This window comes from Sphingobacterium sp. 1.A.5, from assembly GCF_002734235.1.
In the GTDB taxonomy this organism is placed as follows: Bacteria; Bacteroidota; Bacteroidia; order Sphingobacteriales; family Sphingobacteriaceae; genus Sphingobacterium; species Sphingobacterium daejeonense.
On record NZ_PEBA01000045.1, the window covers coordinates 115,343 to 173,013 of the forward strand.

The following is a 57,671-nucleotide window of genomic DNA, read 5'->3' on the forward strand; positions in this document are numbered from 1 at the left end:
TTGATCTTTCACAAATGTAAAAATTAATCAAAAACAATTAATCATTAAAGGCTTGAAGATGGATTTGTTTTTTGACCGTAAAGGTCAAAAGATGATCCATTTTTTTTAAGAAGATATTTTATGGGAATATGGATTAGGTTGCTCTTTAAGCTCCTATTGGGCATGCTATTGCTGTTGTTTTTTTCATGTCGGACGAAAGAATTTGCCAGTGATGGATATTTTACGGGGGATGTGGACAAGTATTTCAATGAAAAAGAAGCTGTCAATATATGGGTATACCGTGCTTTTCAGCCTCGGGAAACAGGTCAGAGCGGTTTGCGGACAACAAGTTACTATCCCTTGGATACTCGAATGATGAAGATGGTTGGTCTGGGTAAAAATGGTGATAAGGTCATGTTTTCTGTTGTGCCAGAGAATAGGCCAAAGTATAATATGGTTGTAGTTAAGCATAGGAAAAGACCGTTTAAAGTAGAAGGTTTTGAGGAAAAGTTTTATGAAAAGGCCCCATATTATATCAAGGATTTTTCTAATGAGGATATGATTATTAAACATGTTTATATTCCTTATGGTAATAAAGAAAGTATCAGCATGTTGTTTTATGCGCTAAAAATCGAGGATAATAACAGAGATAAGGCCTTAGACAGGTTTAATTATTTGGCAGGTATCAATGCTAAGGAATTAAAGGAAGAGGTTCAATATAAGTCTACCTGGCAGATTTTTGATTGTGAGGAAAATCAGAGAATGGATTGGACCATTCAACCTAACCTGGAATTGATGAAAGGGAGAAAGAAGATTTATTTGAAGGTATTTGATATTTATGGCCCCAATAAAACGATATCCTATTTTAAATTGATCAAGAAAGGTGAGGAAGGGGAGATAAAGTTAAAGCTATGTCCCAATGATTATGTGATGGAGTATTATGATGAAGAGGAGAAGTTGTTGGAAAGAAAGGAGTTTAGGGTTGGTGGACAGTAGGCTTTAGACAATAGACATAAGACAATAGACAATAGACATAAGACATTAGACAAAACATGGCGCCATGGTTGGTGTCTCCACCAACCATCTATTAATGCCAATGGTATGTTTTCAGTGGCAGGTGAGGACACCAGCCACGGCGAGCCAACCCCACGGGCCTTTGTGGTTTATCGCCCTGGTTGGTGTCTCCACCAACCATCTATTAAGGCCAATGGTATGTTTTCAGTGGCAGGTGAGGACACCAGCCACGGCGGGCCAACCCCACGGGCTTTTGTAGTTTATCGCAATGGTTGGTGTCTCCACCAACCATCTATTAAGGCCAATGGTATGTTTTCAGTGGCAGGTGAGGACACCAGCCACGGCGGGCCAACCTTACAGGTTTATGAGGTTTATCGCCATGGTTGGTGTCTCCACCAACCATTTATTAAGGCCAAATGGCATTTTTTCAGTGGCAGGAGGGGACACCAGCCACGGCGGGCCAACCTTACAGGTTTATGAGGTTTATCGCCATGGTTGGTGTCTCCACCAACCATTTATTAATGCCAATGGTATGTTTTCAGTGGCAGGTGAGGACACCAGCCACGGCGGGCCAACCCCACGGGCCTTTGTGGTTTATCGCCCTGGTTGGTGTCTCCACCAACCATTAAAAATTTTTAAGCTAGAAACAATTTTTCCAATTCCAATGGTGGAACATATTTGCCGTCTTTGTATACGCGCATATTTCCGCCTGATATTTCATCGATCAGGATGATTTGGTTATTTGTTTTATCATGGCCAAATTCCAATTTGATATCATATAGCTCGAGGCCTTTCTTTGCTAATTCATCTTTTACGATTCCGCAGATTTTCTTGGTCAGCTCTTTTAATTCTTGGTATTGTTGTTTGTTCAGTAGTCTAAGCATCTCCAGGGCATCCTCAGAAATAACAGGGTCTCCACGCTCATCATCCTTAATGGTTACTTCTACGAAGCTGCCCAATGGTTGACCTTCTTCACAATACGCTGCATATCTTCTCAAAAAGCTGCCAACTGCTCTATAACGGCAAATGACTTCTAGTCCTTTGCCAAATACTTTAGCATCTTTAACAATCATCTGCACCTTATCGATATCTGAAGAGATAAAATGGGTAGGAATCCCCAATTTGTTGAGCACTTTAAAAAAGTAGGTTGTCATCTTAAGGCCTGATTTTCCAGCACCTTCGATGGTCAAGCCAACTGTATTTGCTCCAGGATCGAATACGCCATTTTCACCAGTAACATCGTCCTTGAATTGCAATAGAATTTGATTGTCCCCCAGACTATAAACGTCTTTTGTTTTTCCTTGATAGATTTTTTCCATGATGGTTTCAGTTAATTAGGGCGAATTTATCAAAAAATGACCTATATGCCTAAATTATCCTCAATTCCACCTTTATTTTCAACCTTTAAAGATCTTAATTCGCGTTGTAATTCTTCAATCTTATCGATTAGGTTGCTGACAACTTCAATTCCCTGTACATTCAGGTCCAATTCATAATGCCAGGTGGAAAAACGTTCCACATGATATACCTGCTCTTCTTCTAAGAACTCTTGTTCCTCTTGCACAATGATTTCAATAAGCCCATTGTTATGGAGTTCATGAACAAATGTGCGTTCAATATTATTGGTACGGCAGATATCGATTACTCTAAATAATGTCTTTTCCATGGCTTATTTTAATGATTCCGCTAATTGTTCTACTATTTTCTTCTGTTCCTCGGTCAGGTTTGTCGGTAATTTAACGTTGATTTCCGCGTATAAATCTCCAAATTCACCATCTTTTTTATATACTGGGAACCCTTTACCTTTCAGTCTGATTTTTGTACCGTTCTGGGTTTCAGGTTTGATCTTGACATTGATCTTGCCGGTCAGCGTATCGACGATGGTTTCCCCACCAATCAAAGCCGTTGGAAGATCAACTAAGATAGAGGTGTATAGATCATTTCCTCTACGATTGAAACGAGGGTCAGGTTTCACGGAAAAAGTAATATACAAGTCTCCGTTGGGGCCACCGTTGACACCATCACCACCTTGTCCTTTAAGGCGGATTTTTTGTCCATCTTCAACACCTGCTGGAACAGTAATTCGTATATTTTTTCCGTTAACGGTAAAAGTTTGTTTGTGTGTTTGGGAAGCTTGGAGCAATGTTAAATCTACTGTGGTTTCATAGTCTTGTCCACGATAGCTTCCTCTTTTTCCAGAGGTTCTTCCTCCCCCAAATCGGGATCCAAACAGATCTTCAAAGAAGTCTGAGTATTCACCGGTGTCGTAATTTCCGTTATAATTGTTGAAGTCGAATCCTTCGAAAGGATTTCCACCGCCAGCTGAAGCTCCTCCACGTGAACCTCTTTGACGTGCATATTCTTGTTGGGCTTTTTCGTATTCCTCACCATGTTTCCAGTTTTCGCCATACTGGTCGTATTTTTTGCGTTTCTCTGGGTCGGTCAGTACCTCGTTTGCTTCATTTATTTCCTGGAATTTTTTCTTTGCACTTTCATCATTTGGATTAAGATCAGGGTGAAACTTTCTTGCCAGTTTACGATATGCCTTCTTAATATCGTCTTGACTGGCAGATTTGTCCAATCCTAAAACATTGTAATAATCTAAAAACGCCATATTGTGTATTGATTTAAAAAAAGAACAAGTATTATTGGGTTTTGTTTATTAATAGATAATATCAAATTTACAATCTAAATGTGTAAAAGTAAAGGTTGTTTAGGGAAACAAAGTAAGAATTGAACTGTTCTATTAAAAAAGAGATATTATGGATACCAATAGACTATCAAAAGCGATGGAAACATCGTTGATCAAACAGATGACCAAAGAGAATCAAGCATCTCAGATTTATTTATCCTTAGGATGCTGGGCAGATACAATGGGATATGGTGGTATAGCAAATTTTTTATTTCGCCATGCTCAGGAGGAGAGAAATCATATGATCAAGATCATGATGTATATCTTGGAAAGAGGTGGTACACCTAAAGTTGAAGGAGTTACAGAACATAAAACATTACCGAAAACGATTTCAGAATGTTTTGATATGGTTTTCCAGCATGAGGTTGATAATACGAATGCCATTTATGGTTTGGTTAATCAGTCCATGGAAGAGAAAGATTGGGCAACATGGAACTTTGCACAATGGTTTGTAAAAGAACAAATCGAGGAAGAGAAATTAGCGATGGAGTTGATTGATAAATTAAAAATTGCTGGAGGTGATCGTGCTACAGATGAATCGTTGTTTGAATTGGACAAACATTTGGGAAATGCTCCTGATGAGGTTACCTTGGCTCGTGAATCAACAGCCGATAATCCAGAATAAATACATTTTATCCAAAAATATACATGGCGCCCCATGCCATGAAACTTGAAAAACTAAGAAGGGCAGAATTTATTTCTGCCCTTTGATGTTTTGGGAAATATGTCGATTCAATCTTTACAAGATATTGGCGGCTAAGGACTTCGTGTCAATTCTAATGTCTTCTGCCTAAATTATAAAAACAGTTTCCTAATCTTGCGATTAGGATGACAGGCATGTCGTGGGAAAGGGGGCGATTTTCATTTCTATAGATATGGCATGCCGATGGCATTTAAGAGATATTTCATACCTACGGCATTTAACCTCGATGAGGTTTGTTCGCTGTGGAAGGAAGGGACACCTACCACGGCGTTAAAATTTTGGTGGTCGGTGGAGACACCGACCACGGCTGTCCTACCGACTACGACTGGCTCACAGGTGCCGATGGAGAAACCTGTCAAGGCAGTTCCAACTACCATGTCTGTGACACCTATCACGGCTATGGAATTTTGGTGGCTGGTGGAGACACCAGCCACGGCACTCCCTCTGACCACGGCACTCTCTCTGATCACGGCTGAGACTCCAGCCATGGTTGTGACATTTGCCACGGTCGGGATTTTATTTATTTGTTTGACTGATTCGATTTTGTTTTCAGGATAATGTTGGTCGTTCCTGGGTTTATCATCGAATATTGAGTTCAATAAACCAGTCAGAAAGATCAATAAGATGCTGAAGAGCTTCAAAATAATTTTTGATATCATAATTGCATCTCATTTATTTTGGTTTTCTCTGGTTGTAATAGTCAAGATTTCCAGTTAAGGTTAAAGAATTCACTCGTTTTTCTTCTGGATGTTTTCCTATGATGATATTGCTCAGACCTTGTAAGTCAGCGTTAAGAGAATCAACTTGTGTATTCTTTTCTAAAACCAATAAGCCATTATTTAATTTAACATCTAATTTTTTGGTTGAAAAATTATCGATTTCAAATCTGGATTTACCATCAACGTTTAGTTTTAAGGCTGAATAGGGAGAAGTTTTTTCTCTAGAATTTATAGATAAGTTAATTTTTGATGCGTTTTTTAGATAGATTGAATTTACCCCATTCGTAGAGCTATCATCTGGGGCAATTCCAAGGCTACCTGTTGTTCCTACAAATGTAAGTGTATAAGATTTATTAGGGTCTACATTGAGGTCTAATGATCTTCTTTCATTCGGTTGTACGGTAATAATCAAGGAATCTTTAATTTTTTCATAATGCAAATCCTTATATTGACCCATCCAAGAAGCTTTGGCACTCGTCGAATCCGAATAATAAATGTCGGTATATAAATTTTCATTGTTGCCAATGACTTTTATATGATTGATTCCATCAAGTTTTGCGTACTTAATCTCATTTGTTTTATCTAGTTTCTGAATCATTGCAGAAAAAAGATCCCTAGGTTTTCCAGTTAATTTATCTATGAATACATTTCCTTTTAAAGGTTCCATAAATACGTAGATAATCCAGATGATTAGAATGGAAGTAAATAGGAATATATTTGACTTTTTCATAATTAGTTCGATTTATAGAGTTCGATTAATTCATCGATACTGATGTTTAATAATTTTGCTGACTGAAAGAATTTTGGAGCCTCGACTTGCAGGAAGTTAGCTTTCTTTTCTTTCAGAATAATTTCAACGGCATTTTCTGCTACGAATAATCCTAGGCCACGTTTGTTGAAGATAATTTCATCTTGTTGTAGCTTGTCATAGGATCTCATGACCGTATTTGGATTAACTTCTACACTTGCGGCAAATTCTCTTACTGAAAGGATTTTTTCACCGATTGCCCATTCTCCAGTCAAGATTTTCTCCGTTACGATATCGATGATCTGTAAATAAATGGGTTTGTCTGATTCAAACTTCATCTAAACCTCCTTCTCCTTTAAAAAGTAATAAAATCCTATATAACAAAGAATGGTAGCTAATAATAGGGGACCCCAATCATAAAAATCGATATAGAATTGATTAGTTATCCGTTCTGAATATCCATTCCAGATCAATGATCTAATTGTGACACCTATAATTGCACCGAACACTATAAAAGCTGCAGAAATTAAGAGGCCATATTTGCGGAAATATAATCCAGCAAATAAGCAAAATGGAAAGAAAAGGAAGATAAGGTATAGTTTCGTGAAAAAAACCAAGGTCCATTTTGAGTTATGAAAAACAGAATATTTGCTGATCTCAGTATATAATAAACCTTTTCTATCAAATGCCCCCATTATATCATTCCAATACAGCATTTTTAAAATTGCTTCTATTGAAAAGTTCATTAATAAAATAAATAATGAGTTATAGAGCGTAATAATCAAAGTAATTATAATATATGAGGCAAGCTTCTGACCAGCACTAATCGGTAGCGTAAAGTCATAGGTTTTATAGAACAGATTAGGAATAAATAAAAGGTGCAAGAATGGGAGGATAATAACAAGCGAAACCGTCCAATTCATAAATCCTATATTGGAAATGGATATAAGAGCATTGTCATCCAATTTAGCAGGTGAATTTTTAAGAAGATCCCATATTTCTCCTGAAAAGAAAAATAGCCCTATTCCATATAATACCAATGCAATTAGCGGGATAGAGAATATGAGATATTTATGTGATGCAAAAATGCAGTTCAGATAATTAATTATTGGTTTCATAGTTCAATTGGTTTCGGGTTGTTAGTAAAAGCATTGAATAAAAACTCGATATCTAGTTTTGCTTCCTCGCCGCTATTATTTTTCACTAGATAAAAGGGGCCAGCTAAATCATCTTGCACATACAGTGCATTTTCAGCATCTGAGGGAGATTTGCTAATCTTAAATTGATTGGATAACTGATAAATATTTTTATCCAACACCAAGCTTCCATTCTTCATGATGAGTAAATGATCCAGTAGTGCATCAATATCTCTGATCTGATGCGTTGCAATTAAGAAAATTCTATTTTCATTAATATATTTTGAAAGCAGTTTTCTAAATATAGCTTTTGAGGGGATATCTAAGCCATTTGTAGGTTCATCCATTAAGAGCACGGCACTATTGCATGCTAATGCAAAAGAAAGGTGAACTTTACGGTGCTGTCCTAATGACAAAGCTTTCAGTTTGTTTTCAGTGGGGATACTGAATTCTTTGATACAGTCCAAAAATTGCTGATGGTCATATTTAGAATAAAATGCACCATATAATTTTCCGAATTGCTCAATCCCTAAATCTGGCAATTTACTGTAGTCAGGTAAAAAATAAACATCATTGAGGTATTCCGGGCAACGTTCTATACTTAAATGTCCATTGTATTCAATTGTTCCATCCTTTGGTAGTAACATGCCTACGATTAGTTTTAGAAATGTTGTCTTACCTTCTCCATTCAATCCCAACAACCCATATATATTTCCAGGTTGAAGGTCTGAATTGATATTCCAAAGGATATTCCTTTTTGGTTTATAATGATACGATAATGATTTTATGTTTAACATACCTCATGGTTTTAGTGTATTAATATGGTAGTACACTACAAATATATGCATGAGATTTTAATTTGCAAGAAAAATCAAAAAAAAAGAAGCACTCTGTTTTAGAGTGCTTCTTTTTTATACGTTCTGCGAATGATTATTGAGCAGGAGCAGGAGTTTTATCTACCACTAATTTTTTATCTCTATTAGCGATTTCCCAAGCCGTATGGAAAACAAGTTTTTCACGTTTTACCATCATAGGGAAGTCTATTTTATCCACAGTATCATTTGGAGTGTGGTAATCTGGGTGTAATCCTGAGAAGAAGAATATCACTGGAATTCCGTGCTTAGCCAAGTTGTATTGGTCAGAACGGTAATATATACGCATTGGGTCATTTGGATCGTCATACATATAATCCAATTCCATTTGCGTATATTCTTTATTTGCTTTTTCGTTGATTGCTTTTAATTCTGAGCTCAACATATCAGATCCAATTGCATGGATGTAATTATGGTTTCCTTCAAGGTGTTTATCATCGATACGACCGATCATATCCATATTCAAACAAGTCACTGTATTGCTCAATGGGAAGATAGGGTGTTGCGAGTAATAATTTGAACCCAATAAGCCTTTTTCTTCAGCAGCAAATGCCATGAATAGGATTGTTCTTCTTGGTCCTTTTCCGGCCTTTTTAGCAGCTGCGAAAGCTTTAGCAACTTCCATTACACCTACAGTACCTGAACCATTATCATCTGCCCCTGGGAAGAAAGTTCCATCAGGAAGGATTCCATCATGGTCATAGTGACCTGAGATGATGACAACCTCATCCTTTAAATCTGTTCCTTCAATTACACCTAATACGTTCGGGTCATTGAATTCTTCTTTTTTAACACCCATTTTAGCGTCTACAGAAGCTTTTACGTCAAAAGAATTTGGTTTACCTGTTGAATTGATGTTTTCTTTAACTTTCTCAATACTGGTATTTTTTGCGGCAAGGATTTGATTTGCGGTCTCTGTAGTGATATTCGCAACAGGTATTCCCATTGTCGGTTGATTTGTTTCTTCCTTGTTAGATCTAAGCGTAAATCTTCCACCTGTCAATCGATTTCCAAAACGTTCGATCATCTGTGCATTTTGGGAATTGACAGCCAAGATCATTGCAGGTTTTAATTTGCTAAGTTCTTGAATTCTTTTGAATCGGCTTGTTGACCAATCCGAAGGAGTACTATTGCCAGAGATCAATGAATTCCCGTCTTTAGTAGGTTCACCTTCATTGATAACCAATACAATCTTACCAGCAATATCTAATCCTGTTAAATCATTGTATTTATCAGATTGGATTCCGTATCCTACGAATACGAGATCAGAAGCTTTGAAATCTTGTAGATTGTTGTTTCCTTGTACAAAGAAGTCTTTACCATTGGTGAGCTTGTTGTTGTTAATGTTGAAATTTTCAACAACGTATGAAGACCTTTCCAATTCTACAGGTTGGAAATAAGATCCGTTGACTGCTGGTTTAAGGCCAAGTTCTTTGAATACATTGGCGATATATTCCACAGTTTTTTTACCACCTTCTTGTCCAGTTCCACGTCCTTCAAATTCTTTTGATGCAAGAATAGTAAGATGTTTTTTTGCTGATTCTTCTGTAAGAAGATCTGCATATTTTTTCTGATTTGCCTGTTGTGCTACCGAACAGCTGAATAATGTTGGCAACAAAAAGGATAGAATAAGATATTTTTTCATTATTGATTTAATTGGTTTTTATGCACAAGAGATTTTATTCACACGGTTAGCATGACGTCCACCTTCAAACTCAGTAGTTAGGAACGTGCGTACAATTCGTTTTGTCAAGTCTAGGTCGATAAAACGAGCAGGAATACATACGATATTTGCATCATTATGCTGACGGGCAAGGGCTGATATTTCTTCGAGCCAACAGATTGCTGCGCGGATTCCTTGGTGTTTGTTAGCCGTAATAGCTACCCCATTTGCGCTTCCACAGATTAGGATACCTAATTCATTTTCTTTGTTTTCAACACTTGATGCTACTGGATGAGCAAAATCTGGGTAGTCCACAGAATCTGCAGTAGCAGGACCAAAATCCTGAACTGTATAACCCAGTTCATTTAAGAATGTGATTAATGCTGCTTTATATTCAACTCCAGCATGATCACTGCCAATTGCGATTTTTTTAGACATGATATTTTATTTTGTATTGTAAAATTCTTTTTCTGCTAATTCTTTTGATTTCTTGACATTCGCCGAAACCATAATACTCAGTTCATACAAGATGAACATTGGAGCACTTACGGTTAATAACGTAATAATATCTGCAGTAGGTGTAATGATTGCCGCAATTACCAAAATAATAACGATTGCATATCTACGGCTGGCACGCATAAATTCCGGCGTCATAATTCCAATCTTCGATAATATAAAGATCAGGATTGGCAACAAGAATATAATTCCACAACCTAATGTTAGTGTTGCAATAGTCGATAGATAGGAATCAATTGTAATTTGATTGGTGATTTCTTCACTCAATGATACGTTAGCAAGGAAGTTTACTGACAATGGTACCACTATGTAATATCCAAACAATGCCCCAATGATAAAAAGCAATGTTGCGTAGAAGACAAATCCTCTTGCAGACTTACGTTCTATATCTGTCAATGCAGGTTTTATGAACAGCCAGATTTCAAATAGGAGATAAGGGAATCCTAGCGCTACTGCCATTAAGAGACAGGAGTTGATTTGTAACATGAACTGACCTGCCAATTCGGTATTGATGATATTAAAAGGGATCTTTTCTACACAGAAACCTTCAAGATTTAATGCAGCTCCTACCTTACACATCATTCTATAGGTCCAAAAATCCAAGTTTTTTGGTCCCATAATGATTTGGTTAAAGACGAAATCGTAGAAAGTAAACGAAAGGATTGCAAATACGGTTATTGCAATAACAGAACGGATGATATGCCATCTCAGGATTTCAAGGTGATCGAAGAAAGACATTTCTGCTTCGATGTTTTTTCCTTTGTTCTTGATTGCTTCTATAAGTTTTATATTCTTGGACATGTATTTTCTATGCAGTATCTAAAATCGTAAGAAAACAAAAATACCATTCTTCGTGAGAAGAATGGCATGTTTTGTTTATGTAAAGTAAATTTTATACAACTTCCTCATCCGGATACTCCGTAAGGTCGAAAGTCTCCATGAATTTCGTTGTGAAATTACCTGCCCTAAAGTTAGGGTCACGCATTAAACGAAGGTGTAATGGGATTGTTGTTTTGACTCCTTCAATTACGAATTCACTTAATGCACGCTCCATCGTGTTGATTGCTTCTTCACGAGTTTGCGCTACACAGATCAATTTAGCGATCATAGAGTCGTAATTTGGAGGGATTGTATATCCAGAATAAACGTGCGTATCTACACGTACTCCATGTCCGCCTGGTGAGTGGAAATTGGTGATTTTACCTGGAGAAGGTCGGAAGTTGTTAAAAGGGTCTTCCGCGTTGATACGACATTCAATTGCATGCATGGTTGGCTCATAGCTTTTTCCTGATATCGGAATACCAGCAGCAACTTTTATTTGTTCTTTGATTAAGTCGAAGTTGATTACTTCTTCAGTTACCGGATGCTCTACTTGAATACGGGTATTCATTTCCATAAAATAGAAGTTGCGGTGTTTGTCTACCAAGAATTCGATAGTTCCAGCGCCTTCATATTTAACGGCTTTTGCTCCTAATATAGCTGCTTCACCCATTTTAGCACGCAATTCAGGTGTTATAAATGGAGATGGAGCTTCTTCGACTAATTTTTGATGTCTTCTTTGGATAGAACAGTCACGTTCAGAAAGGTGACAAACTGTTCCATATTGATCACCAATTACTTGGATTTCGATGTGGCGAGGGTCTTCGACATATTTTTCAAGGTACAAGCCATCGTTTCCGAAAGCTGCACTTGACTCTTGGCGTGCTGAATCCCAAGCTGGTTCAAATTCTTCATCTTTCCAAATGATACGCATACCTCTACCACCGCCTCCGGCTGTTGCTTTAAGGATTACAGGGTATCCCATTTCTTTGGCGATTTTGAGACCAGTTTTTACATCAGGTACAAGACCATCTGATCCTGGGATTGTTGGTACACCTGCTTTTTTCATGGTTTCTTTAGCCGATGCTTTGTCTCCCATTTTTTCGATCTGTTCAGCAGTAGCACCGATAAATTTGATGCCATATTCTGCACAGATAGCGGAGAATTTTGCGTTTTCGGACAAGAATCCATATCCAGGATGGATTGCATCAGCATTTGTTAATTCTGCTGCTGCAATAATATTTGGGATATTTAAATAAGAATCTTTACTAGCAGGAGGGCCGATACAAACCGCTTCATCCGCAAAGCGAACGTGTAAACTATCGCGATCTGCAGTAGAATATACTGCGACACTTTGAATTCCCATTTCCTTACAGGTACGGATAATACGAAGTGCAATCTCGCCTCTATTTGCAATTAATATTTTTTTGAACATAATACTGTATGATATAACACTTTATCTCTTAGGACAATAAAAAAAGTTTCTGGAGTACTTCCTGAAACTAGCTAGGGTCTACTAAGAATAAAGGTTGGTCGTATTCTACAGGTTGTGCATCATTTACTAAAATCTTCACGATTTTACCAGATACTTCAGATTCGATCTCGTTAAACAATTTCATTGCTTCAACAATACAGATTACTTTTCCTGGCGTTACTTCATCACCTACGTTAACGAATGATGCTTTATCTGGACCTGGAGAACGGTAGAATGTACCAATGATCGGAGATTTGATAGTAATGTATTTAGCGTTATCGTCAGCAGCCGGTGCTTGTGCAGCTGGAGCTGCGGCTACAGGTGCTGGAGCCGATGCAACAGGAGCTGCTGCAGGGATTGCCTGTGCAGTTGGAATTGTTGCAGTTACATAAGTGGGCTCTTGATTCGTTTTTATTGTAATTTTAAAATCTTTCTCTTCGATTGATACTTCATTCACACCCGATTTAGAAACGAATTTAATCAGATCTTGAATTTGTTTAATATCCATACTCATATGCTAGTAGGTTTGTTTAATAATTTTAAAAAATAAATAGCTATAAAGGTAATAAAAAATACGTATTAGTAAGCCCATCTTAAATAAACGGATCCCCAAGTGAATCCACCACCAAATGCGGCTAAGATCAGGTTGTCGCCTTTTTTAAGTTGGCTTTCCCATTCCCATAAGCATAGTGGGATTGTTCCACTAGTTGTATTTCCGTATTTTTGGATGTTTACCATTACTTTTTCTTCTGGCAATCCAGCACGTTCAGCAGTTGCATCAATAATTCTTTTATTGGCTTGGTGAGGTACTAACCAATTAACATCATCAGATGTCAATTTGTTTCGTTCCATCACTTCGACAGCTACATCAGCCATATTGGTTACTGCAAATTTAAATACGGTACGTCCTTCTTGGTATGCGTAGTGCAATCCTGCGTCTACTGTTGCATGGGATGCAGGATTTAATGAACCACCCCCTTTGATGTTTAGGTATTGTCCACCCGAACCGTCAGTTTTTAGGATAGAATCAATTACACCATTTCCTTCAGTGTTTGGTTCCAAAAGAACAGCACCACAACCATCACCAAAAAGTATACATGTATTTCTATCTTGATAGTTTACTACAGCGGACATTTTGTCTCCACCGACTACCAATACTTTTTTATGTTTTCCTGACTCGATGAATTGTGCTCCGGTTGTTAATCCGAATAGGAATCCAGAACAAGCAGCTTGCAAATCGTATCCCCAAGCTTTTGTTGCGCCAATTTTATCGGCTAAGATGTTTGCCGTAGCAGGGAACAACATATCAGGGGTACTTGTACAAAAGATAATCAGGTCAATTTCTTCGGCTGATATGCCTCTTTTTTCCAATAATCCTTTTACTGCCGGCACTGCTAGGTCAGAAGTTGCTTTTCCGGGATCTTTTAATATTCTTCTCTCACGAATTCCTGTACGGGTTACGATCCATTCATCATTGGTGTCCACCATAGTTTCCAACTCTTTGTTGGTAAGGATATAGTCCGGAACGTAACCATTTACTGCAGTAATAGCTGCGTGAATTTTAGACATATTTTTTAATTAAAAGCAGATTTGATTTTCTCAATGAATTTTGATGCGATCATATCTCTTGACAGTAATACCATATTTTTAATAGCCTCTGGACTTGATATTCCATGGCCGATAATCACAGGAGCATTTACTCCTAAGATTGGGCTTCCACCGTACTGCTCGTAATTGAATCTATCGAAGAATTGGTCTTTGAACCCTTTCTTCAATGTTACCACATAAAATGACTCCGCAAGTTTGAGTACGACATTTCCTGTGTATCCATCGCATACAATTACATCGGCATGATCACTGAATAGATCACGACCTTCTGCATTTCCGATAAAGTTGATTTTGTTGTTTTCTTTTAATAGGGGGTAGGTAGCGATGGTGAGGTTGTTTCCTTTTTCTTCTTCTTCGCCGATGTTCAGTAGTCCGACTTTCGGAGAAGGGATGCCGTATACATGTTCTGCATATAGGCTTCCTAGGATTGCAAATTGGTTCAGCATTTCTGGTTTACAGTCTGCATTAGCTCCAACGTCCAATAGGATTCCGAATCCGTCTTTTAACTTAGGGACATTAGTTGCTATTGCTGGGCGAATAACCCCTGGAATTGTTTTAACGCTGAACATAGCGCCAACCAGCATGGCACCTGTGTTACCTGCAGATGAGAAAGAATCTATCTCTCCTGTTTTCAATAAGTCAAATCCCTTCGCAATGGAAGAGTTCGGTTTTTGGCTGATTGCTTTTGTGGGATGTTCGTGCATGCTGATAATATCAGGAGCATGAACATAGTCAAATTTTGAGGGGTCAGATCCAGCATCGGCAATGGCTTTTTTGTTAGCTTCTTCATCGCCAAATAGAACGATTCTTTGGGAATCATCCAACTGTTTTTGAGCTTCAATTGCTCCTTTGATGTTACAATCTGGAGCAAAATCTCCCCCCAACACGTCTAATCCAATCTTCATTCGTTATTATTTATATTATTCAATAATACGCAAAAAACATCCCAAGTGAAAGTTAATAATATAAAATATTATACTTTTTTGGGATGTTTTCAATAAAGATGTCTTTAGACAGCAGCGGTATTCTCAATAATTAATTTACCGTTGTAGTATAAGTTGCCGTCTACTGTATATGCGTGGTGAGGTCTATGCACCGCGCCAGTTTCTTTACAAACAGTTAAGCTAGGTAATTCCGCTTTATAGTGTGTTCTTCTCTTGTCTCTTCTAGATTTAGAAGTTTTACGTTTTGGATGTGCCATCTCGTATTTTTTGTTTTAGTTATTTTTAATATTCTTCAATGCTTCCCAACGAGGGTCAATGTTCTCTTCATTGTCCTCCTCAGACGAGCTGATTTCTTCGTTTTGTATTCTTCCCAACATTTCGGGGTCACACTCGATCCCGTCTCCATTTTCACTGCACTTAGGGTAAGGCGGCACTGCCACATTGATATACTCATAGAGTAATGGGGCAATGTCCAATTCATAGTCGCTTTTGGAAAGGGTGATGACTTCTTCTGTGTCCTCGTTCCAATCTTCATCGCTGAATTTTACCAAAGCACGTTCCTTAATATGAACTGGAGAATCAAATGTTGACAGGCATACATCGCAGGTAAGTTTTATAGTACCTTGAATGTCGAAATGAGCTATCAACATGTTTTCCTGTTTCTGTAGTTCAACAACTGCTTTTAAGTTGCCGTCCTGCACTAAGGAATGTTCGTAACATGCAAAGAACTTCTCGTCGATTTCAAAGTCAAAACTGTGCTTACCTGTTGAAAGACCTGAAAATGGTATTCTGTATTTTTTTAGATACTTCACAATCTTGCATTTGAGCCTGCAAAAGTAATGATTAATTAAGTATAAATGAAATTTATTTTAAAAAATCGTGTAGGCTATTCGTAATAATTTTTTCCTAATTCAATTTTTGGGCGGTCGTTGGCCATTCTCCACTTATTGGTGTCTCTTAAGGAGTATGCACAGCCACAATATTCCTGCATATAGAATTTTTCTTTTTTGCTGATTTCGAGCATCCTTGCAGATCCACCTTTTTTGCGCCAATTGAATGTCCAATATTCCATGTTGGGAAATCTTGAAGCTGCTCTCAAGCCGCAGTCATTGATCTGCTCCATATTTTTCCAACGAGAAATTCCCAAAGAACTTGAGATGACGTCGAATCCATTGGCATCGGCATACTCTGCAGTTTTTTCGAACCTCATGTCAAAGCACATGGTACAGCGGATTCCTTTTTCAGGTTCATGCTCCATACCTTTAGCCAATTCAAACCAATGATCTACATCATAGTCGGCATCGATAAATGGGATGTTGTGTTTTTCAGCAAAACGGATGTTTTCTTCTTTCCTGAGATCGTACTCCTTTCGTGGGTGGATGTTAGGATTATAGAAATAGATGGTAAATTCTATGTCTGAAGCAATCAACGCCTCCATAACCTCACCGGAACAGGGAGCACAGCAGGAGTGAAGCAAAAGCTTTTTCCCTTGGTTGGGTAATTCCAACTTCTCTCTTACAAATTCTTTGTTCTCCATTGCTTTATGTTCTATACTGCAATTTTACGTAAAACCATTTATTTAATCAACTTTAACACTTCTTAAAGACTTGGGGCATCGTCTGCAAACGATAATTTTATACATTTGTAATAAATTAATTGTTTTATGAAACTAAGGTACCTGTTTGCTTTACTTGCTATTGTCACCCTAATGGGATTCTATTCCTGTGAAAAAGATGACGATGAACCCCCTGTGAATAAATCTATTTCCAGATTATATATATCCTATTCAGATTTTAATCCAAATGTAGAAGAAACTGCTTTTTCAAATGTGGTTTTATTGTCTCAATCGGATGATTCTACAAGTATGGGAGCCATTTTCAGTCCATTTACTTCTTCAGTTAAGGGCGGTAATACGATTTATTTTCACCCAGCTGCACAAAGGGTTTTCCAAGCATCAATGAATACGACAAAAATTGACACCTTTATTTATAGGTTGACAGTTGGAGAAACGGGAAATTTGCAAAATGATAATGGTAGTATTCGTCAGGGTGTTCTTAGAAGTGTGAGGGGTTTAGTTTTCCATCCAAGCTTAGATAAATTATATGCAATTGAGGCCGGTGGCGAAAATCCTATGTATTATGTTTTTGATCGGCCAAGAGGATTATCTGCCTTTGGGAAACCGGGTCAAACTTATGAATTTGCGAACAACATTACTCCTTGGGATGTGGCGATTGTAAAAAGCGGTTTAGTAGTCAGTAAATCTGGACCTCAAAGTGGTATAGAAATCTATGATGAGCAGGTCATAAAAAGAGACTCTATCTTAACTCAAGTTCAGCCATCAAAAGTATTAACTGTGGCTAATGCTACAAATATTAGGGGCATGTCGATCGATACTGTCAATAATATGCTTGCCCTGACAGATTTTGTTCAATCAGGAACTACTTTCCAAGGGAGGATTCTGATTTTTGACGATTATAATGCGATTAGTCAAGCAAGTGGAAATATTACGCCTACAAGAATAATTCAAGGTCCAAAGACAAAGTTATTGCAGCCTGTGGATGTAGAGCTTGACTTTAGAAAAGACAGTAAATATTTATATGTTGCAGATCCAATATCTAAAGCAGTTTACCGGTTTTTGAAAACTGATAACGGAGATGTAGAACCGAATAATATATATCAATATAAACAGGCAGGAAGAGCTGATTTTTCTACTCCAAGAAGTGTTTCCTTGGATGCCAGGAATTAAGTTCTTTAAAATATTATTAATTGTGGAAGACGAGGTTACATAATCTCGTCTTCTTCTATTAAGGACAACAGGGTTTCAACCTCTAATTTCTTTTCAGCATTATCTACATGTTCGTAAGCGGCTATTAGATTTCTCAATACTCTTTTAATGATCGCTATATTGTCACATGGCAAGGTGTATGCATCAGATAATGGCAGGTTGAGTTGCCTTAAGAAAGCATATATATCTTCTTCTCGCATAATCTGTCCACGGTTGAACACATTAATATAAAACTGGACTTTCTCTTGGTTATCAGGATCCACGTATGCCAGCACAAAATGTTTTGGCAAGTTGACCCCATAAATAGGGATATCAAGTTTTTGAGCTACTAAAGCGTAGATACAGGCTAAACTGATTGGGTTTCCTTTTTTTGTTTCCAGTACTTTGTGGATAAATGAATTTTGAGGGTCATGGTAATTTGATGTATTCCCAGAAAGTCCAAATTCCCTAAAAAGGATATTGTTGAGCAATTTCACCTTTTCTACAGGGCTCATATCATACATTAGATGATACCAGGCATTTCTCCGAAGTTCGGCCAGCTGGTAATATACCTGCTCTTCGTGTAGGTTTGGGTACTGATATCTATTGATGATTAATAGGCCTTCCAATAAATCTTCAGAATTGTTGAGTTTCCAAAGTTGTAAGTCATTTTTAACTTGATCATATTGGATTTTATGAATGATATTTTCAATTCGGCTTTGAGAAAGGGGGTCAAAGGAAGACTCCCACGAGTGTTCCAATAAAGGTATTACTTCTGGTCCACAGGTGATTAGTTTGTGCTCGATCTCTTGAAAAATCTCCCTGTCGGGATCATCTAAAAGAAAGATGAGTGCCTTTATTTCTTTTTCATTCACCATGAAATTTACGAAATAAAAGGCAATCCCAAAAATCCTTGTCGATAATATTACTTTAATTGTCCATCCAACATATTAATGATGGATTTACCATATTCCGCATTTTTCTCTGAGTGGGTAACCTGAATAATGGTCATTCCTTCATCGTTCAGTTGTTTGAAGAGTTCCATAATTTCTTCACCTTGTTTAGAATTTAGGTTTCCAGTAGGTTCATCGGCCAACAAAAGTCTTGGCGATCCTGCCAAAGCACGTGCAATGCCTACAACCTGTTGTTGTCCCCCAGATAATTGAGCTGGGAACAAATCCTTCTTGCCAACAATATTAAAGCGGTCCAACATATCGGAAACAATGCTCTTGCGTTCAGAAGAGGAAAGGTTTTTATAAATCAGAGGTGTCTCAATGTTTTCATAAACAGTCAACTCGTCGATTAAGTGGTAAGATTGAAAAACATATCCGATATGAGATTGAAATAATTGCGATCTTTTTTTTGCTTTCATCTTTAACACATCTTCATCCATGAAGAAATAGGAGCCTTCGTCGGGTTCATCCAGCATCCCGATGACATTCAGCAAAGTTGATTTCCCGGAACCTGATGGTCCCATAATCGATACAAAATCACCTTCTGCAATTTCGAGGTTTATGTCCTTCAGAATAAATGATTTAGTGCCTCCCACGTTGTACCATTTGAAAATGTGCTCTAATTTTATCATGTTGTTAATTTGGTCTTATCTATGGATTCTAATTTAACTTTTTTAATTAATCTTTAAATCATTAAATGGATTGTATTTCCAGTAAGAATTTAATGGTCTTTGGGATTGAAAAATACAATCTGCTTGCCATTAATGTAAATTATTGGAATTCAAGGAGATGGTTTAATGTTTTTGTTTTGGGATGTTCGGATTCGAACAGTTTTTGTTCGGTAGTGGACGGTGAGGCTGGGCATTCTTGATGTTCTGGTTGGTGGGGACACCAACCAGGGCGGTGGTTTCTGGTTGATGGGGACACCTACCAGGGAAGTAATACTTGTTTGTTGGAACACCAACCAGGGTGGTAATACTTGTTGGTTGGGACACCTACCAAGGCGATGTTTCGCCGTGGGCGGTGTCTCGACCGGCAACTTACTCATTCGTCTCTTAGGCTATCGACAGGATTTTCTTTTGCTGCCTTGATTGCTTGATAACTGATTGTTAGTAATATTATTCCGAATACAATAACTGCTGCAAAAGCAAAATACCACCATTGAATTTCAATATGGTATGCAAAATTGTTCAACCAGCTTCTGATCATTAGAAAAGCTAAAGGAATAGCGAATAAGCAAGCTATACCGAAGATCTTAAAAAAAGGTTTATTAAGCTGGAAAAAGATAGCATTAATTGAGGCTCCAAGAACTTTGCGAACGCTCATTTCTTTTCGTTTTACAGTTACCTGAAATGCGGACATACTGAATAATCCCAAAGATGCAATGATAACAGCGATTATACTGAAAATATTGAAGGCAGACTGCATTTCTTCTTGTTTTGCATGGAGACTGGCATATTGTTGATCCATAAATCTATAATCCAGTGGCAAGTCTTTCGATAGTTCATTTTTTTGCCATTCCTTTTCAACAATTTTGATGGCCTGATCTGCCATTCCTGGTGCGGTTCTGACCATTAAAGCGATCTTAAATATTCTTTGGCCACATTCATTCTTATAACTATAGACAGTAGGAGCCACCTTGTTTTCAAATCCATAAGTTTTACTATCTTTTACGACAGCAATAATTTCAAAATTGACGTCACAACCAGCTATTTTCGCACCAATTGGATTAGTTAAACCTAAAGATTTTGCAGCACTTTCATTGATGACCGCATAGTTAGACAAGCTGTCTTTCAGAATCTGGGCCAAGGAGATATTTTCTTCGCCAGCTATCTTTTCTATCTTCAGTGTTTCGAAATATCGAGGATCGATTACAATATGTTCCATATCAAATTTTGCTGAATTTGAAAAGAATTCCTTTTTTGGTGGTCTTTCTCCGTAGCTTGGGACATTTGTGGCTGATGTTGCAGATACGATACTTGGATCATTCATCAGTCTTTTTTGAAAATCCTCGAAATTCCCACCTATTGCTCCATTATAATAAAGACCAATACCATTAAAACTGATGATCTGTTCTGGTTCAAATCCTTTATCTGTATCCCGAATATATTTTATTTGTTGCTGAACGACCAACATTCCAACAATAAATACGATCGCAAAGACTACTTGAAATGTCAATAATGCATTTCGAAAGGTGAATTTTTGAGCGGTCATTGTTAAACTTCCTTTTAAAAGATGTATAGTTTTGTATCCTGAAAGTACGATTGCAGGATAAATTCCTGACAGTAGAGTGGTTGCAACTACAGCTAAGGAAAGTTGAAATAATGTTTTCTGGGAGAACAAGTAGTTTTTTAAATCATCATTGAACCATTTCTGCAATATGTTTCCAGAGATTGCCAAAGCAATTAGACTTAATGGTGCGGCAATAACCGTTAAAATCAGAACTTCTATCAACAATTGACTGATAATAGCAAGCCTACTGCTTCCCAGGATTTTTTTGATCGCCAATTCCTTTACTCTTTGATCCGCTTGTGCCATAATCATATTGGCAAAATTTGCTGAAGCAAGAACCAAAATAATAATCGATAGAATACCTATGATCCAAACTATTAAGTAAGGGGTATTGGATCCAGCTTTTGGCTGTAAATGTAGATTGGCAAGCGGATCTATATAAATTCTTCCTTTGGCGAATGCGGAAGATCTCACTCGGTCATTGTTCGCTATTTTATTTTGATATAAATTATTTATTTTTTCCCGTAATGCTTCAATATTTGCATTTTCTTTTACTTGTATAAATGTTTGATAGGTAAATGGGTTTCCATCTGCCTTTTCATCTCCAATTTCTTTGATAAATATAAAGTCATAATCTATCATTGACATTTTGCGTTCTTGAATAATTCCATAGATGGTTTCTTCCATCCCAGAATTTACAGCCAACATGGGGAGTTTTTTAGGTTCATTGAATGCTAAGTCCTCAGGTTTGAATAAGAGTTTAGCATCTCTTTCATTTACTAAAGTTGCTTCTTTTTGGTCCTTTGATTTGAAAAGGGGGCCATTTTGACTTTTGACTTGAAAAATTTCTGCGGCAGAAGAATCCAGAAGAGCGGCAGTTTTCATGTAAACAGTCGTTTCTCCAAAGATTGGATATCCACCGTAAGGATAGATCAATCTTCTACCTGCCAATTCCACCTCTGGAAAATTCTCTTTGATCAATGGTGCTAGAGAAGGTGGTGTTTCTTGCGTAAAAGCTCCATCCGCTTCCAGTCCGATTTGATAGATTTTATCATAGTTAGGATTCCATTTATCATAGCTGGTTTCTCTGTTGATATATTGGTAGGAGAGAATAAATCCAGTAAACCCTAAGGTCAAACCTAGAATATTAAGGATAGAAAATGTTTTGTTTTTCCACAGATTTCTCCAAGCTATTTTCCAATCGTTTTTTATCATATTGTAGATTTTATGTTTTTTAATTTCAATTTCTGGTTGCTGGAGACACCAACCAGGGCGGTGTTTTCGCTGCGGCCGACCTCAGTGTTTACCATTGCTGGGCATTCTTGACGTCCTGGTTGGTTGGGACACCTACCAAGGCGATGTTTCGCCGTGGCCGGTGTCTCGACCGGCATCTTACTCTTCTCTCAAGCTATCCACTGGATTTGCCAAGGCAGCCTTTATGGTCTGAATATTAACAGTGATTAAAGTTGTCAGCAAGATTATTAGGCCACTTACTCCAAAAAACCACCATTGAATTTCTGTTTTATAGGCAAAGTCTTCAAGCCATTTATTTGCTAAATACCATGCGATAGGTGAGGAAAGGATGACAGCCATTATGATTAGGAGAAGATATTCTTTGGCAAATAGATTGGATATACTTACAACAGATGCCCCTAAAACTTTTCTTATTCCAACTTCCTTGGTTCTTTGCTCCACACTTTGAAGAATTAGGCCTGTCACACCTAATGCTGAAATAAACAAAGCAAGGAATGAGAAAAATGTGAAAAGTTGAGCTTGTTTGGTTTCTTTTTGATAATTTTTAGCTTCTAGCTCATCAACCCATTCATAGTTTATATATCTATCCGGAAAGAATTTTTTCATGACAACTCCAATACCATGATTTGCGGACTTTTCCTGTCCTTCTTTTATCTTGATTAAAATATTGCCGTATTCTTGATTACTTTGAGCGAGGATTACAGTAGGTTTTATAGATTCATGAAATGATTCACTATGGAAATCTTCAACTATACCAACAGGTATTATATCTAAGCCTTTATACGGAATGCCCAAAGTTTTAATCCCAAGTGTTTTTGCAGTGCTTTTTGTTATTAGTACATTGTTTACTTCATCCCCTTCGTATTGAGGATTTGGTTTTGGATATCCATAATAATCTGATTCCCTCAAGAGCCTTCCTTCAATTAGTTTAATATCCAACATCGGGACTAGATCTTTATCACCACCAATAAAATTTACCATAATTTTTTGATCAGGATTATCTTTGTTATCTACATTTCGACTAAAAAAACCAGGTGACATATTAGGGCTCCAAGCTGAAATACTTACATTTTCAATAGCAGGATTTTTAAGAAGCTCATTTTTGATCGAGTTTGAATTTTCAGATAGGTATAGGGATTTTATGTTTAAAAGATTATCTGTGTTTATGCCTTTTGGGGAATTTTGTATCAAATTCATTTGCGACTTCATCGTGATCAAGCCAAAGATTACAATGAGTGAAATACAAAATTGAACAATTATAAGTGTCCTTTTCGTCCAAACTTCAGAATTTGAGACTTTGGAAATTTTATTTTTTAATGCCTGTGCCGGTTTTATATTGGAAATAATCAAGGCTGGATAAAGCCCAATAATACCTCCTAAAAGTATGACCGCAATAAGAAATGAGAATATGATTGTTGGGAATATTTCATGGATGTAAACCAATTTAAAATTTAAGAATAATTCCAACGGAGAGATTGCCAATAAATAAATTATGATACTTAGAATAGCAGAAAATAAGAAGATAATTTGAGTTTCAATCAGCAATATTTTAATTAGGAAAAACCTATTTGCTCCCATTATTTTATGAAGATTAAAGCTCTTTATCTTTTTTATGGTTCTGACAGCATACAGATTGATAAAGTTTATACTTGAAATAATAAGAACTAGGATTGCTATTCCCAGAATAATAGTGCTTGACCTTTTATTACCACTTATTGAAGATTGGGCAAGCGGATTCATGTACACTTCCTGTAGTGGTTGAAATCTAAAAGTATAATTGGTAACTGCTGAATCATTTAAAAAATCTTTATACCAACTATTTACTTTCTTAGTAAATTCATTAATATCAGTGTTAGGTTTCAATGAAATATATTGATCTTGATAATAACCATCTCCATTTTTTGAAAGTTCTCGTTTCATTACTGAAGAAAATGTTATTACTGACGATCTTAATGTAGAATTATATGGCAACTTTTTAAAAACTCCAGTGATTATAAAATCGATCATTTCATTTCTATCTAGTAGTGGATCTGAAGTCTTGATGATTTTACCTATGACATTTTCATCTTTGAAATATTTTTCTTTGAATTCCTGATCTATCATTATATTTCTCTTTCCAGCTACAGTTTCCAGAGGCTTTCCTTCAAGGATTTCAAAGTCCAAAATATCAAATGCTTCTTTATGTAAAAAAAGAGAATTTATTTGTACAGTTTCGTCGTTATCAAGTTTTAAAAAAATATTTCTAGGAAATATGGCAGAGGAAGCTTCAACTTCTGGAAATTGTCTTTTTAATTCTAAACCTAGATTAGCAAAGGCTTGAGGAATTTCTCCCTCTATTCCTTTTGTATTTTCTATCGTATTTATCCTATAGATTCGATCCGCTTTTGACCAACTTTTATCATAGGAATTTTCCTCAATCACTACCGAAAAAACCAATAGGCACAGGGTAAAAGCCAAGGTTAATCCAAGGATATTGATCAATGAATAGGATTTATTCTTCTGTATGTTTCTAAATGCTAGTTTAATACTGCTCATAATTCATATTATAGTTATATAAAAACTGAATCGCCCTTCGACTTATTTCCACTATTCATCTCTCAGACTATCCACCGGGTTTGCTTTTGCGGCTTTAAGTGACTGAAAGCTCATTGTTAAGAATGCTATTAGGATAGTTGCTATTGCAGGGATAATAAACATCCACCAAGAGATTTCAACTTTGTATACGAAGTTATCGAGCCACTTTTTACTTGCCCACCATGCAATTGGTGAAGCTACTAAAATTGAAATCAGGACTAGTTTTATATAGTCTTTAGAAAGTAAACCTACGATTCCTGCAATTGAGCTTCCTAGTACCTTGCGGATTCCTATTTCTTTTGTTCTCTGCACTGTAGATATGGTTACCAATCCGATTAATCCCAAGCAGCTCAATAGGATGGTTATACTCGTTGAAAGGTTGATGATTTTTGAAAACTTATAATCGGTTTCATAATATTCTCGGATATTTTGATCATAGAATTTGAACTCAAGGGGAGCATTTGGATATATAGTTTTCCATTCTTTTTCCAAAATGGCAAGACTAGCTTTCCACGTTTTGGGATCGTTTTGAAGTTTAATGGTAATATCTTGTAATTGACCTCTATATTTCGAGGTTAAAATGGCAACTCCCGTTTTTTCAGTATGAAATGTTTTAATGTTGAAATTATCTGTTACTCCAGTAATAGTTCTATCCTTTCCATATGCTTTTACAGGTTTTCCGATTGCTTCTTCGGGCGATTTAAATCCTAAATCTTGGACCGCTATTTTATTTAATATGATACCTGTGCTTGTGTCTGATAAAGAAAATCTTCTACCCGCCAACAATTTGATCTCATATAAATTAAAGTAATCCTCATCAACAAATTTAAAAGGCACATTAATTTTTACAAGTCCTGTATCAGCGGTTGTTTCAACAAAATTCCCCCAATGGCCTTGACTTAGAGGTAAGTGGCCTAAGGAAACTCCGGCAATCTGGCTGTGTTTTTTTAAAACTTCTTTTAGTACAAATGGATCAACATCAGCATTTTGATCTTTTTTGAATGGGAGATGAATGTTAATGAGTGCATTATAATTAAAACCCAAATCGCTATTCATGGTATGTTTCATCTGAATACCCATTATAAATGTGGCTATTACAAAAACCTGGGCAATAACAAATTGAACTACGATCAAAACTTTTCTGATTGAAATACTTCCTAATGATAGTTTTCCAATACCTTTCATTTTAATGACCTCGGATATTTGAACTCTGTTTATTAAATAAGCGGGATATAAACTAGAAACTATGGAAATAATTGCAATTAAACAGATGATAAATAAGACAAGAGGTAACCAATCTGAGAAGGAATCCAGATTTGAAGGTAATATTTTGCTGAAGGTTTTTTCAAACACCTTGGTTATTGGCCAAGAAATCAATAATGCTATACAAGTAATTGTTAAGGTTTCTAAGAAGAAGGCCTTAGTAACATCAAAAGGCTGTTCGCCTAAAGTTTTCCGTATACCAATTTCTTTGGCTCTAGTTGGTACTTGAGCTGTTGTTAGATTGATATAATTTATAGTCGCTAGTAATAGTAAGAACACGCCAATGCCTATGAAACCATAAATTAGGTTTATGTTGGTGCTGTTTTGCAATCTTTTATCAAAGTGCACTTCCGTCAATGGAGTTACTTCTGCTCTAGCTTTGAAATTACTTTCCCTGAAATCCTTATCTGTCATATCAAATATTTTCTTGCTAATCTGATTGACAAATGCCTTTTTACTCTTAACGTCTTTTAGTTTTACAAATAGGTTGTAGTTTGAATTGAACATTAACCAATTATCACTGTTCCATTCATTATTGGAAATTTTGATAAACTCTTTTGAAAGGAAACTGCTTGGATGTTCTAAATCTTTCACTACTCCTACAACAGAAAATAAAGTAGTGTCATACAAGAGTGTTTTTCCGACTAAATCTTTCACAGGGACATTTGGGAAATATAGATTTGCTCGAGATTCAGTTAATACAACTTCATTAGGATTTTTGAGGGCTTTTTCAGGATTTCCTGCAAGCCATGTATAGGGAACCATTTTAAAATAATCATCTATTGTTTCGATGATTTGCTCTTGGTCCTCAAATTTTAAAGGTTCGTTGGGGTGTTCTGAGTTAATAATTTTTGGGACATATCTTTGATTTACAGGAACAGTCAATTCTACATTCGATAAATTTTCCTTTATAAATTTAGCTAATGGAATCGGCACACCGTCAAAATAATCCGTTGAGCCGAACTCGTCGAATACACCATAAACCTTAAAAATTTTTTCAGGTTCAGGGTGGTTCTTATCAAAGCTTAATTCGTAATTGACTAATCTGAAAACTATCCAACAAGCACTGATGCCAATTGCCAAGCCAATTATATTAAGGAAAGTGAACAATTTGTTGTTCCATAATTTTCTGATAATAAGGTTAATTCTGTTCATGCTTCCGTTTTTTTAAATTTCAATTCACGCCCTTCGACTCGGTGGCTGAGCGGAGTCGAAGCCCAGGGACCACCCTTCGGCTTATTTCCACTACTCATCTCTCAGACTATCTACCGGATTTGCTTTAGCAGCTTTGAATGCTTGCCCTCCAATGGTCATAAATGAAATAACTAGCGTAATAAATCCCGCTACTACAAAAATCCACCATTCCAAGTGTATATGATAAGCAAAATTATCTAGCCATTTATCCATTGCCCAAAAACCTAGAGGTACAGTAATTATAAATGCTATGATCACAAGTTTGATGAAATCTGAGGTCAGTAATCCGACCAATTTGCTAACTGATGCTCCCAATACTTTTCGGATTCCAATTTCCTTCACTCTTTGTTGAGCAGCATATGCAGAAATAGCAAACAATCCAATACATGCAATACAGATGGTAACCATTGCGAATAGCTGCATAGTTTTCGTTGTCTGTTGTTCTTGTCTATATAGTTTTGCATAATCATCATCCAAGAAATGATAATTGAATGATGTGTTAGGTTTCAATTTTTTGAAAACGGATTCAACATCCTGAATAGCATTTGTTGGATTCACTCCAGCATTCAGTTTGATAAATAAATTTCCAAAGTATGCGTATTCGGGGAAAAGTGCAATTGGGCGAACTTCTTCACGCAGCGACGCAAAATTAAAATTATCTACCACTGCTTTTACAGGTCCTTTTCTACCATTGATATTGACTGTTTTTCCGATGGCTTCTTCTGGAGTCCATCCAATTTTTTCAGCGGCAAGTTTATTGATGATAATTGCTACTGATTTATTTGCCGAGGTATCCTGAGCTTTAATGATATCATTATCATTCAATGTTGATCCAGCCAGGATAGGAATTTGAAAGGTTGTTAAGAAATCTTTTTCTATTGGGAGGGCTGTAATATCCATAGTAAAGCTTCCTTGTTTACTTTCAGAAGTTTGTAAAGAGTAGCCTCCTTGAATGTTCACAGGTGAATCATACGAAGCGGAAACATTCTTTATGGATCGCAATTGAACAAGTTGGTTTTTGAAAGTCTGGCGATCCACATTATTCCACAAATCGCCGTCTAATACTAGAATTTGTGACCTATTTAGGCCAGTATCCATTGATTGTATAAAATGCATCTGTCTCAATGCTATCAGAGTACATATCACCAGGAATATCGAGATACAATATTGAAAGGTTATTAAAACCTTAGCAATTGGAAACTTTGCTTTATTAGATTTTATCTGTCCTTTTATAATATTGATAGGTTTAAAATTTGAGATTACCCATGCCGGCCAACCTGAAGCCAAAAAGTTGAGAACCATAAAAAATAAGAAAACATATAGGTAAAAATATGGGTCTTTCCATATATGAAGTTTCATGGGTAATCCTAAATAAGTGCTGAAAACTGGTAATAAAAGCCATGTAGCAATTAAACCAATTGCTACTGATAAACCTACCATTAATCCACCTTCAATAATAAATTGATTGAACACTGTTTTTTTATGTGCACCCAACACTTTTCTTACTCCAATTTCTTTTGCTCGTTCGGTCGCATGTGACAATGATAGATTAGTGAAATTAACTGCTGAAATTATCAATAAGGCAATTCCTAAAAATCCAAAAATATAAATGTAGGTCATATTACCTGACCCTGCAGCTTTTGAGTGTAGGTGAATGGTCCTAATGTTTTCCAGATTAATTTTTATGGTGATACCTGCTGCAGCTTCATTTTTGAATATTTCCTTAAAATAACTATCTACTTTTGTCTGCAAGACCTCTTGGTTAGCATTTTCTTTAAAAAGTATAAATGTTAGATCATTTGCTGAACCCCATGAGGGTTCATGATATCTTTCTAAACCTTTATTAGATAATAACCCAGTAAAATTAATTTCTGTATGGGTGGGGAGGTCTTCAATTACTGCTGTAACCGTCCAAGGCGTTTTATCGATAACAAGTGTCTTGCCAATTGGATTCTCTTCTGAAAAATATTTTTTTGCTAATTTTTCAGTCAACACCATATCATTTGGATTTGCAAGTGGAGAGGTAGCATTTCCTTTTAGTACTTTGAAGTTTAATACGTTTAGAAAGTCTTCATCTACATATTTCAGTCCATTTTCCTTGATTGATTCGTTTCCTTTTTGAACTAATGAAGAACTGATGTAACTATACATCCGAGCAGCATTTTCCACTTCAGGGAATTCTTTTTTAAATAATGGTGCAATTGCAGTAGGCGTAACAGCCCAATATGCAAAATCTTTATCTTCAGCAGATTTAACCGCCGATGTGACCATGGAAACTCGATTTGAATTGGGCAGGTATTTGTCATAGTTCAACTCGTGATAAACATAAGCCAAAAGCAACAAAAAGCATGTTATCCCCAAGGATAAACTAGCAATATTGATTATTGAAAAACCTTTATTTTTTCTGATGTTTCTCAGCGCTAATTTTAAGTTCATATTATTTAGATTATTAAATAAATTAATAATTGAGATTATTTTAAATGGTATTGTTATCTAGAATTTGCAATTGGTTTGCCAATATTGTAAATAGTTGGTAGTTAGTATTTTAAAATGTTTTTAAGAATGGGGTTGTTCGATATCGGACGATTTATGTTCGGTTTTGGACGGTTGGGGTCATGTCATAAGACACAAGACATAAGACATGAGACATAAGACATGAGGCATGAGACATAAGACATAAGACACAAGACATAAGACATAAGACATAGGACATGACATTTCAAGGTGATGGTCAGTTTAGACGGTAACTACGGTTTTGGACATAAATAAACATGCCAAACAGCTGAGGTTTCACCGCTGTGGCAGGTGTCTCCACCTGCCATATAATGGATTCTAGCAAAGTCTTGGGAGTTAGGATGCCCTTCGATTCGGTGGCTGAGCGGAGTCGAAGCCCAGGGACCACCCTTCGGCTCTTGGCATCGGCTCTCGCTCAGCCAACGCAGCCATTGCAGCCAACCTGGGGACCGTCATTCAGCTTTCGAATCTTACTCATTCTTTAAACTATTGACTGGATTTATTCTTGCGATTTTTAGTGCGTGGTAACATATTGTTCCGAATGCTATTAGAAGGCTAAGTATTCCTGCAAGGATAAAAACCCAGGCTTGGATATTTGTTCGATAAGAGAAGTCCTGTAACCATGTGTTCATTGCCCACCAGCCTATGGGGCAAGCGATCAAGATGGCTACAAAGACCAATTTGATAAAATCTACAGAAAGTAGTTTTACAATTCCTGGGAGGTTGGCTCCCAAAACTTTTCGGATACCGATTTCTTTTGTTCTCTGTTGTGTTACGAATGCAGCAAGACCGAATAGTCCTAAACAAGCAATAAATATTGCAAATCCTGCAAATGTTGATACAATGGATTGGGTCCTTTGCACATCGGCATATAGTGAGGCAAATCCTTCGTCCAAGAATGAATATTGAATTTTTTGGTGAGGGGAGAAGCTATCCCAGACTTTGGTGATTTCTGAAATGGTCTTTTCCATATTGTCGGTTTTCAGTTTTACAGAAATCATGTTTGGACTGCCACCAATTCTTAAAGCCAATGGTATGACCGCATCTTCCTTCATGTTGCCGAATATAAAATCTTCTACAACACCTATAATGGTAAAAGTTGCAAAGTTTCTAATCTTGGCTCCTATAGGGTTTTTAATGCCCAATTCTTTTACAAGTCTTTGATTGACCACAACCGCTGCAGAATCAGTTGGCATTTCCATGTTAAAGTTTCTTCCTTCAAGCAATTTAATGCCAAATGTTGGTAAATAGTCCGCGTCGACCACCCAATTTTGACTTCCTATCCCTGCTTCTTCATTCTGTTTTCCATCGATCCATAGGGCATTTCCATTTCTTTTTGCACCATCCATCATGACGGGCAGGAAATCCGTGATTGAAACAGATGAAACAGTAGAAATATTTTTTAATTCTTCTTTTAATGATTTCTGCTGTCCTTCTAGTGTTCCAGTTCCCTGGATGACCAAAACCTGTTCTTTGTCGAAGCCTAAGTCTTTATTTAGGAGATATTTAACTTGTTGATTGATTACGATAGTACCAATAATCAAAACAATAGAAGTTGCAAACTGGAATATGACCAATCCGTTTCTGAACCAGTTGTTTTTGGATTTTAGGTTTAAGTTCCCTTTAAGCACAGATATTGGTTTAAATCCTGAAAGAAACAGTGCAGGATAAATTCCAGATATAAGGCCAATGAATAGTCCAAATGTTATTAAGACTGGTAAGAAATACCAACTTGTCCAGGGGAACAATAAGTTTTTACCTGCAATTCCATTAAAATAAGGCAGTAATAAGAAAGCAAATATTAGCGCCAACAAAATAGAGATAACAGAATATAAAAGGGATTCCGTGATAAACTGTAGGATTAAGGACTTTCTGTCTGACCCGATAGTTTTTCTAACGCCAACTTCTTTTGCTCTTGTTGCTGCATTTGCTGTTGAAAGGTTAATAAAATTGATGATTGCAATTATGAGTATAAACAAGGCAATACCTCCGAAAATATAGATCATCTGTATATCTCCGCGATTCTGGTTTTCGATTTTATTGTCTCGAATACCTTTAGAATGCAAGTGGATATCTGTCAAAGGTTGCAAGGTCATTTTTGCTGAATTCCAAATTTCCTTATTGATGGGCATTCCTGCTTGTTTTAGGGCAGGACCATAATGATCGTCAATATAGGATCTAGTTATTTTCTTTTCAAGTGAAGTAATATTTGTTTCCTTTTTGACTTTAAAATAAGTCGAATAATTGGAGGCTAACCAGTTTAATTTTTCACCGGGGTAAGGTTCATGGCCACTTAAGGTCATAAAGTAATCAAATCCATAAAAATTAGAATTGGTCGGAATATCCTCTATCACTGCAGTAATGGCATAACTATTCGATTTATCATTGTTTAAATAGATAGTTTTCCCTGTTGGATCACCTTTAAATAATTTTTCTGCTTTACTTTTGGTAATTATGATAGTATTTGGGTTCTCCAGAGCATGGTTTAAGGATCCGTATACTGTTTCCATTGGGAATATATCCAGAATAGCTTGATCTATAAAACAGAAGCCTTCTTCACTGAGCAGTTCGGGGTTTTCATTTGTTGTAACTTGATTGCTACCGGCGCCAAAAAGAGGGTTTGACAATACTCGGCCTGCTGATATGATTTCAGGAAACTCTTCTTTAAGTTGAGGAGCGGCTGGAGCGGGCATGGATACTCCTTTTTGAATGACATTGTCACGCGTAACGACTCCTACTACGCGAAATACCTGATCAGAATCCTGATAGAACTTATCGTAGCTCAATTCGTGTTTGATATATAATACAATCAGTAAGCAGATTGCCATGCTAAAAGCAAAGCCACCAATTTTGATAAATGAAAAGAACTTTTGATTTTTTAAGTTCCTCCAAGCGATTTTTATGTTGTTTTTTAACATGATCTTATTTTTAAAAGGGACCGCCCTTCGACTCCTGGTTTCGACTACGCTCAACCAACGCAGGGACCGCCCTTCGACTTGGTGGCTGAGAGGAGCCGAAGCCCAGGGACCGACTCAGGTTTTATTCATCTCTCAAACTGTCCACAGGATTTGCATTTGCGGCTCTGAAAGCTTGCCAAGCGATTGTTGACCAGGCAATAACTATTGAAATTGCGGCTGCCAAGATAAACATCCACCATTGAATTTCTATTCTATATGCATAAGTTTGCAGCCAATTGTTCATGACCCACCACGCTAATGGTGCAGCAACAAAAAATGCAATTAGTACAAGCCTAACAAAGTCTTTCGATAGTAGAACAATGATGCTGCTGACAGATGATCCCAAGACTTTACGGATGCCTATTTCTTTAACTCTGGTATTTATTGTCAATAAAGCAAGAGCAAATAAACCAAGGCAAGAAATTACAATAGCTATACTTGTTCCGCTGATTACTATTTTGGAAAATGTTTTCTCACTTTGATATAGATTTTGAGTATTCTCATCTAGGTAGGAAGCTAAATTATTAGCTTTTGGATTGATACTTTTCCATATATTTTCCACTTCTTCCAATGTTGTACCTAATTGGTTTGTTTCTACCCTGACAAAAATGTATTCTACAGGGAAAAGATTTGGATTTACAGAAATTGTGAGTGGTTCTACTGCACTCTTTAAATCATGAAAGTTGAAATTATCGATTATCCCTATTACCAAAGATTTTCCATTTAATTCAATAGTCTTTCCCAAGATTTTATCTGCTCCGCCCAATTGTGCCGCCATCTGTTTATTAATAATAATAGAATTAGAATCAGCACTGAAGGATCTGTCAAAATCACGACCTTCCAGTAGTTTAATATCCAAGGTTTTTAAGTAATCATAATCAATACGCATAAAATTTGTTATGATTTCTTTATTTTCATGCTCAAATCCAAACATACTACGTTGAAGACTTCCATCTCTTCCACGACCAATATTCATATCTGAGGCGCTGACAGATTTCACCCAAGGTTGTTGTTGTAGCGCGATCCTCATTCGGTTTAAAGCATCTTCTTTATCTATTCCTTTGCCAATTGGAATACTGATAACTTCAGATTTATTGAATCCAAGTGGTTTTTTAACCAAATAATTCAATTGTGAACTGATTACAATTGTTGCTATTATCAAAGTAATAGCTATTATAAATTGTAATACAGTTAAAGAATTTCTCAGATTTGAGGATTTGATTTTCGATGCACCTTTTAATGATTCAATGATATTTGTTCTTGCAATTTTCCAAGCTGGCAATCCTCCCGCTATTAGTGTCAGTAAAATGAAAATAGATAAGAAAATTATGGCATTTTCGATTGAAAATAAGTCGACAACCTGCAATTCATAATTCATATTTGCATTATATTCCGGCAGTATTAAGGAAGCAATTCCTAATCCGAGCAATAAAGAGAGTAGACATAATATAAATGATTCCAGCCATAGTTGTTTTACAATATCCCATGTTGTTCCACCTAATGTTTTTCTGGTTCCTATTTCTCTATTTCTGCTAATCGAATTGGCCAATGAAAGGTTGATAAAGTTTGAAGAAGCTATAAATAAGATCAATCCAGAAATCAACAGCAGAATCCATGGGAAATTAGGGGAAATACTTTCACCAAAGCTGAAGTCGTTTGTGTGCAGTTTTGAAAGCGGGAGTATATGTAGGCTAAAATAATCTCCATAAGCATTTGGTTTTCCTCCATCACGTTTTAATCGATCAATATTTATCTTGAAATTCTGATTCGTAAATGCTCTTGATTCATTGACAAACGCAGCATCATTGATTTTTTCAGCTTTTACTTTTACAAAAACTTGATGATTTTGACTATCCCACAAGTCTTTAAATTTTTGATAATCAGGAGAGTTTTCAAAACGTACTAAGGAATGGAATTCAAAACTTGAATTTGCTGGGAGGTCTTTTAGAATTGCAGAAATGGTCATCGCCTGCCAAACACCATTATTGTTGACCTGGACTTGTTTTCCTATGACATCACTTGTTCCAAAAAGGTTTTTTGCCATTGCGTCGGTAAGGACAATATCATTAAGTTGGTCCAGAGAGGTTTTATTCCCAGAAAGCATAGGGAAGCTGAAAATTGATAAAAAATCAGGATCTACGAATCGATTTGTTGAGACAAATTCTTTTTCACCATTTTTTAAAATAACATTTCCATGAAGTACCCTTGTAGCCGATTCAATACTTGGAATAGTTGCTTTAAGCTGTGGAGTAAGGGGAGCAGGCATAGAAGAATTGTTTTTTAATCCTGTTTCCGGTTCTGATTGACTATAAATCAATCCAATCCTTTCCCCATTCTCATGAAAATTATCAAAAGACAGCTCAAACATTGCTGTCAAAAAAAGGACAGTTGCTGCTGCTATAGCTATTGCCAATCCTGTGATATGAATTATACTCAAGGACTTGGTTTTTATGATCGATCTCCAGACTGTTTTAAGCATTTTAGTTTGTTAGATATGAGATTTGAGATATGAGATTTGCGATATTAAAATTGATATCTTTGTGCTTCTTTTATTATGTGTTTTATTTGAGGAAATAGACCTCAATAAGGATTGTTTCAATCTATTTGCCAAAAGTTTAAAATATTGAAAATTAGATAGTTGTTGTAAATAACTTATAGAAATATGTTCGGAATCGGACGTTTTTTTGTTCGAATATGGACGGTTGGGCTTGAAGTATTTAGTAGAAAGTAATTATAGTATTTAGTAGAAAGTATTTAGTATTTAGATTTTTGACCTGCCCTTCGACTACGCTATTTTTGTGATTTGGAATGACGGTCGCTAGCGGAGTCGAAGCGCCCATCATTCCGGCTACGCAAAGATCATCATTCTTTGTATAATGGTTGTGCGGTTGTATAGTGCGATTATCGCTACTAAATCTTGCAAACCGTGTTATCCCCCTTTCTATCTCAATTCTCATATCTCACATCCCATATCTATATAAGAGCAAAGCTCTTGAATATTACTCATCCCTTAAGCTATCCACAGGATTCACATTTGCAGCTTTTAGAGCTTGATAACTTACTGTCAGCAATGCTGCGGCGATTGCTATCAATCCTCCGAATACAAAAGGAATCCACGAAATCTCAATTCGATAGACAAAATCCTCCAGCCATTTGTTGCATGCCCACCAAACAATAGGGGAGGCAATAATAATCGCAATACATACCATCTTAACAAAATCCTTGGAAAGCATGCCAACAATACCTGATACTGAAGCTCCAAGGACTTTTCGGATTCCAATTTCTTTAGTTCTCTGGAATGCAGAGATTGTTGCTAGACCGAAAAGACCTAGACAGCTGAGGATAATCGCAATGGTAGTACTGATATTCGTTAGTTTTTGAAGTTGCTGTTCTTTCTTGTACAAAGCTAGGATTGAATCATCCATGAATTTATAATCAAAATTTTCAGCAGGAAAGAATTCTGACCATTTTGATTTAACTTTTTCCATAGTAGCTTTACTCTCCTTAAAGCCAATCTGATTTAATCGTATGTTGTATGTATTTGCATTAGATCCATTCATAAGAGCCAAAGGTTCAATACTATTGTAAAAATCTTTGGCGTGAAAGTCTTTCATAACTCCAATGATTGGGTAGTAAAATCCTTTTTGACCGATTATCTTTCCGATAGCATCCTGAGGATTTTTAAATCCGAAACCTTTTAATGCTGTTTCGTTTATAATATAACCATAGGCGGTGTCTGAGGGAACTAAATTGTTTCCAGCTAATAACTGTAAGTCATAGAATTCCATGTATTTGGAATCTACTGATTTTCGAAAGACAATCTGATTGAAGGGTTCAGAAGACTCAGAGCCATTAAATTCCATTGCTGTAGAATTGGATCCAGCAGAGAGCGGTTCATTTCCTAAACTGACCTCCTTTATCCCAGTTATTTTACTTAACTCTTCAGTCAGAGTTTTCTTTTTGGCGTTAAAATTATCAATATCATAAAGTTTATATGGAATATTAACTGTAACTACAGCGTCTTTGTTGAATCCTAAATCCTTTTTTATGGTGTATTTAAGCTGCTGACCAATAATAAGAGCTGCAACAATAAATATTTGAGCTATTATAAATTGGAATATAATCAACACCTTCCTTAAATTAAAATTACCCTTGGATGTGTTCAAATTTCCTTTGCTTCTAAAAATCTCAATGGCATTTACTTTTGAAATTAACCAAGAAGGATATAGACCTGCAAGGATCAAAGTGAATAATAATATTACGAAAATGAAGATTCCAAACATTAAAGGGTTATTGAAATCCTTTACATTATCGCTTATCAATTCACCTAAGAAATAGAAGCCTAATTTTGAAACAAAATAACTTGCTAAAATTGATACACCAATGATTATTGCAGTTTCAATCATCATTTGTAGAATCAAGATTCTTTTTGAACCACCCAATGTTTTGCGAATTCCGATTTCTTTCGAGCGTTGAGGAATTTGAGCAGTTGTGAGGTTGATGTAGTTAATACAAGCTAAAACCAGCAAAAAGATAGAAACGGCAATTAATCCATAAATAACAGTTTTACTGGATTTTTCCACTCCAAATTCATTGAAGTAGGTAGAGAAATGAGATTCTTTTAATTGTAGAAGTTCTAAGGTACGTTCGTATTTAAATTTTGGTTTAATTTTTTTTTGATATTGCTGAAATTTTTTCTCAACAATATTAGAGATCTGTTTATATGCACTTTGAATACTTTTTTCATCATTCGCCTGCATATAAATTCGATCAGATCCATTTGTGTTTGTCCATTGCGGAAGCGTATATGCTTCTGCTTTTCGGAGTTGAAGAAATTCCTTTCCTTTGAATTCAGAAGGATATTTTAATGATTCCACAATTCCGGAAACAGCCATTTGAATAGTATCTGAATAGATCAAAGTTTTGCCAATCATGTCTTCATACCTAGTATTTGGAAAATAAAAATTCGCCCTTTCTTCAGTCAACACTATCTGATTGGGATTAGAGAGTGCACCTGCTTTTTTCCCAGCCAGCCAATGATATGGAACCATATCAAAATATGTTTCTTCTGTTTCAATAACCTGGCTGTCGAAATCCAAATCTTCGGTTCTTATAGCTTTTCCATTTTCCCCTGGGATAGCTACCTTTTGAGTAAAAAAAGTATATACAGGAACCGCCCTTTCCAATGATCTCACCTCGTCTCGCAATGCCAAGAAAATTGGCCTTGATACTCCTCCGGTCCAATTTTCCTTTTCATCATTCAGCTTTATTTTGCTGATCAACCTATAGGTGTTTTCGCGATTTGGAATTCCACTCTCAAAACTTAATTCATAGTTTACAAACTTGAATATAATCCAACAGGAGCTAATCCCAATGGTTAAGCCCAAAATATTAAGGAAAGTAAATAGTTTATTCCTTTTTAGGTGTCTGATGCTGTTTTTAAATAATAATTGGAACATGGGGGTTTAGATATAGGTTTTTAGATGTGAGATTTGAGATTTGAGATTTGCGATATAGAAATTGATATCATTGGTTTTCTATTGTTATGTTTTATTAAATGAGGAAATGGACCTCGAAAAGGATTGTTTCAATCTATTTGCCAAAAGGGTAAAAACTTAGATATGAGATATAAGATATGAGATTTGCGATATTAAAATTGATTTCATTGGGTTCTCTATTGTTGTTTTATTAAATGAGGAAATGGACCTCGAAAAGGATTGTTTCAATCTATTTGCCAAAAGTGTAAGAATTTGATTTTTAACACTTAAAATTATAGTAAGTTGTAAATATGTTCGGAAATGGACGGTTTGTTGTTCGGATATGGACAGTTGGGGAAAATAGTATTTAGTAGAATTTAAACTCAATTATCACCCTTTCTATCTCAATTCTCATATCCCATATCTCACATCCATATCTCATATCTATTCAAGAGCAAAGCTCTTGAATATTACTCATCTCTCAGGCTATCCACAGGATTGGCTCTAGCAGCTTTGTAAGAATGGAAAAACATCGTTAAAAATGCTATAACCAAGGTTGCTAATGCTGGGATAGTAAACATCCACCAATTCAAATCCATCTTGTATGCAAAATTATCTAGCCATTTATTGATAGCCCACCATGCAATAGGAGAGGCAATCACTATGGATATGAAAACTAAAACAAGATATTCAGAGGATAACAACCTAATAATTCTCGAGACCGAACTTCCCAAAACTTTTCTTATTCCGATTTCTTTTGTCCTTTGACTGATACTAATGGTTACCAAGCCAATTAATCCCAAACAGCTTAATAAGATTGTAATTCCAGATGAAAGATTTATAATACTCGAAAAACGATAGTCGCTTTCGTACAGTTCCTTCATGTTGTCATCAAAAAACTTATATGAAAATTCATTATTTGGATAAATCTTTTTCCATTCTGTTTCAATGGCTTTTATACCATTCTTCCATTCTCCAGTATTGTGAGAAAGTTTTATACTTATGTTTTTTAATTGATCTCTTTCTTTACTAGGAATAATAACAACAGCTCCAGTTTGACTATGTAGAGTTGAACTATTGAAATTTGGGATTACGCCAACAATGTACATTTGCTTTTCAAACAATGTTACCATTTGTCCGATAGCTGCTTCGGGAGTTTTAATTCCTAATTTTTCGAGCACCTTCTCATTGGCTATAAAGCCAGAGGTGCTGTCCGAAATCTGAAGATTTCTTCCTGCTAATAATTTGAAATTATAGGTTTCTAAATAATCTTTATCGGCGTATTTTAATTCTATTTGACTTCTTACTTCCCCTGTGTCCGTATTCATGCTGACACTGGATGCGTAATAGTCAGCACTCATTGGTAGATGTCCCAAAGAAGATCCTTCAATCTCTTTATATTTCTGAAGCGACTCTTTTAATAAGTTTGGTCTGTTGTCATCTGGGTTATCCTTTAGAAATGGAAGTTCCATGGAAACGATGCTATTGTGTTGAAATCCTAAATCCTGGTTTAACATAAACTGAATCTGAAAACCCATTAACACTGTTGAAATAACGAATACTTGAGCAATAATAAACTGAAAAATAATGAGTGCTTTCCTGAGGGGAATACTGCCAAATTTAAGCTTACCGGCATTTTTCATTTTGATAACTTCGGAAATCTGAACCTTATTTATTAAATATGCGGGATAAAAACTCGAAACTAAAGTCAATATAATAATCAAAGCTGCAAGGAAAATTACAACGGCTAGCGTATCTGAGTATTTATTTATCTCTTCAGGAATATAACTGCTGAAATATTTTTCAAAAAATTTTATCAATGGCCAGGATAATAAAAGAGACAGACATGATATGATAAACGTCTCGGATAAAAAACTGAATAATACATATCGTGGTTGTTCACCTAATGTCTTCCTAATTCCTATTTCTTTGGCTCTAAAAGGTACTTGAGCAGTTGTTAGGTTAATGTAATTAATACATGCTAGTAACAATAGGAATGAACCAATTCCAATCATACCATATAGTGTGCTTTTGTCTACACTGCCTTGGATCATTTTATTGAAATGCAATGTCGAAAGAGGAGCAAGGCCATAGGATTTTTTTACATTGTATTTTGCATTGATTTCAGCATTTACCTCATTAGTTTTTTTAGTAAGTATATCGATTAGATTCTGTTGTGCTGCTTTGTTGTTCAGTTTAACATATAGTTTATGGTTTGAAGTTACCATATCCCAATTATCACTTTTAAGATCTTCTTCCTTAACTGGTACAAATTCTTTATGTCGGAAACTGCTAGTTTTCTCTAAATCCTGAATGACACCGGTGACCGTATAATTAACAGTGTCTATTAACAGCACTTTACCTAATATCTCTTGAGGTTTCAGATTGGGATAATAAACTCGAGCTCTTGATTCCGATAATACTATTTCATGTGGTTGTTTAAAAACAGATTCTTTATTTCCTGCCAGCCATGTATATGGTACCATTAAAAAATAATCCTTGAAAGTTCCAATAACTGGGGGTTGATTGCTGAACTCTCTTTTTCCGTCATCATCTGAAACTGTTATTTTATCATAATAATAGTTGTATTCAGGCGCTACCAATTTGGCTGCAGGAATGTTCTCTTTCACATAATTAGCAACTGGAATATTTACCCCATCAAATGAGTTTGATTCCTCACCTCTGATTGAGACATTGTAAACTTTGAATATTTCTTCCTTATCTGGATGATTCTTGTCAAAACTATATTCATAATTAACAATCCGGAATACTACCCAACAGGCGCTAATGCCGATGGCAAGTCCGAGAATATTCAGAAAAGTAAACAACTTGTTTTGCCATAGTTTACGGAATAAAAGGTTCACTCTTTTCATGATAATAATTCTTTATAATACAAATAGTTCATTATAACCGACCCCAACAAAAAGTCGGCAAGTGTAATCCAAGTCTCGTTTTCGATTTCAATTCTATATATTCTTATCCATTCAATGGTAATTGTCTTACCTTTACTATTTTCATCTTTGATTCTTGAGATTTTTAACTTCGGTTATCACCCTTTCTATCTCAATTCTCAATTCTCATATCTCAAATCTATTTAAAGGCAAAGCCTTTGAATATCACTCATCCCGCAAACTATCCACAGGATTTGCCATTGCTGCTTTGATGGATTGATAGCTGACTGTAAGTACCGTAATCAATAGAGCCAACACTGCTGTAATGACAAATATTTCCCAATTTATTTCAGATCTATACGAAAAATCACTTATGTATTTGTTCATTGCCCAATAAGCAATGGGGAATCCTATCAAACAGGAGATACTTATCAAAACGATAAATTCTTTAGATAGCATTTTTGTCACTGAAAAGATTGAAGCACCCAACACTTTCCTAACGCCAATTTCCTTGGTTCGGCTTTCCGCCATATAGGCTGCTAAACCAAATAAGCCAAGGCAGGAAATAAAAATGGTAAGGCCTGCAAAGATTGTTGCCAATTTCCCCGTCTTTTGTGTTTCTTCAAATTTTTTGGCATAGGCCTCGTCTAAAAATTGATAATCAAAAGGATAGTTTGGATTATATTCCTTGAAGACTTGTTCCGTTTTTGACAACGCATCTTGGGTAGCTAATTTTGGATTGAATTTTATGTTTAAGGTATTGACCCACATATTTGCACCTTCTATTACCGTAGGAGTAACGGTTCTAAATGGTGATTCCTGGATGAAATCTTTTATAACACCTATAATAGTATATTTATCATCTCCATCAACAAATTGAGTTCCTAATGGATTTTCCAGGTTCATTATTTTTGCTGCTGATTCATTGATAATTGCAGACATTGAATCTGTAGGATATTTCTTAAGATCAAAATCTCTACCTGAAATCAGTCTCAGTCCCAAGGTTTCAACGACTTTGTCATCGGCAGATTGTCTGTTAAAAGATATAATACTATTAGGGTCTTTCCCTTCCCAACTAAATCCATTCCAGCCGCTCCATCTTTCTGTCATCGGGGACATGGTTCTACTCACCGAGCTCGCGATTCCACGACTTAACAATTCATTTTTTATCAATTCAATATTTTTTTTGATATCGCCGGATTCAGAAATATAAATCAGATTTTCCTTATTGAACCCAGCGTCCCGATTCTGAGCGTGGTCTATTTGTTTTCGAATAACCAGGGTGCTAATAATCATGATGACGGCAATTGCAAACTGCGTAACCACTAGAATTTTTCGAGGACTTATCTTTTGTTGAAATTGTACGAATTTTCCTTTTAGAACTTTTATGGGTTGAAAAGAAGAGAGGAAAAAGGCTGGATAACTGCCGGCCAATAATCCTGTCAATAGAATAAATCCAATAAACGATAGCCAAAAATAAAAATTGCTAATAGGCAGGCTCAAATTTCTGCCAACCAAGTCGCTGTAGGATGATAAAAGTAGGAAAACAATAACGAAAGCCAATAGGCCAGAAATAATTGACAATAGTATAGACTCAGAAAGGAATTGGGAAATTAAAGATCTTTTATTTGCTCCCACAACTTTGCGTATGCCTACTTCTTTTGCTCTTCTTTCACTTTGGGCGGTACTTAAATTCATGAAATTTATACAGGCAATCAAAAGGATAAATCCGGCAATGATCATGAAGATTTTTACCATATCAATTCTTCCACCTACTGCTATACCATTTTTATAATCATTATATAAATAATTATCTCCGATTTGTTTAAGGAAATTTTCTGTTTTGAGGTCCGAATGCTTTTGGGTAATCGTTTTGAATTTATTCTGAACGGCGTCCAAATTTGCATCTGGATATAATTCTACAAACAAGTTTACCGAGCTATTACCCCAATTTTTATCTGAAAAATTTATCTTCTCCATCCAGGTCCATGGTACAAAAAAGTTCATTTCCGCAAATCTGCTGTTACTTGGGATTTCGTCTAAAATGGCCGATACTTTTAAGACCTCTGTACTATCTACTTTTATACTCTTACCGATGACATCTGTGCTGCCAAAGATGGTCATCGCGTAATCTTTTGTAAGCACAATATCTGTAGGTTCTACTAATGCTGTCTTAGGATTTCCTTTTAATAAGGGTAGTTCAAAAATTTGCAGAAATGCTGAATCCACGAACGCACCCTTTTTTGCAATGATTTTTTTGTCATCATAGGTAAAAAGAAATCCTCCCGTATTGTTTAACCTAGAACTCTGTTTAACTTCTGAGATGTCATTTTTGACAACCTCATATAATGGTTTAGGGGTTGAAAACCAAACATCGGGACCTTTATCCGACTGTTCCATTGAACCGACAGAATAGATTAGTTTCGATTTTGGATAAGTGTTGTCAAAATTTAATTGTGAACTTACCCACAGCATAATCAACATCGCCGCCGCCATACCGATCGCCAAACCAACAATATTAATCGCTGTAAAACCTTTGTTCTTCTTAAGATTACGAAAGGCTATCTTGAAATAATTTTTGATCATAATTTTGTTATTACAGGCTTAAAAAGATATTTGACAACCTAGAAATCACTATAATTTGTGTTTTCGTGGTTTTGGCTTTTATAATTGATTCCGTGATTTCAATAACTGTTTTTTTATTGCATTCGGTTATTGAAACATAAGAATTAGGGATTTCTTCATTCGTATTTGCAGCATACCAAATCCCTGAAACAGGATAATTTTTGGTAAAACTGAACTGATAATTCAGGGATACTAAAGTTAGAAGAGTTATTCCTAATCCTATTGTCAATTTGATGTTGCTGTTAATCTTCATTATTTTGATATTTAACTTTGAAATAATAGTAGAGGACCGCCCTTCGACTCCTAGTTTTGGCTTCGCTCAACTAACACAGGGACCGCACTTCGACTCCTGGTTTCGACTACGCTCAACCAACGCAGGGACCGATTACTACTGAATATCTCTATAAAGCAGTTGCAGTTTCCAGGATTACCTGTCCATCCAGCATACGGATTACTCTATCTGAGAATTTGGCATCATGCTCGGAGTGGGTAACCATTACGATGGTTGTGCCAGCTTCATTGAGTTCGGTCAGCAATTGCATAACTTCATTACCATTGCTTGAGTCCAAATTACCTGTAGGCTCATCGGCAAGGATCAATTTCGGATTGTTTACTACAGCACGTGCTACTGCTACACGCTGTTGCTGACCTCCGGAAAGCTGTTGCGGAAAGTGATTGCGGCGGTGCATGATCTGCACCTTTTCCAGGACCTCTTCGACGCGGCGTTTGCGTTCGGCAGCTGGCACATTGGTGTAGACCAATGGCAGTTCTACGTTCTCAAATACGGTTAGCTCATCGATTAGGTTAAAGCTTTGGAATACGAAGCCAATATTATGCTTGCGAAGATCTGAACGTTTGTTTTCTTTGAAATGTGCTACTTCTATGTTATTAAAAAGATAACTACCTTCATCCAAGTCGTCCAATAGACCGATGATATTCAGTAGTGTTGACTTTCCACATCCTGAAGGCCCCATAACAGCGACAAACTCGCCTTCCTTAACGTGGATATTTACATCGTTCAAGGCAACGGTCTCTACCTCTTCGGTACGGTAGAATTTTTGAAGATTGGTTATTTTTATCATGGTGTTTCTTTGTTTTAAATTAATGATTTCAGTTTATCATAATGGTTAGTTTTAAAAACCGCCATTTTCGTGTTCTCCAACAGCGGTTATTAGACTTCTACTCTATTTTTTGATGCTCAATTCCTGAATCTTATCGTATGTTTCATAGCTTGAAACTACGACCTTGTCTCCAGGTTGTAATCCATTTAGTACTTCATAATATTCTGGATTTTGCCTTCCCAACTGAATATCTGTTCGGTAGGCCACATTTCCACTCTTATCTAGTTTAAAGATCCAATTGCCTGCAGTTTGTTGGTAGAAACCTCCTTTTGCTAATAGGATAGCTTTTGTTTCATCACTCAATGCCAATCGAATTGTTAATGTCTGACCACGACGAATTCCTTGAGGAACTTCATTCAAAAATTCCATATCTACTTGGAATCTTCCGTCTTTCACTTGGGTATATACTTTCTTAATTTTTAACTCATAAACCTTGTTGCCAATAGTGAACTGACCTTTAAGGTCTGGGAAGATACGGTTGATATAATGTTCATCAATATCAGCACGCACTTTGAATCCTGTGAGTACGTCGATTTGACCTAGACGCTCTCCAGCTGTTTTATTCTGGCCTATTTCAGCATCAAAGGAGGTTAATTGACCATCTACAGGTGCTCTTAAAATCAAATCACCAACTTTTTGGCGCATCAATTCCAATGCATTTTGAGTACGTTTATAAGTTTCGCGGTCTTGGTTAAGTTTCTGACTATTTGAAATCTGATCTTGTTTTACGATTTGTTTAGTCAGACCTACACGTTCCTTTTGATAATTATAATCATTTAATGATTTCTCATATTCTTGAGATCCAATTGCTTTTTCAGCCAGTAGTTTCTTGTTCAGATTGTATACACGTTCAGCCTCCCTAAATGCAGACTCCACATCAGCCATTTGGTTTTTATTGCTGATTGTAGCTTGTTGGGCATTTGTTTGAGCAATTTGGTTTTGAGTTAAAAGGTTTAGGACCTGTGTCTCTTGTTGCACCAAAGTCAATTCCAAATCTGTGTTCGAAAGTCGCATTATTGGATCACCCTTATGTAGATGTGCTCCATCTTCAACAAATTTTTCTTCCACACGTCCTCCAACTGAAGCATCTAAGTATATACTGCTGATCGGTAATACGGTACCATTAATAGGAATGAATTCCTGAAAAGTATCTTCTTTAACCTCAAAAATCGAAATACGTTCAGCATCAACGTTCAGTTTACTGTTTCCGCTGGTGTAATAATAACTAGCTCCAATCAAGGCTACGATGCCTGTAATTCCGGCTACAGTTAGTATTCTTTTTGTATTCCACGTTTTTTGTTTAATCGGTCTGTCCATGTAATTCTATATGAAAATTTGATAAAAGCATATACAAGGTTGTGCCAAAGTTTTAATATGATGAATATCAGTGTTTTAGTTAACAATGAGGGTTTGGGACTGTTCGAAAGCGAACAGTAATTGTGCGGTGGTGGACAATTTGATTTTCTTTTGTTGGTGTTCATAAGTGAACACTTGAATGTTCGGCTTCGAACAGGTTGTAAGGTCTTTAATTGTTAATGTGTTGAGATTCAAAATTTTAATTATTTGGCACAGCCTATGGAATGCAGTATGAAATTTAGTTTTAAATGAAAAGAAATTTACTATTTGTAATCATATTTGTTTGTTGTTTAGTTAGCACGGCAAAAGGACAGGGAGATTCCTTGTCCTTAGCCGATTGCGTTAAACAGGCAATCCAAAACAACCCTACTTTGAGGCGAGATGAATTAGTCGTTGACCGATCTGACCTTGCGTATAAACAAGCGAAATACGACCGATTACCAACTTTGAATGCCAATATCAGTCATGATATCTCGCAGGGTAGGACCATCAATCCGACAACCAATCAATATATAGATCAGAACAATAGCTCAGGGCGTCAATCCCTGGGCTTAAATGTTCCGATCTTCAATGGTTTTTATATCATCCATAACATCCGAATGAAATCGAACGCTCTGGACGCAGGTAAATTGGAATATGAAGGTTATGTAAATGACTTGAAATTGGATGTCATTACAGCATATGTAAAAGTACTGACAGCAAAAGACATGTTGACTCAAACCGAAGGTCAGCTATCGGTGACTAAGGAACAACTGCACAGAAATGAAGTTTTAAATCGTGAGGGTGCAGCAAATCCTGGTGATTTATATGATATTAAAGGGCAATATAGCAGCGACCTGAATGCTGTAGAACTGACAAGACAAAGTTTGAACAATGCAAGGGTAGAGTTAGCTGGACTGATGAATGTGGATGTTCAAAGTTTGGGTGAGCTTGAACAGATTGATATACCTGCAGAAATATCTATAAAATCATCTGAAGAATTGTTTCAAGCATCTTTGACAGCATTGCCACAATTTAAAGCGATGGATTATAGGATCAAAGAGATGGAAGAGGGAATTAAGGTTGCCAAATCTAATTATTGGCCAAGTCTATCCTTGAGTGGAGGGATGAGTTCCAATTACAGTAAGGAAGGTGGGGCGATTTTTAATCAAATCAAAAACAATTTGAGCAAAGGTGTTGGCTTGACTTTGAGCATTCCAATCTTCAATCAATTCAAGAATCGCACTCAGGTTCGGTTAGCCGAAGTTAATTTAAATGAGGTTAATTTCACCAAAGATATTATGAGGAATGATTTGCGGATGAAAACTGCTCAAGCTGTTTTCGATTTAGATATCACACAGAAAAATGTGGTCAATCTGCGTGATCAGGAGCTAAGTTATGCAGAGTCATTTCGGATCGCTACGGTACATTTTGAGGCAGGAAACAGTAACTCTGTAATCTACTTAACTGCTAAGAATAAATTGGACGCTACCCGTAGTCAATTAATCATAAAGCAATACGAGTGGTTGATGCAAAAATATATGAATGATTATTATTCGGGATCTTTAGATTTATAGTTAACTTAGCTAACAATGAAGAAAGCAACCATTTTAGTTGTTGATGATGATCAAGACTTGTTAACCGCCACACGTATATTACTAAGACCTAATGTCAAAGAAGTAATCGTAGAACACAACCCAGAAAGGTTAATAAATATCCTGGAGAAAAATCCAGTTGATATTGTTATGCTTGATATGAACTATAAGAGTGCTATCAACACGGGGAATGAGGGGTTGTTTTGGCTTTCAAAAATTAAGGCACAATTTCCTAAAGTGAATGTTGTTATGATTACTGCATATGGAGCAGTAGACTTAGCTGTAAAATCGCTGAAACAAGGGGCTTCTGATTTTATTGTCAAACCATGGCAAAATGAGCAGCTCATCAATACGCTGACTGGAATTTATCAAGAAAGTAGACCAAATCAAAAAGAAAAAATCGCTGTAAATACGAGAGATCAGCATGGGATTATTGGGAATTCTCCTATTATGGAAGATTTACAATTTAAGCTGGACAAAGTTGCACCTACCGAAGCTAACATATTAATTTTAGGAGAAAATGGAACTGGTAAGGATTTAATAGCAAATGCGATCCATCAGCGGTCATTACGATCCAAGGAATCTTTTGTTAAAGTTGATGTAGGCTCTTTGACGGAGACGCTTTTTGAAAGTGAACTATTTGGGTATAAAAAAGGGGCTTTTACTGATGCAAGGGAGGATAGGAAGGGGAGATTTGAAAATGCAGATGCAGGAACCTTATTTTTGGACGAGATCGGAAATATTAGTTTGCAGCAACAAGCTAAGTTATTAAGTGTTTTGCAAAATAGAGCTGTAGTTCCTTTGGGATCAAGTCAGGCTATTCCCGTTGATATTCGTTTAATTTCTGCAACCAATGTTCCCTTGAAAGTATTGGCTGATGAAAGCCGGTTTAGAAAAGATTTGATCTATAGGATCAATACTTTAGAAATTCAAGTGCCACCATTGCGTGAAAGGGGAGAAGACATTCCATTATTGGCTGATCATTTCTTGAAATTCTACAGTGCTAAATATCATAAAAATATTGCTGGATTAGAATCTGATGCGGTTAATAAGCTGAAAGGATATCATTTTCCAGGGAATGTGCGCGAGTTGCAATATAGTATCGAGCGTGCCGTGATCATGTCTGATCAGCAAAGTATTCGTGCTGATGATATCTTATTTTCACCCATTGAACAACAAATGGAAGAAAAACCATTGATTGCAGATTTTTCTTCTCATAATTTGGAAGAAATGGAAAGAAAAGCAATTAAATCAGCTATTGATCGATATAATGGAAATATCAGTAAGGCTGCTAAAGAATTAGGGCTAACTCGTGCGGCATTGTACAGAAGACTAGAAAAATATAATCTCTAATCTATGACCAGGCTGGTTGTTACCGATTTCTTAAAAATGTTAATACTAATGGCTCTAGCTGTTGGGATTGCCTTTTTAGGTTTCAAAGGGTATTATCTATATGCTGGGCTAGCCTTTTTCTTTTTGATGATCTTTGCAAATCGATCTTTTTCAAAACATCGATTCTTAATCAAACAACTTATAGAATTTTCAGAAGCAGTAAAATATCGCGATTTTACTAGAAGATTTGTAGTCAAGAACCCTAAATCTCCAGAGGGACAACTTTATTCCGCATTTAATCTAATCAATGAGGTTTACAAAAACATTAGTATAGACCAAGCTTTACAGCATCAATACCTCAATAAGGTAATCAATATGTTGGATACTGCTATTATCTTTTACCATGCTGACTCGGGCAAAGTAATTTGGTTGAATGATGCATTCAAGGATTTATTTCAGGTGCCACATTTGGGCAATATATCTGGTATGATCAAGCGCCATCCAGAGCTGTATGAGAAAACGATGCAGCTACAGGTTGGGAAACATCAGATGGAAACGGCTCATTCTAGTAAAGGAAAAATCAAATTGTTGATGCAGAGTTCGGGTTTTGAGACTCAAGACGGCTCATTTCGCATTATTGTTTATCAAAACATCAACGAGGCCATTGATGAAACTGAAACACGAGCATGGCATAAGTTATTGCGTGTTTTGACACATGAGATTATGAATTCAATAGGGCCAATCAGCTCACTTGCTGAGACTTTGCATGATCGTTTAGAGCATTGGGAAGGCGAACAGGATGTTGAAGATCTTAAGTTGGGTATTTTCACTATCAAGCGTAGGAGCGAGGGTTTGTTGCAATTTGCCAAGAGCTACAGATTGATCAACAAAGTGGATCAGCCTCAATATTCCGAAATCTTGGTTGTTCAGCTTTTTGAAAATATTTATCAATTATTGGAACCTACTTTGATCCAAAAAAATATTGATGTTGATATTATTATCAAGAACACGCGATTGATTTTACGTGCGGATGTAAACTTGCTGGAACAGGTCATTATAAATTTGCTATTGAATGCTATCGAAGCTGTGAAGGAGGTCAATGAGCCTTATATCAGTCTTTCCGCTGTTGAAACCAAAGATCATATTCAATTGAAGATTCAGGACAATGGTTCAGGAATGTCGGCGGAAATACAGGAGCAGATTTTTACACCTTTTTTCACCACCAAGAAGACAGGAACAGGTGTTGGCCTTACATTGAGCAAACAAATCATGTTGATGCATGGCGGAAACATATCTGTAGATAGTAAAGAAGGCCAAGGCAGTACCTTTACGCTACAATTCTAATTCTATTTGTATTTTTGTGCCGCAATGCGGTATCTAATCTCTTATTTGTATCATTTTATCGTTTCCAACAGTAGGCATGGGACACATTCCCCATTTGTATATGACCTAGCTTCAAAAGTAATTTACAATGTCGGCTATAAAAGTTCGAATCATGTTGATTTTCCGGTAGGTTTTAATCCCAAATATCTCCCTCTATTGAAAAAAATACTTAGTTATTGGAAGGTTGAAAAATTAGGGGATGATATAAATAATAAAGATGTGAATGCTTATTGGATAAACCAGCCAAACATTGAAGTAGAGGAATTGTTGAAATTAGTGGATGAAGGTAAGATTTTAATAATTGATAAACCTTACAGCCTTAAGAATAAAAGTTTGTGGAATAAGTTGATTGATGATAGGAGAGTGATCGTATCGATCAATATGTTTCATTTTGGCATTGTACTGAAAAGGGAAGGACAACGGAAAGAGGATTTTCTATTGAGAAATTTGGGGTAGGGTAGGTTAGACAATAGACATAAGACAAAAGACATTAGACTTGGTGAAGTTTAAAAATTGTAAACTAATCACATTCTTTCTTATGAAAGGATAGAAATCAAAAACAGATATGGTAAGTATTATATAAGTTCTATTATCTGCTATTATCTACAAATGATCAAAGTCTATTGTCTAGTGTCTTATGTCTACTGTCTATTGTCTAATTTAAAACGCCTCACTAATACTTAAATAAAAGCCGGATTGTCTTTTTTCTCCGGGTCTTTGTTCACCGAAGGCATAATCAAAGCGGATACTACTATTATGTTCTAGGCTAAAGAAATAGCGGAGTCCTGCACCATAGGATGGGATCAAACGCATATCATGTTGTTTTGAGAATGTGCTACCTGTTCCTAGGAATGCGTTGATTCCGATTCTTGGATGGAAACGATATCTCAACTCTGCTTGGGCAGTCATGTAATTTTTGTCTTTATATCTGCCCAAATAGTATCCACGCATGGTCATGTCTCCTCCTAGTTCACGCATAACGTAGAAAGGTACGTTTTTACCATATGTTCCTCGAAAAAGGCCTTGGGCAGCGACTGTCAAATGCTTGGTAATCGGGTAGAAACCACGGATATCAAATTCTATTTGGTTTCCAACAAAATTGTCCTTGCCGAAGAAGTTGGGGGCGTAGCTGTATTTAGCTCTGCCGTAAAATCCATTGGTAGTATAAGTAGTATTGTTCCGGGTATCGTATAAAGCGGATACTCCTAAAGCCATATATTGACCCCCATCTTTGCCTAAGACTTCTGGGGATTCGAATATTCCGCCAGATTCGATGTCATTAAATTGGAAGTTCTCGTAATTAAGGTTAATCCCTGCATAGAAATTAGGAGCGAACCTTTTTTCTCCATCTAATTTTATGCGGTAAAGTTTTTGGTCGAGGTAATCTTCATCTGCTTTCCATGTATCGTTTCCTAGTCCATAGAAGTTGAATGGCCAGTCCCTGAATCGGAGTTCAGATATGATGTGATAGTCATTGTTTTTTGTCCAGATATCAGAAGTTAGTTTGATGTTCTTCTGTTTTTTAGTTGTTAGAGTTCCAATCAGTGTTACATTGGATGTTCTACTGTCTAGGTTTTCTTTATCTATATAGAAGTTATATGTACTTGCAATTCCGTATTCGAATCCAGTTTCTTGGGCATAACCTACGGCTGGTAGTACTACAAAACTTCCGGATCTGGAAGAGTCTTTTTCCGAGGAGACGAATTTTTTGATTAATTTTTTGATAAATCCGGGGTTTTCTTGAGCTGAAAGTTGGGATGAATTCAGTGATAACACGGATAATAAGATTAAAGATATTGTATATTTTTTCACAGCTGTTGCGTTAATCATGTGCAAATATAGGGTATCTGATGGATTGGAAAATGAAAATTATTTACTTGCATATCAATGATATGGTTTTCAGGAGTAAAAAAAATGACCAAATATTTTTGATATGTTCATGGAGTAGCTATCTTTGCATCATCAAAACGGGAAAATAAGTACTGTAGCGAGCTAGTTCTTTAAGTAGAAAAAAAATTAAAAATAAAACTTGCGAATATCGAATAAATATTAGATTTTTGCACTCGCTATCCAAAGATAGCCGTTCTTTAAAACAGCAAGTTTTATTAAATTAAATACGCCTCCTTAGCTCAGCTGGTAGAGCAACTGACTTGTAATCAGTAGGTCATTGGTTCGATTCCGATAGGAGGCTCAAAACAACGCAAGTTGTAGGTCTGGAGGGGTTCCAGAGCGGTCAAATGGGACGGACTGTAAATCCGTTGCTTCGGCTTCGAAGGTTCGAATCCTTCTCCCTCCACCAAAAAAGTTTGCACTCCACCTTGTTTATTGAGGTGATCTAGGGATGCAAACTCGCAAGCGGAAGTAGCTCAGTTGGTAGAGCGATAGCCTTCCAAGCTATAGGTCGCGAGTTCGAACCTCGTCTTCCGCTCAATTTATAAAACAAATCTAAGTCTCTGTCTTCTTAACAATTTAATTTATTGAAAGGGTAGAGGCTTATGTCTGTAAATAAGCTTTTTGTAAGCCGAAGTAGCTCAGGGGTAGAGCACTTCCTTGGTAAGGAAGAGGTCGTGGGTTCAAATCCCATCTTTGGCTCGAATACATAAGTTTTGTAACTTTGTAAGATTAATTAAAAGAAATATTTTATAATTACTAATTCGCATAAACATGGCAAAAGAGAAATTTGACCGTAGTAAACCGCACTTAAACATTGGTACTATCGGTCACGTTGACCACGGTAAAACAACTACAACAGCTGCTATCACTAAAGTTTTAGCTGATAAAGGTTTTTCAGAGGCTCGTTCATTTGATTCAATTGACTCTGCTCCTGAAGAGAAAGAACGTGGTATCACGATTAACACTGCACACGTAGAATACCAAACAGCTAACCGTCACTATGCACACGTTGACTGTCCAGGTCACGCCGATTACGTTAAGAACATGGTAACTGGTGCTGCGCAAATGGACGGTGCTATCATCGTTGTTGCTGCAACAGACGGTCCTATGCCTCAAACTCGCGAGCACATCCTATTAGCTCGTCAGGTAGGTGTTCCTGCGTTAGTAGTATTCTTGAATAAAGTTGACTTAGTTGATGACGCTGAATTATTAGACTTAGTTGAGATGGAAGTTCGTGAATTATTATCATTCTACGAATTCCCTGGAGACGATGTTCCAGTAATCAAAGGTTCTGCTTTAGGTGCATTAAACGGAGAGACTCAATGGGTTGATTCAATCATGGAATTAATGGACGCTGTAGATAACTACATTCCAATTCCTCCACGTTTGACAGATCTTCCTTTCTTGATGCCTATCGAGGACGTGTTCTCAATCACAGGTCGTGGTACAGTAGCTACAGGTCGTATCGAAAGAGGTGTAATCAACTCTGGAGATCCAGTTGAGATCTTAGGTATGGGTGCTGAGAACTTGAAATCTACAGTAACAGGTGTTGAGATGTTCCGTAAGATCTTAGATTACGGTGAGGCTGGAGATAACGTAGGTTTATTGTTACGTGGTATTGAGAAAACTGATATCCGTCGTGGTATGGTTATCTGTAAACCAGGTTCAGTAACTCCACACACAGACTTCAAAGCTGAGGTTTACGTATTGTCGAAAGCAGAAGGTGGTCGTCACACTCCTTTCTTCAACAAATACCGTCCTCAATTCTATTTCCGTACAACAGACGTAACTGGAGAGATTACTCTAGAAGAAGGTACTGAGATGGTTATGCCAGGTGATAACGTAACAATCACTGTTAAGTTGATCAACGCTATCGCAATGGAAAAAGGTCTACGTTTCGCTATCCGTGAGGGTGGTCGTACAGTAGGTGCTGGTCAGGTAACTGAAATCGTAAAATAATCTGAAAAGATTATCACAATAAAAAATAAGCTAATTGGCTCAGGCTGATTAGCTTATTTTTTCACTGAGAAATAACACGCGGTTTTCCGCAAATAATTTGAAATAATATTTGTTGTAATGCGGTCTAAAGCCTATATTTGCAACACAAAAAAAATCTACACGGGCATAGTTCAATGGTAGAATAGAGGTCTCCAAAACCTTTGATCTGGGTTCGAATCCTGGTGCCCGTGCTAATAAAAATAGAAACTTAAAAAATGGCAAAAGTACTTGACTTTATTAAGGACTCTTACACAGAGGTTACCGAAAAAGTGACTTGGCCTACTTGGGCTCAACTTCAAAGTCACGCTATTATTGTGCTTGTTGCATCTATTATTATTGCTTTGGTTATTTTCGTAATGGATAAAGCCTCAAGTAATGTAATGGAACTGCTGTACAATACAGCATCTTAATTTTCTAATCCAAAAGTATTATGGCAGATCAAAGTTTAAAGTGGTACGTCGTGCGTGCTGTGAGCGGGAAAGAAAAAAAGGTTAAACAATACCTTGAAGCTGAAATCAACCGCCTAGGCATTCAACATTTGGTAACCCAAGTATTGATTCCAATGGAGAAATACTACCAAATGCGCGATGGCAAGAAAGTTGCCAAAGAACGTAACTACTATCCAGGATATGTTTTGATCGAAGCGGCATTAGACGGTGAGATCGAACACGCAATCAAAAACGTAAACAGTGTAATCGGATTCTTAGGAGACAAAGCGGGTAACGCTATTCCTCTTCGTCCAGCTGAAGTTAACCGTATCTTAGGAAAAGTTGACGAAATGGCAGAACAAGGCGAATCAATCAGCGTGCCTTACTACGTTGGCGAAACTGTAAAAGTTAATGATGGTCCTTTCAATGGTTTTACAGGTGAAATCGAAGAAGTTCACGAAGACAAGAAGAAATTAACCGTAATGGTAAAAGTATTCGGTCGTAAAACTCCTCTTGAATTGAACTATATGCAAGTCGAAAAAGAATAACGATTGTTAGTCTTTAGACATTAGAAATTTTAAGCCCCTTCCTTTGGTTGGGGCTTTTTTTGTGGTATAGATATAAGACATAAGACATAAGACATTAGACATTAGATGTGAGATGTGAGATGTGAGATGTGAGATGTGAGAAATTGGAAAATTTAAGGGAATAGTTGCGAAACAAAGACGGATTGGTTCTAAAGAATGGGTTCCTAGAATTCTTTCCTTTTTATTATATTTAAGGTTTGATGACCTAAATTAATGATGTTGAACCCAGAAACCTTATCTGCTAATCTTTCTGCTTCTACAAAGATTCGTGTTCGCGCAATAGATATTATGCGTGGGCTGACTTTGTTTCTGATGCTTTTTGTCAATGATTTGTATACTTCAAATGTTCCAAAATGGTTGTTGCATACCGATGCTAATGTAGATGGCATGGGACTTTCAGATTGGGTTTTTCCGGGATTTCTTTTTATGGTAGGTATGGCAATACCGTACGCCGTGACTGCAAGAAAGAAAAAGGGGGATTCAGATGCACGTGTTTTTATCCATATTTTGGCCAGAACTATAAGTTTGCTCATTATAGGATTGTTGATTGTTAATTCCGGCAGTCTCAATCCTGAATTAACAGGTATGCCACGTTTATGGTGGATTGGTTTGGTCTATGTCTGTATTTTCTTGGTTTGGAACAATTACCCTAAGGATAAATACAAAAACATTTTTTTGATATTAAAGGTAATAGGAATAATAGGGTTGATTTATTTGTCAGCAATCTTCAGGGCAGGTTCCGTTGATACACCTGTCTGGTTTGAAAGAAGTTGGTGGGGAATTTTAGGTTTGATAGGTTGGGGTTATTTTGCAGGGAGTAGCGTTTATCTTTTAATAAAGGATAGGATATGGAGGTCTTTGTTGGCTGTCCTTTTATTCTTGTTCCTCAATATTGCATCCATGAATGGTTGGGTGCCAAATTTATTTCCTGGTCAAGATTGGATTAATGTACTATTGCAGGGGAATGTTCCAATGATTGTTATGTCGGGCATAACTGCCACTTTAATTGTTAGGAAGTTTTCAAGAGATTGGAAGAAATTGGCTATATATCTAACCCTTTTTGGTTTGATAAGTTTGGTTTTGGGATTGATTTTACATCAATGGTTTATCGTATCGAAGATTTTGGCCACTCCATCTTGGGGGATGTTATGCAATGGTATTAGTATACTTTTATTTGTATTGATTTATTATTTGATTGATGTAAGAGGATATTCTAAGTACAGTAAGCTTTTTGAACTGGCTGGACAGAATTCTTTAACTACATATCTTGCTCCAGACCTGATTTATTTTATGATCTGGGGTTCAGGGTTATCTATATTATTTTATAAACAGGACTATTCCATGTGGCTAGCCGTAATTGGCTCCTTAATTTGGGCATATGCTATGCTGTGGTTTGGTCTGCTTCTCAATCGTATTGGGATTAAACTTAAACTGTAATACTATTTATTATGAAAAGAAAACACATGATGACCATCCTAGGGTCATTCCTTTTTATGCTGTTAGCTTTACCCTCAGCTATTTTGGCTCAGGGCAAAAAACCACATATTGTTTCTTATGTGACATCCTGGACAAAGCCTGTTCCTGATCCAAATTTAATAAGCCATATTAATTATGCCTTTGGTCATGTCAATGATACATTCAATGGCGTAAAAATAGATAATCCTGAGCGTCTCAGAGAGATTGTTAAATTGAGAATGAAGAATCCTGACCTTAAGATTCTTCTATCAATTGGAGGCTGGACTTCGGGTAGGTTCAGTGAGATGGCGGCAGACGAAACCAATAGATTGGGTTTTGCCAAAGATTGCCAAAAGATCGTTAAAGAATTTGATTTGGACGGGATTGACATCGACTGGGAGTATCCGACCAGTAATGAAGCTGGCATTTCGGCTTCTCCTGAAGATACGGATAACTTTACCTTATTGATGAAGGATATTCGAAAAGAGATTGGTCCTAAAAAGCTTTTGACTTTAGCGACTATAGCAGATGGCAAATACATCGATTTTAGAGCTATCGATAAGGATATTGATTTTGTCAATGTAATGATGTATGATGTCTCAAAGCCTGCATTACAACACAACAGTTTGTATCGTTCGGATTTGGCGGGAAGGATTACACTAGTTGAAGCGCTACAAGCACATTTGGATGCAGGTGTTCCAAAGAACAAATTGGTAATGGGAATTCCATTCTATGGGAGAGGCGACAAGAAGAAAGTGAATGATTTTGTTAATTTCCGGGAGATGCCAATGAGTCAATTTGAGGAGAGATGGGACGACAAATCTAAAGTTCCTTATTTAGTAGATGATACAGGAACATTAGTTTTGACCTTTGAAAATGAGAAATCCATTAAAGAAAAGGCCGCTTATATTAAATCTCAAGGAATATTGGGAGCTATGTATTGGGAGTTTTACGGTGAC

The 57,671-nt window shown here is 36.5% G+C and carries 46 protein-coding genes and 5 tRNA genes (2 of these 51 running past the window's edge); 18 read left to right on the forward strand and 33 right to left on the reverse strand.

Annotation, left to right across the window (positions count from 1 at the left end; all coding sequences use genetic code 11):
• Both CRT24_RS14875 and CRT24_RS14880 read left to right on the forward strand, forming a co-directional pair.
• Positions 1-20, forward strand: partial view of a TonB family protein gene (locus CRT24_RS14875; protein WP_099372003.1) — the final stretch only. It extends 1,336 nt beyond the left edge of the window; 20 of the gene's 1,356 nt are visible here — the last part of the coding sequence; its start codon lies beyond the left edge, outside the window; its stop codon occupies positions 18-20.
• A gap of 100 nt (positions 21-120) precedes the next feature.
• Positions 121-975 carry a hypothetical protein gene (locus CRT24_RS14880; RefSeq protein ID WP_099372004.1) on the forward strand — a complete coding sequence of 285 codons (855 nt, stop codon included), beginning with the start codon at positions 121-123 and terminating at the stop codon, positions 973-975.
• Positions 976-1,628: 653 nt separating this feature from the next.
• On the opposite strand, the gene CRT24_RS14890 is transcribed toward CRT24_RS14880, so the two are convergent.
• Genes CRT24_RS14890 through CRT24_RS14900 form a run of 3 tightly spaced genes read right to left on the reverse strand, consistent with a single transcriptional unit; the run spans position 1,629 to position 3,607 of the window.
• Positions 1,629-2,312 (reverse strand): phosphoribosylaminoimidazolesuccinocarboxamide synthase, encoded by a 684-nt coding sequence (locus tag CRT24_RS14890; RefSeq protein WP_099372006.1) that lies wholly within the window; start codon positions 2,310-2,312, stop codon positions 1,629-1,631.
• A gap of 41 nt (positions 2,313-2,353) precedes the next feature.
• Positions 2,354-2,659: a chaperone modulator CbpM gene (locus tag CRT24_RS14895; RefSeq protein ID WP_099372007.1), complete on the reverse strand. Its 306-nt coding sequence runs from the start codon at positions 2,657-2,659 to the stop codon at positions 2,354-2,356.
• Between the two features lie 3 nt (positions 2,660-2,662).
• Positions 2,663-3,607 carry a DnaJ C-terminal domain-containing protein gene (locus CRT24_RS14900; protein WP_099372008.1) on the reverse strand — a complete coding sequence of 315 codons (945 nt, stop codon included), beginning with the start codon at positions 3,605-3,607 and terminating at the stop codon, positions 2,663-2,665.
• 148 nt (positions 3,608-3,755) lie between these two features.
• Here CRT24_RS14900 and CRT24_RS14905 point away from each other — a divergent pair, with 148 nt between their 5' ends.
• Positions 3,756-4,310, forward strand: a complete 555-nt coding sequence (locus tag CRT24_RS14905) for a ferritin (RefSeq protein ID WP_099372009.1) — start codon at positions 3,756-3,758, stop codon at positions 4,308-4,310.
• 242 nt (positions 4,311-4,552) lie between these two features.
• Here the strand turns inward: CRT24_RS14905 and CRT24_RS14910 are convergent, their stop codons facing one another.
• The 15 genes from CRT24_RS14910 to CRT24_RS14980 form a co-directional block, all read right to left on the reverse strand.
• Positions 4,553-5,047 (reverse strand): hypothetical protein, encoded by a 495-nt coding sequence (locus tag CRT24_RS14910; RefSeq protein WP_099372010.1) that lies wholly within the window; start codon positions 5,045-5,047, stop codon positions 4,553-4,555.
• A gap of 13 nt (positions 5,048-5,060) precedes the next feature.
• Complete coding sequence (locus tag CRT24_RS14915) at positions 5,061-5,837, reverse strand: hypothetical protein (RefSeq protein ID WP_099372011.1); 777 nt, start codon at positions 5,835-5,837, stop codon at positions 5,061-5,063.
• A gap of 2 nt (positions 5,838-5,839) precedes the next feature.
• Positions 5,840-6,193, reverse strand: coding sequence for a GntR family transcriptional regulator (locus CRT24_RS14920; RefSeq protein ID WP_099372012.1), 354 nt, complete (start codon positions 6,191-6,193; stop codon positions 5,840-5,842).
• A complete protein-coding gene (locus CRT24_RS14925; RefSeq protein ID WP_099372013.1) occupies positions 6,194-6,973 on the reverse strand; it encodes a hypothetical protein in 780 nt (259 codons plus the stop codon).
• Entirely contained in the window at positions 6,970-7,788 is an 819-nt protein-coding gene (locus CRT24_RS14930) for an ABC transporter ATP-binding protein (protein ID WP_099372014.1), read from the reverse strand. The genes CRT24_RS14925 and CRT24_RS14930 overlap by 4 nt, the downstream gene beginning before the upstream one ends.
• A 133-nt stretch (positions 7,789-7,921) precedes the next feature.
• Positions 7,922-9,508 (reverse strand): M28 family peptidase, encoded by a 1,587-nt coding sequence (locus CRT24_RS14935; RefSeq protein WP_099372015.1) that lies wholly within the window; start codon positions 9,506-9,508, stop codon positions 7,922-7,924.
• Positions 9,509-9,526: 18 nt separating this feature from the next.
• Positions 9,527-9,964 carry a ribose 5-phosphate isomerase B gene (gene rpiB, locus CRT24_RS14940; protein WP_099372016.1) on the reverse strand — a complete coding sequence of 146 codons (438 nt, stop codon included), beginning with the start codon at positions 9,962-9,964 and terminating at the stop codon, positions 9,527-9,529.
• A gap of 6 nt (positions 9,965-9,970) precedes the next feature.
• A complete protein-coding gene (gene tatC / locus CRT24_RS14945; protein WP_099372017.1) occupies positions 9,971-10,843 on the reverse strand; it encodes a twin-arginine translocase subunit TatC in 873 nt (290 codons plus the stop codon).
• A gap of 91 nt (positions 10,844-10,934) precedes the next feature.
• Positions 10,935-12,296 carry an acetyl-CoA carboxylase biotin carboxylase subunit gene (gene accC / locus CRT24_RS14950; RefSeq protein ID WP_099372018.1) on the reverse strand — a complete coding sequence of 454 codons (1,362 nt, stop codon included), beginning with the start codon at positions 12,294-12,296 and terminating at the stop codon, positions 10,935-10,937.
• A 67-nt stretch (positions 12,297-12,363) separates the two neighbouring features.
• Positions 12,364-12,849, reverse strand: coding sequence for an acetyl-CoA carboxylase biotin carboxyl carrier protein (gene accB, locus CRT24_RS14955; protein WP_099372019.1), 486 nt, complete (start codon positions 12,847-12,849; stop codon positions 12,364-12,366).
• 65 nt (positions 12,850-12,914) lie between these two features.
• Positions 12,915-13,904, reverse strand: coding sequence for a beta-ketoacyl-ACP synthase III (locus CRT24_RS14960; RefSeq protein WP_099372020.1), 990 nt, complete (start codon positions 13,902-13,904; stop codon positions 12,915-12,917).
• Positions 13,905-13,909: 5 nt separating this feature from the next.
• Positions 13,910-14,848, reverse strand: coding sequence for a phosphate acyltransferase PlsX (gene plsX / locus CRT24_RS14965; RefSeq protein WP_099372021.1), 939 nt, complete (start codon positions 14,846-14,848; stop codon positions 13,910-13,912).
• Between the two features lie 104 nt (positions 14,849-14,952).
• Entirely contained in the window at positions 14,953-15,144 is a 192-nt protein-coding gene (gene rpmF, locus CRT24_RS14970) for a 50S ribosomal protein L32 (protein ID WP_093100719.1), read from the reverse strand.
• 15 nt (positions 15,145-15,159) lie between these two features.
• Entirely contained in the window at positions 15,160-15,699 is a 540-nt protein-coding gene (locus CRT24_RS14975; protein ID WP_099372022.1) for a DUF177 domain-containing protein, read from the reverse strand.
• A gap of 74 nt (positions 15,700-15,773) precedes the next feature.
• Positions 15,774-16,424 carry an epoxyqueuosine reductase QueH gene (locus tag CRT24_RS14980; RefSeq protein WP_099372023.1) on the reverse strand — a complete coding sequence of 217 codons (651 nt, stop codon included), beginning with the start codon at positions 16,422-16,424 and terminating at the stop codon, positions 15,774-15,776.
• A 126-nt stretch (positions 16,425-16,550) separates the two neighbouring features.
• Between CRT24_RS14980 and CRT24_RS14985 the strand changes: the two genes are divergently transcribed.
• Positions 16,551-17,633, forward strand: coding sequence for a hypothetical protein (locus CRT24_RS14985; RefSeq protein WP_099372024.1), 1,083 nt, complete (start codon positions 16,551-16,553; stop codon positions 17,631-17,633).
• A 35-nt stretch (positions 17,634-17,668) separates the two neighbouring features.
• Here CRT24_RS14985 and CRT24_RS14990 read toward each other — a convergent pair whose 3' ends face one another.
• The 14 genes from CRT24_RS14990 to CRT24_RS15065 all read right to left on the reverse strand — a co-directional run bounded on the left by CRT24_RS14990 (position 17,669) and on the right by CRT24_RS15065 (position 46,023).
• The gene (locus CRT24_RS14990; protein WP_306473171.1) at positions 17,669-18,529 is read right to left on the reverse strand and encodes a transglutaminase-like domain-containing protein; all 861 of its coding nucleotides are present in this window, start codon (positions 18,527-18,529) and stop codon (positions 17,669-17,671) included.
• Positions 18,530-18,576: 47 nt separating this feature from the next.
• The gene (locus CRT24_RS14995; RefSeq protein WP_099372025.1) at positions 18,577-19,236 is read right to left on the reverse strand and encodes an ABC transporter ATP-binding protein; all 660 of its coding nucleotides are present in this window, start codon (positions 19,234-19,236) and stop codon (positions 18,577-18,579) included.
• A 412-nt stretch (positions 19,237-19,648) separates the two neighbouring features.
• Complete coding sequence (locus CRT24_RS15000; protein ID WP_099372026.1) at positions 19,649-22,051, reverse strand: ABC transporter permease; 2,403 nt, start codon at positions 22,049-22,051, stop codon at positions 19,649-19,651.
• 177 nt (positions 22,052-22,228) lie between these two features.
• Positions 22,229-24,625: an ABC transporter permease gene (locus CRT24_RS15010; protein ID WP_099372028.1), complete on the reverse strand. Its 2,397-nt coding sequence runs from the start codon at positions 24,623-24,625 to the stop codon at positions 22,229-22,231.
• A gap of 51 nt (positions 24,626-24,676) precedes the next feature.
• Positions 24,677-27,082: an ABC transporter permease gene (locus tag CRT24_RS15015; RefSeq protein ID WP_099372029.1), complete on the reverse strand. Its 2,406-nt coding sequence runs from the start codon at positions 27,080-27,082 to the stop codon at positions 24,677-24,679.
• A 90-nt stretch (positions 27,083-27,172) separates the two neighbouring features.
• Positions 27,173-29,557 (reverse strand): ABC transporter permease, encoded by a 2,385-nt coding sequence (locus tag CRT24_RS15020; RefSeq protein WP_099372030.1) that lies wholly within the window; start codon positions 29,555-29,557, stop codon positions 27,173-27,175.
• 548 nt (positions 29,558-30,105) lie between these two features.
• Complete coding sequence (locus tag CRT24_RS15025) at positions 30,106-32,553, reverse strand: ABC transporter permease (RefSeq protein ID WP_099372031.1); 2,448 nt, start codon at positions 32,551-32,553, stop codon at positions 30,106-30,108.
• A gap of 121 nt (positions 32,554-32,674) precedes the next feature.
• Positions 32,675-35,071, reverse strand: coding sequence for an ABC transporter permease (locus tag CRT24_RS15030; RefSeq protein WP_099372032.1), 2,397 nt, complete (start codon positions 35,069-35,071; stop codon positions 32,675-32,677).
• A gap of 520 nt (positions 35,072-35,591) precedes the next feature.
• Positions 35,592-38,051: an ABC transporter permease gene (locus CRT24_RS15040; RefSeq protein WP_099372034.1), complete on the reverse strand. Its 2,460-nt coding sequence runs from the start codon at positions 38,049-38,051 to the stop codon at positions 35,592-35,594.
• Between the two features lie 488 nt (positions 38,052-38,539).
• A complete protein-coding gene (locus CRT24_RS15045; RefSeq protein WP_099372035.1) occupies positions 38,540-40,942 on the reverse strand; it encodes an ABC transporter permease in 2,403 nt (800 codons plus the stop codon).
• Positions 40,943-41,185: 243 nt separating this feature from the next.
• Entirely contained in the window at positions 41,186-43,546 is a 2,361-nt protein-coding gene (locus tag CRT24_RS15050) for an ABC transporter permease (RefSeq protein ID WP_099372036.1), read from the reverse strand.
• Between the two features lie 10 nt (positions 43,547-43,556).
• Complete coding sequence (locus CRT24_RS15055; protein ID WP_099372037.1) at positions 43,557-43,838, reverse strand: hypothetical protein; 282 nt, start codon at positions 43,836-43,838, stop codon at positions 43,557-43,559.
• 148 nt (positions 43,839-43,986) lie between these two features.
• Positions 43,987-44,667, reverse strand: a complete 681-nt coding sequence (locus CRT24_RS15060; RefSeq protein ID WP_099372038.1) for an ABC transporter ATP-binding protein — start codon at positions 44,665-44,667, stop codon at positions 43,987-43,989.
• 102 nt (positions 44,668-44,769) lie between these two features.
• Positions 44,770-46,023 (reverse strand): efflux RND transporter periplasmic adaptor subunit, encoded by a 1,254-nt coding sequence (locus CRT24_RS15065; protein ID WP_099372039.1) that lies wholly within the window; start codon positions 46,021-46,023, stop codon positions 44,770-44,772.
• A gap of 287 nt (positions 46,024-46,310) precedes the next feature.
• On the opposite strand from CRT24_RS15065, the gene CRT24_RS15070 reads away from it, so the two are divergent.
• From CRT24_RS15070 to CRT24_RS15085, 4 genes are read left to right on the forward strand one after another with little or no spacing between them, the layout of a single operon-like run.
• Positions 46,311-47,618 carry a TolC family protein gene (locus CRT24_RS15070; RefSeq protein ID WP_099372040.1) on the forward strand — a complete coding sequence of 436 codons (1,308 nt, stop codon included), beginning with the start codon at positions 46,311-46,313 and terminating at the stop codon, positions 47,616-47,618.
• 15 nt (positions 47,619-47,633) lie between these two features.
• Positions 47,634-48,989 carry a sigma-54 dependent transcriptional regulator gene (locus tag CRT24_RS15075; protein ID WP_099372041.1) on the forward strand — a complete coding sequence of 452 codons (1,356 nt, stop codon included), beginning with the start codon at positions 47,634-47,636 and terminating at the stop codon, positions 48,987-48,989.
• Positions 48,990-49,037: 48 nt separating this feature from the next.
• Positions 49,038-50,312, forward strand: coding sequence for a PAS domain-containing sensor histidine kinase (locus tag CRT24_RS15080; protein ID WP_180269148.1), 1,275 nt, complete (start codon positions 49,038-49,040; stop codon positions 50,310-50,312).
• Between the two features lie 24 nt (positions 50,313-50,336).
• A complete protein-coding gene (locus tag CRT24_RS15085; protein ID WP_099372043.1) occupies positions 50,337-50,807 on the forward strand; it encodes a hypothetical protein in 471 nt (156 codons plus the stop codon).
• 204 nt (positions 50,808-51,011) lie between these two features.
• Here CRT24_RS15085 and CRT24_RS15090 read toward each other — a convergent pair whose 3' ends face one another.
• Entirely contained in the window at positions 51,012-52,163 is a 1,152-nt protein-coding gene (locus tag CRT24_RS15090; protein ID WP_257214059.1) for an outer membrane protein assembly factor, read from the reverse strand.
• 306 nt (positions 52,164-52,469) lie between these two features.
• On the opposite strand from CRT24_RS15090, the gene CRT24_RS15095 reads away from it, so the two are divergent.
• The 10 genes from CRT24_RS15095 to CRT24_RS15140 all read left to right on the forward strand — a co-directional run.
• Positions 52,470-52,542 (forward strand) — tRNA-Thr (locus tag CRT24_RS15095).
• 24 nt (positions 52,543-52,566) lie between these two features.
• A tRNA-Tyr gene (locus CRT24_RS15100) sits at positions 52,567-52,650 on the forward strand.
• A gap of 56 nt (positions 52,651-52,706) precedes the next feature.
• Positions 52,707-52,779, forward strand: a tRNA-Gly gene (locus CRT24_RS15105).
• Between the two features lie 92 nt (positions 52,780-52,871).
• Positions 52,872-52,943 (forward strand) — tRNA-Thr (locus CRT24_RS15110).
• 72 nt (positions 52,944-53,015) lie between these two features.
• Positions 53,016-54,203 (forward strand): elongation factor Tu, encoded by a 1,188-nt coding sequence (gene tuf / locus CRT24_RS15115; RefSeq protein WP_099372045.1) that lies wholly within the window; start codon positions 53,016-53,018, stop codon positions 54,201-54,203.
• A 159-nt stretch (positions 54,204-54,362) separates the two neighbouring features.
• Positions 54,363-54,433, forward strand: a tRNA-Trp gene (locus tag CRT24_RS15120).
• 24 nt (positions 54,434-54,457) lie between these two features.
• Entirely contained in the window at positions 54,458-54,652 is a 195-nt protein-coding gene (secE, locus tag CRT24_RS15125; RefSeq protein ID WP_099372046.1) for a preprotein translocase subunit SecE, read from the forward strand.
• 20 nt (positions 54,653-54,672) lie between these two features.
• Entirely contained in the window at positions 54,673-55,218 is a 546-nt protein-coding gene (nusG, locus tag CRT24_RS15130) for a transcription termination/antitermination protein NusG (RefSeq protein WP_093098554.1), read from the forward strand.
• 252 nt (positions 55,219-55,470) lie between these two features.
• Positions 55,471-56,694: a DUF5009 domain-containing protein gene (locus CRT24_RS15135; RefSeq protein ID WP_257214060.1), complete on the forward strand. Its 1,224-nt coding sequence runs from the start codon at positions 55,471-55,473 to the stop codon at positions 56,692-56,694.
• 11 nt (positions 56,695-56,705) lie between these two features.
• Positions 56,706-57,671: the 5' portion of a glycoside hydrolase family 18 protein gene (locus tag CRT24_RS15140; protein WP_257214061.1), read on the forward strand. 48 nt of this gene lie beyond the right edge of the window; 966 of the gene's 1,014 nt are visible here — the first part of the coding sequence; the start codon lies at positions 56,706-56,708; its stop codon lies off the right edge, out of view.

What these genes read in the sequence shown, in the direction of transcription:
- CRT24_RS15030 (WP_099372032.1), bottom strand. Translation starts at nt 35,071, where the DNA reads ATGCTTAAAACAGTCTGGAGATCGATCATAAAAACCAAGTCCTTGAGT.
- CRT24_RS14900 (WP_099372008.1), bottom strand. Translation starts at nt 3,607, where the DNA reads ATGGCGTTTTTAGATTATTACAATGTTTTAGGATTGGACAAATCTGCC.
- rpmF (WP_093100719.1), bottom strand. Translation starts at nt 15,144, where the DNA reads ATGGCACATCCAAAACGTAAAACTTCTAAATCTAGAAGAGACAAGAGA.
- CRT24_RS15135 (WP_257214060.1), top strand. Translation starts at nt 55,471, where the DNA reads ATGATGTTGAACCCAGAAACCTTATCTGCTAATCTTTCTGCTTCTACA.
- CRT24_RS15020 (WP_099372030.1), bottom strand. Translation starts at nt 29,557, where the DNA reads ATGAACTTAAAATTAGCGCTGAGAAACATCAGAAAAAATAAAGGTTTT.
- CRT24_RS14925 (WP_099372013.1), bottom strand. Translation starts at nt 6,973, where the DNA reads ATGAAACCAATAATTAATTATCTGAACTGCATTTTTGCATCACATAAA.
- CRT24_RS15065 (WP_099372039.1), bottom strand. Translation starts at nt 46,023, where the DNA reads ATGGACAGACCGATTAAACAAAAAACGTGGAATACAAAAAGAATACTA.
- CRT24_RS15045 (WP_099372035.1), bottom strand. Translation starts at nt 40,942, where the DNA reads ATGAAAAGAGTGAACCTTTTATTCCGTAAACTATGGCAAAACAAGTTG.
- CRT24_RS15040 (WP_099372034.1), bottom strand. Translation starts at nt 38,051, where the DNA reads ATGTTCCAATTATTATTTAAAAACAGCATCAGACACCTAAAAAGGAAT.
- CRT24_RS15085 (WP_099372043.1), top strand. Translation starts at nt 50,337, where the DNA reads ATGCGGTATCTAATCTCTTATTTGTATCATTTTATCGTTTCCAACAGT.
- CRT24_RS15070 (WP_099372040.1), top strand. Translation starts at nt 46,311, where the DNA reads ATGAAAAGAAATTTACTATTTGTAATCATATTTGTTTGTTGTTTAGTT.
- CRT24_RS14990 (WP_306473171.1), bottom strand. Translation starts at nt 18,529, where the DNA reads ATGGTGAATGAAAAAGAAATAAAGGCACTCATCTTTCTTTTAGATGAT.
- nusG (WP_093098554.1), top strand. Translation starts at nt 54,673, where the DNA reads ATGGCAGATCAAAGTTTAAAGTGGTACGTCGTGCGTGCTGTGAGCGGG.
- accB (WP_099372019.1), bottom strand. Translation starts at nt 12,849, where the DNA reads ATGAGTATGGATATTAAACAAATTCAAGATCTGATTAAATTCGTTTCT.
- CRT24_RS15010 (WP_099372028.1), bottom strand. Translation starts at nt 24,625, where the DNA reads ATGAGCAGTATTAAACTAGCATTTAGAAACATACAGAAGAATAAATCC.
- CRT24_RS15055 (WP_099372037.1), bottom strand. Translation starts at nt 43,838, where the DNA reads ATGAAGATTAACAGCAACATCAAATTGACAATAGGATTAGGAATAACT.
- plsX (WP_099372021.1), bottom strand. Translation starts at nt 14,848, where the DNA reads ATGAAGATTGGATTAGACGTGTTGGGGGGAGATTTTGCTCCAGATTGT.
- CRT24_RS15015 (WP_099372029.1), bottom strand. Translation starts at nt 27,082, where the DNA reads ATGAACAGAATTAACCTTATTATCAGAAAATTATGGAACAACAAATTG.
- accC (WP_099372018.1), bottom strand. Translation starts at nt 12,296, where the DNA reads ATGTTCAAAAAAATATTAATTGCAAATAGAGGCGAGATTGCACTTCGT.
- tatC (WP_099372017.1), bottom strand. Translation starts at nt 10,843, where the DNA reads ATGTCCAAGAATATAAAACTTATAGAAGCAATCAAGAACAAAGGAAAA.
- secE (WP_099372046.1), top strand. Translation starts at nt 54,458, where the DNA reads ATGGCAAAAGTACTTGACTTTATTAAGGACTCTTACACAGAGGTTACC.
- CRT24_RS14995 (WP_099372025.1), bottom strand. Translation starts at nt 19,236, where the DNA reads ATGATAAAATTAGAGCACATTTTCAAATGGTACAACGTGGGAGGCACT.
- CRT24_RS15080 (WP_180269148.1), top strand. Translation starts at nt 49,038, where the DNA reads ATGGCTCTAGCTGTTGGGATTGCCTTTTTAGGTTTCAAAGGGTATTAT.
- tuf (WP_099372045.1), top strand. Translation starts at nt 53,016, where the DNA reads ATGGCAAAAGAGAAATTTGACCGTAGTAAACCGCACTTAAACATTGGT.
- CRT24_RS14910 (WP_099372010.1), bottom strand. Translation starts at nt 5,047, where the DNA reads ATGATATCAAAAATTATTTTGAAGCTCTTCAGCATCTTATTGATCTTT.
- CRT24_RS14895 (WP_099372007.1), bottom strand. Translation starts at nt 2,659, where the DNA reads ATGGAAAAGACATTATTTAGAGTAATCGATATCTGCCGTACCAATAAT.
- rpiB (WP_099372016.1), bottom strand. Translation starts at nt 9,964, where the DNA reads ATGTCTAAAAAAATCGCAATTGGCAGTGATCATGCTGGAGTTGAATAT.
- CRT24_RS14930 (WP_099372014.1), bottom strand. Translation starts at nt 7,788, where the DNA reads ATGTTAAACATAAAATCATTATCGTATCATTATAAACCAAAAAGGAAT.
- CRT24_RS15025 (WP_099372031.1), bottom strand. Translation starts at nt 32,553, where the DNA reads ATGTTAAAAAACAACATAAAAATCGCTTGGAGGAACTTAAAAAATCAA.
- CRT24_RS14935 (WP_099372015.1), bottom strand. Translation starts at nt 9,508, where the DNA reads ATGAAAAAATATCTTATTCTATCCTTTTTGTTGCCAACATTATTCAGC.
- CRT24_RS14880 (WP_099372004.1), top strand. Translation starts at nt 121, where the DNA reads ATGGGAATATGGATTAGGTTGCTCTTTAAGCTCCTATTGGGCATGCTA.
- CRT24_RS14905 (WP_099372009.1), top strand. Translation starts at nt 3,756, where the DNA reads ATGGATACCAATAGACTATCAAAAGCGATGGAAACATCGTTGATCAAA.
- CRT24_RS15075 (WP_099372041.1), top strand. Translation starts at nt 47,634, where the DNA reads ATGAAGAAAGCAACCATTTTAGTTGTTGATGATGATCAAGACTTGTTA.
- CRT24_RS15050 (WP_099372036.1), bottom strand. Translation starts at nt 43,546, where the DNA reads ATGATCAAAAATTATTTCAAGATAGCCTTTCGTAATCTTAAGAAGAAC.
- CRT24_RS14985 (WP_099372024.1), top strand. Translation starts at nt 16,551, where the DNA reads ATGAAACTAAGGTACCTGTTTGCTTTACTTGCTATTGTCACCCTAATG.
- CRT24_RS14890 (WP_099372006.1), bottom strand. Translation starts at nt 2,312, where the DNA reads ATGGAAAAAATCTATCAAGGAAAAACAAAAGACGTTTATAGTCTGGGG.
- CRT24_RS14915 (WP_099372011.1), bottom strand. Translation starts at nt 5,837, where the DNA reads ATGAAAAAGTCAAATATATTCCTATTTACTTCCATTCTAATCATCTGG.
- CRT24_RS14980 (WP_099372023.1), bottom strand. Translation starts at nt 16,424, where the DNA reads ATGGAGAACAAAGAATTTGTAAGAGAGAAGTTGGAATTACCCAACCAA.
- CRT24_RS14920 (WP_099372012.1), bottom strand. Translation starts at nt 6,193, where the DNA reads ATGAAGTTTGAATCAGACAAACCCATTTATTTACAGATCATCGATATC.
- CRT24_RS15060 (WP_099372038.1), bottom strand. Translation starts at nt 44,667, where the DNA reads ATGATAAAAATAACCAATCTTCAAAAATTCTACCGTACCGAAGAGGTA.
- CRT24_RS15000 (WP_099372026.1), bottom strand. Translation starts at nt 22,051, where the DNA reads ATGATAAAAAACGATTGGAAAATAGCTTGGAGAAATCTGTGGAAAAAC.
- CRT24_RS14960 (WP_099372020.1), bottom strand. Translation starts at nt 13,904, where the DNA reads ATGTCTAAAATTCACGCAGCTATTACTGCAGTAAATGGTTACGTTCCG.